This window comes from Actinomadura atramentaria DSM 43919 (assembly GCF_000381885.1).
Classification (GTDB): Bacteria; Actinomycetota; Actinomycetes; order Streptosporangiales; family Streptosporangiaceae; genus Spirillospora; species Spirillospora atramentaria.
In genome coordinates, this window is record NZ_KB907208.1 from 399,442 (window position 1) to 454,586 (window position 55,145).

57 protein-coding genes and 1 pseudogene (3 of these 58 cut by a window edge) are annotated in these 55,145 nt (G+C 74.1%); 29 read left to right on the top strand and 29 right to left on the bottom strand.

The features are described 5' to 3' along the window. On the top strand, positions 1–17 hold the 3' end of the coding sequence (locus tag G339_RS0101845; protein ID WP_033322178.1) for a M20/M25/M40 family metallo-hydrolase. The gene continues 1,387 nt to the left of window position 1, outside the view; only the last 17 of its 1,404 coding nucleotides appear in the window; its start codon lies beyond the left edge, outside the window; its stop codon occupies positions 15–17. Here G339_RS0101845 and G339_RS0101850 read toward each other — a convergent pair. Both G339_RS0101850 and G339_RS0101855 read right to left on the bottom strand, forming a co-directional pair. Next, positions 1–924 carry the 5' portion of a DUF4097 family beta strand repeat-containing protein gene (locus tag G339_RS0101850; protein WP_019629372.1) on the bottom strand. Its footprint begins 3 nt before the window's first position, so only the first 924 of its 927 coding nucleotides appear in the window; it begins with the start codon at positions 922–924; its stop codon lies off the left edge, out of view. The two genes, G339_RS0101845 and G339_RS0101850, sit on opposite strands and share 20 nt — an antisense overlap. A 234-nt stretch (positions 925–1,158) precedes the next feature. After that, complete coding sequence (locus G339_RS0101855) at positions 1,159–1,794, bottom strand: cob(I)yrinic acid a,c-diamide adenosyltransferase (protein ID WP_019629373.1); 636 nt, start codon at positions 1,792–1,794, stop codon at positions 1,159–1,161. Positions 1,795–1,947: 153 nt separating this feature from the next. Between G339_RS0101855 and G339_RS0101860 the strand changes: the two genes are divergently transcribed. Next, positions 1,948–3,528 carry a GMC family oxidoreductase gene (locus tag G339_RS0101860; protein WP_019629374.1) on the top strand — a complete coding sequence of 527 codons (1,581 nt, stop codon included), beginning with the start codon at positions 1,948–1,950 and terminating at the stop codon, positions 3,526–3,528. A 331-nt stretch (positions 3,529–3,859) separates the two neighbouring features. Here G339_RS0101860 and G339_RS0101870 read toward each other — a convergent pair whose 3' ends face one another. Together G339_RS0101870 and G339_RS0101875 are read right to left on the bottom strand one after the other, a co-directional pair. Then, the gene (locus G339_RS0101870) at positions 3,860–4,504 is read right to left on the bottom strand and encodes a hydrolase (protein WP_019629376.1); all 645 of its coding nucleotides are present in this window, start codon (positions 4,502–4,504) and stop codon (positions 3,860–3,862) included. Between the two features lie 57 nt (positions 4,505–4,561). Next, positions 4,562–6,826, bottom strand: a complete 2,265-nt coding sequence (locus G339_RS0101875; protein ID WP_019629377.1) for an ATP-binding cassette domain-containing protein — start codon at positions 6,824–6,826, stop codon at positions 4,562–4,564. A gap of 131 nt (positions 6,827–6,957) precedes the next feature. Between G339_RS0101875 and G339_RS0101880 the strand changes: the two genes are divergently transcribed. Beyond that, entirely contained in the window at positions 6,958–7,821 is an 864-nt protein-coding gene (locus G339_RS0101880) for a helix-turn-helix domain-containing protein (RefSeq protein WP_019629378.1), read from the top strand. A 3-nt stretch (positions 7,822–7,824) separates the two neighbouring features. On the opposite strand, the gene G339_RS0101885 is transcribed toward G339_RS0101880, so the two are convergent. The 5 genes from G339_RS0101885 to G339_RS0101905 form a co-directional block, all read right to left on the bottom strand. After that, positions 7,825–8,691: an LLM class flavin-dependent oxidoreductase gene (locus tag G339_RS0101885; RefSeq protein ID WP_033322041.1), complete on the bottom strand. Its 867-nt coding sequence runs from the start codon at positions 8,689–8,691 to the stop codon at positions 7,825–7,827. Positions 8,692–8,755: 64 nt separating this feature from the next. Continuing rightward, the gene (locus G339_RS0101890; protein WP_019629380.1) at positions 8,756–9,298 is read right to left on the bottom strand and encodes a DUF7927 domain-containing protein; all 543 of its coding nucleotides are present in this window, start codon (positions 9,296–9,298) and stop codon (positions 8,756–8,758) included. 103 nt (positions 9,299–9,401) lie between these two features. After that, the gene (locus G339_RS0101895; protein WP_019629381.1) at positions 9,402–10,904 is read right to left on the bottom strand and encodes an aldehyde dehydrogenase family protein; all 1,503 of its coding nucleotides are present in this window, start codon (positions 10,902–10,904) and stop codon (positions 9,402–9,404) included. Positions 10,905–10,980: 76 nt separating this feature from the next. Next, on the bottom strand, positions 10,981–12,303 hold the full coding sequence (locus G339_RS0101900) for a carotenoid oxygenase family protein (RefSeq protein WP_019629382.1): 1,323 nt from the start codon (positions 12,301–12,303) through the stop codon (positions 10,981–10,983). A gap of 25 nt (positions 12,304–12,328) precedes the next feature. Further along, the gene (locus tag G339_RS0101905) at positions 12,329–12,937 is read right to left on the bottom strand and encodes a hypothetical protein (RefSeq protein WP_205625467.1); all 609 of its coding nucleotides are present in this window, start codon (positions 12,935–12,937) and stop codon (positions 12,329–12,331) included. Positions 12,938–13,003: 66 nt separating this feature from the next. On the opposite strand from G339_RS0101905, the gene G339_RS0101910 reads away from it, so the two are divergent. After that, positions 13,004–13,534 carry a PadR family transcriptional regulator gene (locus tag G339_RS0101910; protein WP_019629384.1) on the top strand — a complete coding sequence of 177 codons (531 nt, stop codon included), beginning with the start codon at positions 13,004–13,006 and terminating at the stop codon, positions 13,532–13,534. Positions 13,535–13,574: 40 nt separating this feature from the next. Here G339_RS0101910 and G339_RS0101915 read toward each other — a convergent pair whose 3' ends face one another. After that, on the bottom strand, positions 13,575–14,399 hold the full coding sequence (locus G339_RS0101915) for an SDR family oxidoreductase (protein WP_019629385.1): 825 nt from the start codon (positions 14,397–14,399) through the stop codon (positions 13,575–13,577). A 65-nt stretch (positions 14,400–14,464) separates the two neighbouring features. On the opposite strand from G339_RS0101915, the gene G339_RS0101920 reads away from it, so the two are divergent. Then, the gene (locus G339_RS0101920) at positions 14,465–15,067 is read left to right on the top strand and encodes a TetR/AcrR family transcriptional regulator (protein ID WP_019629386.1); all 603 of its coding nucleotides are present in this window, start codon (positions 14,465–14,467) and stop codon (positions 15,065–15,067) included. Here G339_RS0101920 and G339_RS0101925 read toward each other — a convergent pair. The 3 genes from G339_RS0101925 to nucS form a co-directional block, all read right to left on the bottom strand. Continuing rightward, positions 15,064–15,849, bottom strand: coding sequence for a site-2 protease family protein (locus tag G339_RS0101925; RefSeq protein WP_019629387.1), 786 nt, complete (start codon positions 15,847–15,849; stop codon positions 15,064–15,066). The genes G339_RS0101920 and G339_RS0101925 overlap by 4 nt on opposite strands. Positions 15,850–15,885: 36 nt before the next feature. Next, positions 15,886–16,473 carry a TetR/AcrR family transcriptional regulator gene (locus tag G339_RS0101930; RefSeq protein ID WP_019629388.1) on the bottom strand — a complete coding sequence of 196 codons (588 nt, stop codon included), beginning with the start codon at positions 16,471–16,473 and terminating at the stop codon, positions 15,886–15,888. Positions 16,474–16,893: 420 nt separating this feature from the next. Then, complete coding sequence (gene nucS, locus G339_RS0101935; protein WP_019629389.1) at positions 16,894–17,574, bottom strand: endonuclease NucS; 681 nt, start codon at positions 17,572–17,574, stop codon at positions 16,894–16,896. Positions 17,575–17,741: 167 nt separating this feature from the next. On the opposite strand from nucS, the gene G339_RS0101940 reads away from it, so the two are divergent. Next, positions 17,742–18,128 carry an SCO5389 family protein gene (locus G339_RS0101940; protein WP_026341059.1) on the top strand — a complete coding sequence of 129 codons (387 nt, stop codon included), beginning with the start codon at positions 17,742–17,744 and terminating at the stop codon, positions 18,126–18,128. Positions 18,129–18,157: 29 nt separating this feature from the next. Here the strand turns inward: G339_RS0101940 and G339_RS0101945 are convergent, their stop codons facing one another. Continuing rightward, positions 18,158–19,147, bottom strand: coding sequence for an LLM class flavin-dependent oxidoreductase (locus G339_RS0101945; RefSeq protein ID WP_026341060.1), 990 nt, complete (start codon positions 19,145–19,147; stop codon positions 18,158–18,160). Positions 19,148–19,190: 43 nt separating this feature from the next. Between G339_RS0101945 and G339_RS0101950 the strand changes: the two genes are divergently transcribed. The 4 genes from G339_RS0101950 (at position 19,191) to G339_RS0101965 (ending at position 22,698) form a co-directional block, all read left to right on the top strand. Then, positions 19,191–20,684, top strand: coding sequence for a 3-hydroxyacyl-CoA dehydrogenase family protein (locus G339_RS0101950; protein ID WP_019629392.1), 1,494 nt, complete (start codon positions 19,191–19,193; stop codon positions 20,682–20,684). 34 nt (positions 20,685–20,718) lie between these two features. Then, positions 20,719–21,030 (top strand): hypothetical protein, encoded by a 312-nt coding sequence (locus G339_RS0101955; RefSeq protein ID WP_019629393.1) that lies wholly within the window; start codon positions 20,719–20,721, stop codon positions 21,028–21,030. 9 nt (positions 21,031–21,039) lie between these two features. Continuing rightward, entirely contained in the window at positions 21,040–21,747 is a 708-nt protein-coding gene (locus tag G339_RS0101960) for an alpha/beta hydrolase (protein WP_019629394.1), read from the top strand. 219 nt (positions 21,748–21,966) lie between these two features. Beyond that, on the top strand, positions 21,967–22,698 hold the full coding sequence (locus tag G339_RS0101965) for an alpha/beta fold hydrolase (protein ID WP_019629395.1): 732 nt from the start codon (positions 21,967–21,969) through the stop codon (positions 22,696–22,698). Positions 22,699–22,708: 10 nt separating this feature from the next. Here G339_RS0101965 and G339_RS0101970 read toward each other — a convergent pair whose 3' ends face one another. From G339_RS0101970 to mce, 3 genes are all read right to left on the bottom strand, one after another. Then, positions 22,709–24,040, bottom strand: a complete 1,332-nt coding sequence (locus G339_RS0101970) for an AI-2E family transporter (protein WP_240489726.1) — start codon at positions 24,038–24,040, stop codon at positions 22,709–22,711. Positions 24,041–24,247: 207 nt separating this feature from the next. Further along, entirely contained in the window at positions 24,248–25,561 is a 1,314-nt protein-coding gene (locus G339_RS0101975) for a DivIVA domain-containing protein (protein ID WP_019629397.1), read from the bottom strand. A 334-nt stretch (positions 25,562–25,895) separates the two neighbouring features. Continuing rightward, positions 25,896–26,318 (bottom strand): methylmalonyl-CoA epimerase, encoded by a 423-nt coding sequence (gene mce / locus G339_RS0101980; RefSeq protein ID WP_019629398.1) that lies wholly within the window; start codon positions 26,316–26,318, stop codon positions 25,896–25,898. 108 nt (positions 26,319–26,426) lie between these two features. Between mce and G339_RS0101985 the strand changes: the two genes are divergently transcribed. Continuing rightward, entirely contained in the window at positions 26,427–27,608 is a 1,182-nt protein-coding gene (locus tag G339_RS0101985) for an acetyl-CoA C-acetyltransferase (protein ID WP_019629399.1), read from the top strand. A gap of 269 nt (positions 27,609–27,877) precedes the next feature. Here the strand turns inward: G339_RS0101985 and G339_RS0101990 are convergent, their stop codons facing one another. Beyond that, on the bottom strand, positions 27,878–28,489 hold the full coding sequence (locus G339_RS0101990; protein ID WP_019629400.1) for a DUF4230 domain-containing protein: 612 nt from the start codon (positions 28,487–28,489) through the stop codon (positions 27,878–27,880). A gap of 404 nt (positions 28,490–28,893) precedes the next feature. Here G339_RS0101990 and G339_RS37355 point away from each other — a divergent pair. Then, positions 28,894–29,217: pseudogene (locus G339_RS37355) on the top strand (DUF3817 domain-containing protein); the annotation flags it as partial. Here G339_RS37355 and G339_RS41040 read toward each other — a convergent pair. Together G339_RS41040 and G339_RS0102000 are read right to left on the bottom strand one after the other, a co-directional pair. Continuing rightward, positions 29,175–30,836, bottom strand: a complete 1,662-nt coding sequence (locus G339_RS41040; RefSeq protein WP_420804481.1) for a hypothetical protein — start codon at positions 30,834–30,836, stop codon at positions 29,175–29,177. The pseudogene G339_RS37355 and the gene G339_RS41040 sit on opposite strands and share 43 nt — an antisense overlap. Next, complete coding sequence (locus G339_RS0102000; protein WP_240489727.1) at positions 30,829–31,566, bottom strand: ATP-binding cassette domain-containing protein; 738 nt, start codon at positions 31,564–31,566, stop codon at positions 30,829–30,831. The genes G339_RS41040 and G339_RS0102000 overlap by 8 nt, the downstream gene beginning before the upstream one ends. Positions 31,567–32,034: 468 nt before the next feature. Between G339_RS0102000 and G339_RS0102005 the strand changes: the two genes are divergently transcribed. Together G339_RS0102005 and G339_RS0102010 are read left to right on the top strand one after the other, a co-directional pair. Continuing rightward, positions 32,035–33,006, top strand: a complete 972-nt coding sequence (locus tag G339_RS0102005) for a tetratricopeptide repeat protein (RefSeq protein ID WP_157407241.1) — start codon at positions 32,035–32,037, stop codon at positions 33,004–33,006. A gap of 281 nt (positions 33,007–33,287) precedes the next feature. After that, complete coding sequence (locus G339_RS0102010) at positions 33,288–34,670, top strand: NAD-dependent malic enzyme (RefSeq protein ID WP_019629404.1); 1,383 nt, start codon at positions 33,288–33,290, stop codon at positions 34,668–34,670. Between the two features lie 405 nt (positions 34,671–35,075). On the opposite strand, the gene G339_RS0102015 is transcribed toward G339_RS0102010, so the two are convergent. Beyond that, positions 35,076–35,699 (bottom strand): hypothetical protein, encoded by a 624-nt coding sequence (locus tag G339_RS0102015; RefSeq protein WP_019629405.1) that lies wholly within the window; start codon positions 35,697–35,699, stop codon positions 35,076–35,078. Between the two features lie 170 nt (positions 35,700–35,869). Between G339_RS0102015 and G339_RS0102020 the strand changes: the two genes are divergently transcribed. The 3 genes from G339_RS0102020 (at position 35,870) to G339_RS0102030 (ending at position 38,589) form a co-directional block, all read left to right on the top strand. Then, entirely contained in the window at positions 35,870–36,442 is a 573-nt protein-coding gene (locus tag G339_RS0102020; RefSeq protein WP_019629406.1) for a YqgE/AlgH family protein, read from the top strand. Positions 36,443–36,452: 10 nt separating this feature from the next. After that, the gene (locus tag G339_RS0102025; RefSeq protein WP_026341062.1) at positions 36,453–36,686 is read left to right on the top strand and encodes a DUF3039 domain-containing protein; all 234 of its coding nucleotides are present in this window, start codon (positions 36,453–36,455) and stop codon (positions 36,684–36,686) included. 157 nt (positions 36,687–36,843) lie between these two features. Then, positions 36,844–38,589, top strand: coding sequence for a DEAD/DEAH box helicase (locus tag G339_RS0102030; RefSeq protein ID WP_019629408.1), 1,746 nt, complete (start codon positions 36,844–36,846; stop codon positions 38,587–38,589). Between the two features lie 8 nt (positions 38,590–38,597). On the opposite strand, the gene G339_RS0102035 is transcribed toward G339_RS0102030, so the two are convergent. The 3 genes from G339_RS0102035 to G339_RS0102045 all read right to left on the bottom strand — a co-directional run bounded on the left by G339_RS0102035 (position 38,598) and on the right by G339_RS0102045 (position 41,183). Next, positions 38,598–39,239: a gluconokinase gene (locus G339_RS0102035; protein WP_240489728.1), complete on the bottom strand. Its 642-nt coding sequence runs from the start codon at positions 39,237–39,239 to the stop codon at positions 38,598–38,600. Beyond that, the gene (locus G339_RS0102040; protein ID WP_019629410.1) at positions 39,236–39,814 is read right to left on the bottom strand and encodes an isochorismatase family protein; all 579 of its coding nucleotides are present in this window, start codon (positions 39,812–39,814) and stop codon (positions 39,236–39,238) included. The genes G339_RS0102035 and G339_RS0102040 overlap by 4 nt, the downstream gene beginning before the upstream one ends. A 64-nt stretch (positions 39,815–39,878) precedes the next feature. Further along, positions 39,879–41,183, bottom strand: coding sequence for a nicotinate phosphoribosyltransferase (locus tag G339_RS0102045; RefSeq protein WP_019629411.1), 1,305 nt, complete (start codon positions 41,181–41,183; stop codon positions 39,879–39,881). Between the two features lie 140 nt (positions 41,184–41,323). Here G339_RS0102045 and clpS point away from each other — a divergent pair, with 140 nt between their 5' ends. The 12 genes from clpS to rdgB all read left to right on the top strand — a co-directional run bounded on the left by clpS (position 41,324) and on the right by rdgB (position 49,260). Continuing rightward, entirely contained in the window at positions 41,324–41,620 is a 297-nt protein-coding gene (gene clpS, locus G339_RS0102050; protein WP_019629412.1) for an ATP-dependent Clp protease adapter ClpS, read from the top strand. Beyond that, positions 41,613–42,176: a DUF2017 domain-containing protein gene (locus G339_RS0102055; protein WP_019629413.1), complete on the top strand. Its 564-nt coding sequence runs from the start codon at positions 41,613–41,615 to the stop codon at positions 42,174–42,176. The genes clpS and G339_RS0102055 overlap by 8 nt, the downstream gene beginning before the upstream one ends. A 52-nt stretch (positions 42,177–42,228) precedes the next feature. After that, complete coding sequence (locus tag G339_RS0102060) at positions 42,229–43,242, top strand: MEDS domain-containing protein (protein WP_019629414.1); 1,014 nt, start codon at positions 42,229–42,231, stop codon at positions 43,240–43,242. Positions 43,243–43,299: 57 nt separating this feature from the next. Beyond that, positions 43,300–43,749: a M67 family metallopeptidase gene (locus G339_RS0102065; RefSeq protein ID WP_019629415.1), complete on the top strand. Its 450-nt coding sequence runs from the start codon at positions 43,300–43,302 to the stop codon at positions 43,747–43,749. A gap of 41 nt (positions 43,750–43,790) precedes the next feature. After that, a complete protein-coding gene (locus G339_RS38415) occupies positions 43,791–43,934 on the top strand; it encodes a hypothetical protein (protein WP_157407242.1) in 144 nt (47 codons plus the stop codon). Between the two features lie 85 nt (positions 43,935–44,019). Then, the gene (locus G339_RS0102075; protein WP_019629417.1) at positions 44,020–44,292 is read left to right on the top strand and encodes a MoaD/ThiS family protein; all 273 of its coding nucleotides are present in this window, start codon (positions 44,020–44,022) and stop codon (positions 44,290–44,292) included. 19 nt (positions 44,293–44,311) lie between these two features. Next, positions 44,312–45,259 (top strand): PLP-dependent cysteine synthase family protein, encoded by a 948-nt coding sequence (locus tag G339_RS0102080; protein WP_019629418.1) that lies wholly within the window; start codon positions 44,312–44,314, stop codon positions 45,257–45,259. Between the two features lie 104 nt (positions 45,260–45,363). Continuing rightward, positions 45,364–46,161 carry a thioesterase family protein gene (locus G339_RS0102085; protein WP_019629419.1) on the top strand — a complete coding sequence of 266 codons (798 nt, stop codon included), beginning with the start codon at positions 45,364–45,366 and terminating at the stop codon, positions 46,159–46,161. 114 nt (positions 46,162–46,275) lie between these two features. After that, positions 46,276–47,088, top strand: coding sequence for a glutamate racemase (gene murI / locus G339_RS0102090; RefSeq protein ID WP_033322186.1), 813 nt, complete (start codon positions 46,276–46,278; stop codon positions 47,086–47,088). A 31-nt stretch (positions 47,089–47,119) separates the two neighbouring features. Beyond that, entirely contained in the window at positions 47,120–47,866 is a 747-nt protein-coding gene (locus G339_RS0102095) for an MBL fold metallo-hydrolase (protein ID WP_026341064.1), read from the top strand. Between the two features lie 63 nt (positions 47,867–47,929). Continuing rightward, positions 47,930–48,649, top strand: coding sequence for a ribonuclease PH (rph, locus tag G339_RS0102100; RefSeq protein WP_026341065.1), 720 nt, complete (start codon positions 47,930–47,932; stop codon positions 48,647–48,649). Further along, positions 48,646–49,260 carry an RdgB/HAM1 family non-canonical purine NTP pyrophosphatase gene (rdgB, locus tag G339_RS0102105; protein ID WP_019629423.1) on the top strand — a complete coding sequence of 205 codons (615 nt, stop codon included), beginning with the start codon at positions 48,646–48,648 and terminating at the stop codon, positions 49,258–49,260. The genes rph and rdgB overlap by 4 nt, the downstream gene beginning before the upstream one ends. A 1-nt stretch (position 49,261) precedes the next feature. Here the strand turns inward: rdgB and G339_RS39655 are convergent, their stop codons facing one another. From G339_RS39655 to G339_RS0102130, 5 genes are all read right to left on the bottom strand, one after another. Beyond that, positions 49,262–51,862 carry a serine/threonine-protein kinase gene (locus tag G339_RS39655; protein WP_019629424.1) on the bottom strand — a complete coding sequence of 867 codons (2,601 nt, stop codon included), beginning with the start codon at positions 51,860–51,862 and terminating at the stop codon, positions 49,262–49,264. Between the two features lie 78 nt (positions 51,863–51,940). Continuing rightward, positions 51,941–52,804, bottom strand: coding sequence for an MEDS domain-containing protein (locus G339_RS0102115; RefSeq protein WP_033322189.1), 864 nt, complete (start codon positions 52,802–52,804; stop codon positions 51,941–51,943). Positions 52,805–52,858: 54 nt separating this feature from the next. Then, entirely contained in the window at positions 52,859–53,776 is a 918-nt protein-coding gene (locus tag G339_RS0102120; protein WP_019629426.1) for a sensor histidine kinase, read from the bottom strand. Then, positions 53,773–54,669, bottom strand: coding sequence for an MEDS domain-containing protein (locus G339_RS0102125; protein WP_019629427.1), 897 nt, complete (start codon positions 54,667–54,669; stop codon positions 53,773–53,775). Before G339_RS0102125 ends, G339_RS0102120 begins: the two co-directional genes overlap by 4 nt. A gap of 86 nt (positions 54,670–54,755) precedes the next feature. Further along, positions 54,756–55,145, bottom strand: partial view of a sensor histidine kinase gene (locus tag G339_RS0102130; protein WP_019629428.1) — the end only. Its footprint extends 657 nt past the window's final position; the window shows 390 of its 1,047 coding nt (coding positions 658–1,047); its start codon lies beyond the right edge, outside the window — the gene reads right to left on this strand; it ends in the stop codon at positions 54,756–54,758.

Here is a 55,145-nt window from a genome sequence, read left to right on the forward strand (position 1 = left end):
GGTCGGTTCGACGGTGATGGGGCCCGCGTTGGTGCGGAGGTTCAGGTGGCGGGGGGCGGTCGAGTCGCGGTGGACGGCCCGGTCGAGGTGCGTGCGGCCCGTGTCGGTCGCGGTCTCGATCGCGTAGGGCGTGTCGGCGGGGAGGGCGACGGCGACCGCGCCGGTGTCCGTGCGGGCCAGCACGTTGTCGGGGGCGACGGCGAACGTCAGGCGGACGGTGCCCGCGCTCGTGCGGGCCGAGACGCGGGGCGCCGTCAGGTTCTCGCCGATCACCGGGCCCGTGTCGGTGCGGACGTTCACGCGGCCGACGCGGCCGGACAGGCGGATCGCGCCCGAGCCCGTCGAGGCCGTCACGGACGTCGCCTCCAGGGCCTTCGCGTCGATCGAGCCGGTGTCGGTGTTCAGGTCGGCGGAGCCGGTGCGGCCCGAGACCACCAGGCCGCCGCTGTTGGTCCGGGCGCGCAGCGACGGGCCCGTCACGTCGACGAGCGAGATCGAACCCGTGTCGGTGCGCACGTCCACGGGGGCGGTCGTGCCGGAGACCCGGAGGCCGCCGTTCTGCCCGTGGACCGTCACCGCCAGGGCGCGCGGGACCGTCACGCGGTACTTCACGCCGCACGAGCCGCCCATGACGAACTGCGTCCGGCACCGCGCCGACAGGGTCAGCACCCCGTCGCGCACCGTGTGGGTGGCTTGCGGCTTGTTCTTGTCGTTCGTCCAGAACGACCGCTCGTGGACGGTGACCTTCGCGGTGTCGGCCCCGACGACCTCGACCGTGCCGTTCGTCCGCACGGTCAGCCCCCTGTCGGTGCCCGCGACGTCGTACGAGCGGTCCGCGTGCTTCTTGCCGCCCGTGGTGACCAGCCCGCAGCCGCTCACCGCGACCGCCAGCACCACGAGCCCCGCCCCGGCGCGCGTCTTCACACGTTCCCCCTCGAACCGTCCCTGTCGTCCCCTCAGCCTGCCCGCCGCGCCGGCCGCCGGACAGACGGGAGCCCGGTCAAAGAAAGGTAGGGCTAACCCGAGCCCCCACGCGGAAACGACCCCCACACACACCGCCCGGCCACTCGCCTGGCGGCTCGCGGCCGCGCGGATAAGGCGCCCGCGCGCGCCCGCACGGCGAACGCCGTGCGCGGCGCGGCTGTGCTGTGGGGGTTTTCAGGGGGTTTCTTGTTGGGCGCCGGGGCGCCAGAGGATGTCGCCGTGTTCGGCGTTGGCTGTGCGGCCGAGGATGAAGAGCAGGTCCGACAGGCGGTTCAGGTAGCGGGCCGTCCAGGGGTTGACGCCGCGGGCGGGGCCCTCGCCGGTGGCGGGGTCGGTGCCGCCGTGGGTCTCGATGGCGGCCCATGTGCTGCGCTCGGCGCGGCGGGTGACGGTGCGGGCGACGTGCAGGAGGGCCGCGCCGGGCGCGCCGCCCGGCAGGATGAAGCTGCGCAGCGTGGGCAGGTCGGCGTTGTGCTCGTCGCAGGCCGCCTCCAGCCGCTCGACGTAGGAGCCGTCCACGCGCAGCGGCGGGTACTCGGGGTCGGGGACGACGGGCGAGCACAGGTCCGCGCCGACGTCGAACAGGTCGTTCTGGACGCGCCGCAGCAGCCCCGCGACGGGCTCGGGCAGCGCGCCGAGCGCGAGGGCCGCGCCGAGCGCCGCGTTGGCCTCCTCCACGTCGGCGTAGGCGGCCAGCCGCGGGTCGGTCTTGGCGGTCCGCGACGCGTCGCCGAGCGCGGTGCTGCCGTCGTCGCCGGTGCGCGTGTAGATCCGCGACAGCACGACCGGGGTCTCCCTGTTCTTCGCCATGCGGTCACTGTAAGCCGGACGCGGCGGCCCGTCCCGCGACGGGTGCGCCGGACCACACCGCGACCAAGCGGATGATTCGGGGTAGGGCGGGGCGAACCGCGTTCTGTAGGGTCGCCCTTACCCACCCGAATGCGGAGAGAGCCGGAGGCGGCCGTGTACGACTACATCATCGTGGGGGCGGGCAGCGCGGGCTGCGTCCTCGCGGCGCGGCTCAGCGAGGACGCCGACGCGTCCGTCCTGCTGCTGGAGGCCGGGCCGCCCGACGACGCGGACGCGATCCACATCCCGGCGGCCGTCGCGTCGCTGATCAAGGGACCGTTCGACTGGGACTACTCGACCGTCCCGCAGGAGCACGCGGACGGCCGCAGCGTGTACTGGCCGCGCGGCCGGACGCTCGGCGGCAGCTCGTCCACCAACGCGATGATCTACATCCGGGGCGCGCGGCACGACTACGACACCTGGCGCGACGAGCTGGGCTGCAAGGGCTGGGGCCACGCCGAGCTGCTCCCGTACTTCCGCCGCGCCGAGGACCAGCAGCACGGCGCGTCCGAGCACCACGGCGCGGGCGGTCCGCTGCGCGTGGAGGACCTGCGGTACCGGCACGCGCTCACCACGGCGTGGGTGAAGTCCGCGATGGCGCACGGCCTGGCCGCGAACGCCGACTTCAACGGGGCCGAGCAGGACGGCGTCGGCTTCTACCAGGTGACGCACAAGCGCGGGCGGCGCTGGTCGACGGCGGCGGGCTACCTGCGTCCGGCGCTGGACCGCCCGAACCTGACGGTCGAGACCGACGCGCTCGCCACCGGCGTGATCATCGAGGGCGGCCGCGCGGTCGGCGTCCGCTACGAGCGGCGCGGCGAGCGGTGCGAGGCGCGCGCGAACGCCGAGGTGATCCTGTGCGGCGGCGCGGTCAACAGCCCGCAGCTCCTGATGCTGTCGGGGATCGGCCCGGCGGACCACCTGCGCGAGCACGGGATCGACGTGCTGGTGGACTCGCCGGTCGGGCGCGGCCTCCAGGACCACCCGTTCGTGAACGTCATGTTCGCGACGCCGCGCACCAAGAACCTGTGGGAGCAGGCGAGCGTGGGCAGCCTGCTGAGCTACCAGGCGTTCGCGAAGGGGCCGCTGGCGTCGAACGTGGCGGAGGCGGGCGGGTTCGTCCGGACGTCCCCGGACCTGCCCGCGCCGGACCTGCAGTACCACGTGCTGCCGACGCCGTTCGTGAACCAGGGGCTGGTGGACCCGTCCACGCGGGCGCTGTCGGTGCTGGTCACGGCCGTGGCGATCGAGAGCCGGGGCGCGCTGACGCTGCGGAACGCCAGCCCCTACGCCAAGCCGCTGCTGGACCCGGCGTACCTCGCGGAGCAGGCGGACCTGGACATCCTGCTGGCCGGCATCCGGCAGATGCGGGAGATCGCCGCGACCGGGCCGCTGGCCGAGCTGACCGGCGGCGAGCTGGCCCCCGGCGAGCAGGCCGACGACGACGCGGCGCTCACCGCGTTCGTCCGCCGGGACGTCGCGACGCTGTTCCACCCGACCTCGACGTGCGCGATGGGCGACGGCGACGCCGTCTGCGACACCGAGCTGCGGGTGCGGGGCGTGGCGGCCCTGCGGGTGGTGGACGCCTCCGTCATGCCCACCGTCCCGCGCGGGAACACCAACGCCCCGACCATCGCCATCGCCGAGCGGGCCGCCGACCTGATCCGGGGCCGCGCGCCGCTCGCCGCGGGCTGACGCGCCCGTGGTGGATGCGACGGTGCCCCCGTCCCTACGGGACGGGGGCACCGGCAGCCGATCGGGCGCGCAGCGGGCCGGCGGGTCACCGCTTGCGGCCCTTCGCGGCCTTGGCGGCCTTCCGGTCGGCCTTGGCCTCGTCGATGAGCCGCTTGGTCCGGTCCTTGACGAGCTTGTCGGTGAAGTCGGGGTGCAACATGTCGTGGCCTCCTGCCGGTGCCGGGCCCCTGCGGCCCGACAACGACAAGATTCGCCCTAAGCCGTACACCCCCACATCGGGACGACGCCTTATCTCCGCACCCCGGAACGCGGCTTAGGCCGCGCCCCGCGCCTAAGACGCGGCGGACTCCGGCTTAGCCAGCTCCGCGAGCCGCCGGAAGTACCACTTCATGATCGTGCGGAGCTTGTCGCCGTGCCCCCGGTCCCAGTCGCGCTGCAGCTCGCACGCCACCGCGAGCGCCGACACCGGGTGCGCGCCCGCCTGCACCACGCGCTGCATCGCCGCGTCGTGGCTGTCGCGGCTGACGCCGCCGATCGCGTCCGCGACCGGGTACACCTCGAAGCCCTCGGCGATCGCGTCGACCGTCGGGAACGCCACGCACACCTCCGTCCACAGCCCGCACATGATCAGCTTGCGGCGGCCGGTGGCGTCGACGGCGGCGCGGAACTCGGGGTCCTCCCACGAGTTCATGGACGTCCGGTCGATCACCGGGACGTCCGGCAGGACCTCGGTCAGCCGGTCGTCGGTCGGGCTGTTGGAGCCCATCCGGACGGCGACGGTCGTCAGCACGACCGGCACGCCGAACGACACCGCCGCCCGCGCCACCGTGACGACGTTCATCATCAGCCGGTCCTGGTCGGTGGACGCGACCGTGCTGATCTGCTCGGGCTGGTAGTCGATGACGAGCAGCGCCGCGTTCTCCGGCGTGAGCAGCCGGTCCTTCTCGGGATCGCGGAGCGGGGTTCCCTGGGCCATGCGGTGTTCCTTGCGCGTCCGGGGCCAAGGCGAACGCCGCGTACCCGAAAAACCCGATCAACCCGCGAGGTACGCGGCCAGGTGCTCGCCGGTCAGCGTCGCCGGGTCGGCGGCGAGGGCGGCGGGCGGGCCGGTGCAGACGATGCGGCCGCCGTCGTGGCCGCCGCCCGGGCCGACGTCGATGATCCAGTCCGCGTGCGCCATCACGGCCAGGTGGTGCTCGATGACGACGACGGTGTTGCCGTCGTCCACGAGGCGGTCGAGCAGGCCGAGGAGCTGGTCGACGTCCGCGAGGTGCAGGCCGGTGGTCGGTTCGTCCAGGATGTACGTCCGCGCCGTGGCGGCCATGTGGACGGCGAGCTTGAGGCGCTGCCGCTCGCCGCCGGACAGCGTGGTGAGCGGCTGGCCGAGCCGCAGGTAGCCGAGGCCGACGTCGAGCATCCGGGTGAGGATCGTGTGCGCCGGGCCCGTCCGGAAGAAGGCGTGCGCCTCCGCGACCGGCATGTCCAGGACGTCCGCGATGTTCTTGCCGTCCAGCGTGTACGTCAGGACCTCGGCGGTGAAGCGGCGGCCCGCGCACGTCTCGCAGACCGACGCGACGCCCGCCATCATCGCCAGGTCGGTGTAGATCAGGCCGATGCCGTTGCACTCGGGGCACGCGCCCTCGGAGTTCGCGCTGAACAGGGCGGGCTTGACGCCGTTGGCCTTCGCGAACGCCTTGCGGATCGGGTCGAGCAGACCGATGTAGGTCGCCGGGTTGCTGCGCCGCGAACCGCGGATCGGGGACTGGTCCGCGACGACGACGCCGTCCCGCCCCGCCAGGTACCCGTGGACGAGCGAGCTCTTGCCCGATCCCGCGACGCCGGTGACGACCGTCAGGACGCCCTCGGGCACGTCCACGTCCACCTTCTGGAGGTTGTGCAGATCAGCGCCGCGGATCGGCATCCAGCCGCGCGGCTCGCGGACGCGCTCGCGCAGGCCCGCGCGGTGGTCCAGGTGCCGCCCGGTGAGCGTCCCGGACGCGCGCAGCCCGGCGACGTCCCCCTCGAACTGGATCTCCCCGCCCTCGGTGCCCGCGCCGGGCCCGAGGTCCACGACGTGGTCCGCGATCTCGATGACCTCGGGCTTGTGCTCCACGACCAGCACGGTGTTGCCCTTGTCGCGCAGCCGCAGCAGCAGGTCGTTCATGCGGCGGATGTCGTGCGGGTGCAGCCCGATCGTGGGCTCGTCGAAGACGTAGGTGACGTCGGTGAGGCTCGACCCGAGGTGCCGCACCAGCTTCACCCGCTGCGACTCGCCGCCCGACAGCGTCGGCGTCGGCCGGTCGAGGCTGAGGTAGCCGAGGCCGATCTCCACCAGCCCGTCCAGCAGCCCGCGCAGGTTGGCCAGCAGCGGCGCGACGGACGGGTCGTCGATCGTCGCGACGAACCGGGCGAGGTCGCTGATCTGCATCCGCGCGCAGTCCGCGATGCCCACACCGTCGATCACCGACGACCGCGCCGCCGCGTTCAGCCGCGACCCGCCGCACGCCGGGCACGCGGTGAAGACGACCGCGCGGTCCACGAACGCGCGCAGGCCCGGCTTCATCGAGTCGCGGTCCTTGGTCAGGTACGTGCGCCGGACCTTGGGGACGAGCCCCTCGTAGGTGACGTTGTGGTTGCCGACCCTGCGCTTCTCGACGGGCCGGTGCAGCAGGTCGTGCCACTCCGCCTCGGTGTACTCCGCGAGCGGCCGGTCCGGGTCGAACAGCCCGGACCCGGCGAAGATCTCCCAGTACCACGACCCGACCGCGAACCCCGGCACGGTGATCGCGCCCTCGTTGAGCGACAGGCTCCGGTCCAGGAGGTGGTCGACGGCGATGTCCGTCACCTCCCCGAGCCCCTCGCAGTCGGGGCACATGCCCTCGGGCAGGTTGAAGCTGAACGCGCTGGACGTCCCGACGTGCGGGACGCCGAGGCGGCTGTAGACGATCCGCAGCATCGTGAACGCGTCCGTCGCGGTGCCGACCGTGGAGCGGGAGTTCGCGCCCATCCGCTCCTGGTCGAGGACGATCGCCGCGCTCAGGTTGCGCAGCTCGTCCACGTCCGGCCGCCCCGAACTCGGCATGAACGACTGGACGAACGCGGTGTAGGTCTCGTTGATGAGGCGGCGCGACTCGGCGGCGATCGTCCCGAAGACCAGCGACGACTTGCCCGAGCCCGAGACGCCCGTGAAGACGGTGAGGCGCCGCTTGGGCAGGTCCAGGGAGACGTTCCGCAGGTTGTTCTGACGCGCTCCGCGCACCTGGACGACGGCGTGGGAGTCGGCGGGATGGAGGGTCATGGCGGCACTCCTGGGGGTTTGGGGAACCAGCCACCGTACTCGGCGGCCCCGACATTTCGTCCCCCTCGCGGGCCGAGGGTGGTAGTGACGGGGACACGACCCGGGCGGCGCGCGCCGGTAGCGTTCCGGGCGTGGGCGACAACGAACTCGGGGACTTCCTGCGGGCGCGGCGCGAGGCCGTGCGGCCCGCCGACGTCGGCCTGCCCGCCGGGACGCGCCGCCGCACGCCGGGGCTGCGCCGCGCCGAGCTGGCGACGCTCGCCGGGATCAGCGTCGAGTACCTGACCCGGTTGGAGCAGGGCCGCGACCGCAACCCGTCGCCGCAGGTCATGGGGGCGCTCGCGGACGCGCTGCGGATGAGCGGGGACGAGCGGCTGCAGTTCCGGCACGTCGCCAAGGCGTCGGCGGGCGGGTTCGGGGTGCTGTGCCCGAACGCGGGGAATCCGCCGGTGCGGACCGTCCGGCCCGGCGTGCGGGCGGTGCTGGACCGGCTCGGGCCGGGACCGGCCGTCGTACTCGACGCGCTGAACGACGTGCTGGCGTACACGCCGGGCTACGAACGGCTCGTCCGGCCGCTCGGCGCGCTGGACGGCGATCCGCCCAACCTGCTGCGGTTCCTGTTCACCGATCCGCGCGCCCGCGCCGCCTATCCCGACTGGGACGACGTCGCGGACGCCGCCGTCGCGTACCTGCGGATGGTCGCCGTCCACGACGACCGGTACGTCAACGCGTTCATCGACGAGCTGACCGTGCTCGCCGGAGCCCCCTTCGCCGCGCGGCTCGCGGCGCTGCCCAGCCCGCCGCGCATGGCCGCCGCCGAACGCCTCGCCCATCCGGAGGTCGGCGAGCTGCGGCTCGATTACGAGACGCTGGACGTCCCGGGCGAGGACGGCCACCGGATCATCGTCTACACGCCCGCCGACGCCGCCGCCGAACGCGCCCTGGACCGCATGGCGGGCCGCCGCCCCGGCGGGCTCCGCGCCGTGGGGGAGTAGGGGCTAGCCGCGCGCGGCGAACGCCTCCAGCGCGCGGACGTGCGTCTCGGCGTCCCGGCCGGGCAGCGCGAAGTGGACTTCGTCGGCGTCCAGCGCCGCCGCGCGCCCGACCGCCTCGGCGGCCCGCTCGGCGAACGCCCGCGCCGGATCGCCGCCGAGCCCGGTCAGCGGCACCTGCACGACGATCCGCCCGCGGCCGCCCGCCGTCCGGTACCAGTGGATCTCCTTGCGGGTGCGCTCCCAGTCCCGGACGGCCGCGACGAACCCGTCCCCGATCCGCGCCGCGCGCTCCACGGCGGGCCGCGCGACCGCACCGACCAGCAGCGCGAGCGGACCGCCCGCGGGCTTCGGCCCGACCGACGAGGGCGGAATGCGGTAGTACGGGCCGTGGTGCTCGACGGGATCGGGCCCCCAGCACGCCCGCATCGCCGCCAGGTGCTCGGCGAACCCCTCGCCGCGCCGCCCCGGCTCGACGCCCGCCGCGCAGAACTCCTGCGGCAGCCAGCCCTGCCCGACGCCGACGTCCAGCCGCCCGCCCGACAGCCGGTCGAGCGCGGCGAGCCGCCGGGCCAGCACCAGCGGCGACTGGAACAGCGCGGCCACCACGCCGGTCGCGACGCGGATGCGGCCGGTGTGCGCGGCCGCCCAGGTCAAAATTTCGATCGGGTCGAACGCGCAGCCGTCCGGCCCGGGTCCGCCGTCGGCGTCGCCCGCGCCGTGCGGGCCGGGCGCGGGGACGAGCAGCCGCTCGCACGCCGCCACGGCGTGCAGGTCCAGCAGCTCGGCGGTGCGCGCGACCGCCACGACCGCGTCGGGCACCGGGTCCGGTCCGCGCGTGGGGAGGACCACGCCGATCCTCGGAACGCTCATCCTGCCTCCGGAAAGCGGAAAGCCGCCGCCCGGTCGGGGCGGCGGCGTGGCGTGCGCCGTTCCGCTACTTGATGTGGCGCGGGACGATGCGGGTGCGGGTCCGGTCCCAACCCGGCTTCTTGCCGTCCCAGTGGACGACGTTCGTCATCCTGCCGGTGCGCCTGGTCTTCACGGTGAACTTCACCGTGGCCTCCTGCTTGGCCCACAGGCTGCCGACCCAGATCAGCTTGTGGTCGCGCAGGTAGACGTGGCCGCGCGACGCGTGGACGCGGCCGACGATGCGGGCGTGGTGGTGGACGTCCTTCAGGTTGTCCCAGAACGAGGCGTTGCGCGTGAAGTACCAGCCGAGGTTCTTGACCTTGAGCGTGTAGGTCACGTAGTGGCCGACCTTGACGACGTCGCGGCTCGCGTACTTGCGGACGGCGATGTAGGCGGGCCACGCCTTCTTCTGCTGGGCCTGCGCCTGGTCCTGGGCCTGCTGGGCCTGGGCCTGCGCGGGAACCGGGGCGGGGGCCGTGGCGGCCTCCGCGGAGCCGACGAGGGCCGTGGCGGTGAGCGCCGAGGCCAGGGCGATGGTCGCCGGGCCTCGCATGTGCTTGATCGTCATGTCCTTAGAGTGACCACAAAAGCACACTTTGTAGACTCGCGGAAGATCAAAGCCCTCGTCAAGAGTGCGCGCCGGGGACCGCGCGGCCCCCGGCGCGCGCCCGTCAGCGCTTGTACCGCCGGCCGTGCAGCATGTTGACGAGGTTGAGCACCCGGGCCATCTCCTGCTCGGTGCGCTCGAACGACGTCAGGTTCATCGGCAGCGCGAACCGCTGCCGTGTGACGGCCTTGGCGCGGGCGAACTCGCGCAGCCCGTCCGCGCCGTGGATGCGGCCGAAGCCCGACTCCCCGACGCCGCCGAACGGCAGCGCCGCGACCAGCGCGAACGCCGCGAACGCGTTGATCGACGTCATGCCCGAGCGGATGCGGCGGGCCGCCTCGACGGCGCGCTTGCGGTCCCCGGAAAAGATCATCCCGGCGAGGCCGTAGTTGGTGGCGTTGGTCTTCTCGACGGCCTCGTCGATGTCGCGGACGCGGTGGACGGTGATCGTCGGCCCGAACGTCTCCTCGCAGACGGCCGCCGAGTCCTCCGGCACGTCGGTCAGGATCACCGGCTCCACGTACGGCTTGCGCACCGACCCGGGCCCGCCGACGACGGCCCGGCCGCCCCTCTCCAGGGCGTCGGCGATGTGCCGCTCGATGATGTCGATCTGCCTGGGCATCGTGATCGGGCCGTAGGCGGCCTCGCGGTCGAAGCCGGGCCGCAGCTTCTCGGCCTTGGCGGTGAGCCGGCCGAGGAACGCGTCGTACACCGAGTCCACGACGTACACGCGCTCGACGCCGATGCACGTCTGCCCGGCGTTGGCCATCGCGCCCCACAGCGCCGCGTCGGCGGCGGCGTCGAGGTCGGCGTCGGCGTCCACGATGGCGACGTCCTTGCCGCCGCACTCGGCGACGATCGGCGTGAGGTTCTGCGCGCACGCGGCCATGACGCGCTTGGCGGTCGGCCCCGAGCCGGTGAACGCGATCTTGTCGACGTCGGGGGAGGACGCCAGCGCCGCCCCCGTCTCGCCGAGGCCGGTCACGACCTGGAGCACCGGGTGCTCGGGGACGACCGCGTCCACGATCTCCGCGAGCAGCACGCCGACGCCCGGCGTGAACTCCGACGGCTTGAACACCACGGCGTTCCCGGCGGCGAGCGCGTATCCGATCGAGCCCATCGGCGTGAAGATCGGGTAGTTCCACGGGCCGATGACGCCGACGACGCCGAGCGGCTGGTACTCCAGCTCGCACTTCTGGTTGAGCGACATCAGGCCCGGGAAGACGGTCCGGCGGCCGAGGACCTTCTCGGCGTTGCGCGCCGCCCAGTCCAGGTGGGTGATCGCCATGATCGTCTCGAGCTGGGCGTCCTGGAGCGGCTTGCCCGTCTCCTGGTGGATGGTCTCGGCCATCCGGTTCAGGTTGCGGGTGAGCGAGCCCTTGACGTTCAGGAGCCGGACGCGCCGCTCCTTCCAGCCGAGCCCGCGCCACCAGCGCGCCGCCTCCCGCGCGCGGGCGACGGCCTTCGCGACCGCGTCCGCGTCGTGGACGGGGTGCTCCGCGACCACCTCGCCGGTGGCGGGATTGAGCGACGGGAAACTCGTGGGGCTTTCGGTGGCCACGGACATGGGGGTCCTCCCGCAGTAAGCGGTCACTTGCAGTACTCGCTAGTAAACCACCCTATGCCCGTGGCCGCCGTCCGGATCAAGCGTCCGGAATCCAGCTCCCGTGGAAACCGGCGGGAACCCGGCGCGGAAGCCTGATCGAGGCCGTCCGGGTGAGATCCGTCGCATCCAGGACGACCAGCTCGCGGCCGTCCACGACGGACAGCAGCCAGCCGTCGTCCTCGGACGTCCGGTCCGCCGCCGGGACGAACACCGCCTCGCCCGGCAGCTCCGCCGCGACCGCCGTCACGCCGCCCGTCGCCAGGTCGTACTTCACGATCGACCCGGCGCCCGCGCCGGGCACCGCGCCGCCGACCGCGTAGAGGTAGCGGTGCTCGCGGCCGGTGCGGTCGTCGTCGTGCGTCGGGAACTCGATGTTGCGGTCGTCCAGCGCCTCCTCGGCGGCGCGGCCGGTCGCCGGGTCGAACGTCCAGCGGTGCAGCGTCGCCGCGCCGGCCCCCGCCGACAGCGCGGGGTCCGCGGAACCGCCGATCATCGTCCACAGCGTGCGGAAGTCGTCCGGCCGGTAGCGCGCGCCGTCGAGCACGACCTTCCCGTCGCGCTCGTGGGCGTTGCCGACGTGGAAGACGTAGCAGGGCTCGACGTCGAACCACCGCACGTCGCCGCCCGCGCGGGGCATGACGCCGATCCGCGCGCCGTACCCGTCGTCCCAGCGGTACGGCATCCCGGCCCCGCCGGCCGCGAGGTCCAGGTCGAACACCATCGGCAGGTCCAGCCAGACGACGTAGTTCTCGGTGATGGCGAAATCGTGCATCATCGTCGGCCCCGGGGCGGGGATCTCGCGGCTCTCGACCAGCTCCCCGGCGGCCGACAGCCGGTGGTACGTCAGGTACGGCGGCAGGAACCCGTACCCGAAGAACAGCAGCTCGCCGGTCACCGGGTCCTGCTTGGGGTGCGCGGTCATCGCGGTGGTCAGCCGCCCGCCGAAGTCGCAGGGGCCGACGGTGTCCAGCTCGGGCGTCAGCTCGTAGGGGAACCCGACCTCCACCAGCGCGAAGATCTTGTCGGCGTGCGGGACGACGTGGGTGTTGGCGGGGACGGCCGCGCGGTCGAAGGTGAGGTCCTCGCGGACGAACGGCGCGTCGTCGGTGAACTGGGTCGTCCGGACCCAGCGGTTGCGGTACCACTCGGCGCGGCCGTCGCGCAGCCGCACGCCGTGGATCATGCCGTGGCCGGTGAACCAGTGCCCGCTCGCTTCGCCGGGCCGCGGGTTGGGGCCGTTGCGGAAGAACCGGCCGGTCAGCTCGGGCGGGAGGGTTCCGGTGACCTCCAGGTCGAGCGCGTCGATCTCGTCGGGGACGGGCGCGAGGTGGCCTTCGAGCCAGGCGGGCGCTTCGGTCATGGCGTGCTCCTTCGGTCGGGGAGGATCAGGCGTGGTCGGCGAGGCCGTGGGCGGCGAAGTAGCGCTTGCGGGCGTAGTCCGGGTAGCGGCGGGTGACGATCGCGGGGACGGCGAACCCGGCGATCTTCGCGGCGACCAGCAGCGCCGTGTTGTGCGGCTCGGTGTCCTGGACGATGAACAGGACGACGGCGCTGAGCGTGAACGCGGCGGCCCAGACGGCGGTCAGCACGGTGTTGATCTGGCGGAACAGCTCGGTCCCGGCCTGCTCGGCGGTCACGTTGCGGCGCGCGATGCCGCTGGTGAAGGGCTGCCGGACGGCGAGCGTCCCCCAGGCGGTGAGCGCGAGCCAGCCGATGGCCATCGACGCGCCGAAGTCCAGGACGCGCGCGCCGGGGTTCGCCAGCGTCGCGGCGGTCAGCGCGGCCATGTAGACGGCGCTGGAGCATTCGAGGATCAGTGCGTCGAACCGCTGCCCGTCGCGGCGCTGGACCGCGAGGACGGCGAGGGCTCCGACGAGCCCGGCGACCGCGCCCGCCAGGTTGTCGAACCCGCTGATGACGGCGAGGGCGATCCACGGGAGGAAGGTGAGGCCGTAGTGCTTCAGCATGGCGGTGGAGCCCTCCAGACGTTCCAAGTTCGACAGGTCAGACGATGACATTCCTACTCAGACATGTCAAGCATGAGATGTACGATCTGGAACATGAGCCTTCGCTACGCCGTCCTGGGCCTGATCGCCGAGCTGGAAGGGGCAAGCGGTTACGACCTGCTGAAGATGTTCGAGCTGTCGCTGGACAACGTATGGCCCGCCACGCAGAGCCAGATCTACGGCGAGCTGGGCAAACTCACCGCCGACGGGTGGATCGAGGTCGTCGGCGAGGGCCCGCGCGGCCGGAAGGCGTACGCGATCACGCCCGCGGGCCGGGCGGCGATGCGGCACTGGCTCGTCGACACCGTGCCCGCCGCGCCCCGGCGCGACGAGCCGATGCTGCGGGTGTTCTTCCTCGGGCAGGTGGACCGCGCCGAGGCCGCCGAGATGCTGCGCCGCCACGAGGACGCCGTGCGCGGCGCGCACGCGGAGCTGGCCGAGCTGGACGCCCAGCTCGAGTGGGACCACGACGACCTGTCGTTCTACGGCCGTCTCGTCATGGAGTACGGCAAGCGCCTGCTGGCGATGCGCACCGAGTGGGCGGAATGGGCGCGCGCCGAGATCGAGGCCGACCCGCGCGCCTGACGCCCCGGGCGGCGCGCCCGCGCCAGCCCGGGGCCGCCGGTCAGGAGAAGTCCGCGGCGTGGTCCGCGGCCCACCGTGCGTACGTGCGCCCCGGTCGGCCGAGGATGCGCTCGACCTCGGGCGTCAGCTCGGCCGGGCGGTGGACGGCCGACTCCTGCGCGCGCAGCATCCAGCCCGCCATCTCGTCGGTGACGAAACCGTCCGTCATCGCGGCGCGGGCCGTCTCGGGGTCGACGGTCTCGCAGGCGACCGGACGGCCGATCGCCTCGCCGATGTGCCGGACCTGGTCGGCCATCGTCAGCGACTCCGGGCCGGTCAGCTCGGGCCGCGTCCCGACCAGGCCGTCCGACAGGAACGCCCTGACGGCGACGTCCGCGATGTCGCGCTCGTGGATCGGACCGACGTGCGAACCGGGGTAGGGGAGCCGGACGGCCCCGGTCGCGCGGATCTGCCCGGCCCACGCCAGCGTGTTCGCGGCGAACACGCCGGGCCGCAGGTGGACCCACTCCAGACCCGTCTCCTCGACCACCCGTTCGAGCTCCAGATGGTGGTCGCCGATCGGGTTGCCGGGCCACTTGGACGCCTGCGACGACAGCGTGACCACGCGCCGGACGCCGTGCGCGCGGGCCGCCGCGAGGAGCTTCGGGATGTCGCGGCCCGCGCCCACGGCGTGCAGGAACAGGCCGGTGACGCCCGTGAGCGCCGCGTCGCCCGCCGCGTCCGCCGTCGCCACCGCCTCGGCCCCCGCGGGCAGCCGCGCCGCCGCCGGGTTCCGGGTCAGGCCCCGGACCGGCTCGCCCGCGGCCAGTAAGGCGGCCGCCACTTCGTAACCGACGTTGCCGGTCGCACCGCTGACCAGGTACATCGCACACCACCCTCTTTCATCCGTTTGGATGAACGTATCAAAGGCCGGTCGTCTATCCTGCGGCGGTGACACCACGCAGCACGCCCGCGCCGGAAAGCCGCAGGCAGGACCCGGACAAGACGCGCCGCGCGCTGCTGGACGCCGCGCTCGACGTCTTCTCCGAGAAGGGCTACGCCGGCGCCCGCGTCCAGGACATCGCCGACCGCGCCGGCGTCAACAAGCAGCTCATCAGCTACCACTTCGGCGGCAAGGAGGGCCTGTACGCGGCGCTCCACGAACGGTGGCTGCGCCGCGAGGCCGAGCTGACCGGGCCGGACAAGTCCCTGGAGGACCTGATCCTGGCCTACCTGCGGCACTCGCTGCGCGACCCGCGCGGCGTCCGCCTCAAGGCGTGGAAGGGCCTCACCGAGTGCGCCGACGACGTCCCCGCCGAGCCGCCCGAGGACCTGACGGACCTGCTGCGCCGCCGCGACGCGGGCGAGATCGCCGCCGAGTTCGACCCGGCGTGCCTGATGATGATGCTCTACTCGCTCGTCATGGGGCCGATCATCCTCGCGCCCACCGCGCGCGCGATCGTCGGGCACTGCCCCGGCTCGCCCGAGTTCGAGGAACGGTACGGCGCGCAGCTCCGGCTGCTGCTGCGCCGCCTCGCCGAGACCGCGCCCTAGTCGCGCCAGAACTCCAGCAGCGCGCGGCCGATCAGGACGTCCGTCCGGTTCAGGCCGACCGCGTCGCACACCGCGTAGGCCAGGTCGAAGAACGCCGTGTTCACCGCCGGGATCAGCCACAGCGCGGCGAGCAGGGCGAGGAACACGAAACCGCCGAACCGGTCCGCCCACGCCCGGACCGGGCGCGGCAGGAACGGCTCCGCGACGCCGAACCCGTCCAGGCCCGGGATCGGCAGCAGGTTCAGCAGCGCGGCCGTGACCTGGAGGAAGCCGAGGAACGCGATGGCCGTCCAGAACACCGCGTGGTCGCGGGACGCGAAGTTCTTGAAGATGACGCCCAGCATGATCGCGAACACCGCGTTCGACAGCGGGCCCGCCGCCGACACCAGGCTCTGCCGCCAGCGGTCCCGGATCGCGTGCCGGTCCAGCCACACCGCGCCGCCCGGCAGGCCGATCCCGCCCAGCAGCACGAACACCACCGGGATCGCGAAGCTGAGGACGCGGTCCGCGTACAGCAGCGGGTTCAGCGTCAGGTAGCCGCGCGTCGCGACCGTCCGGTCGCCCGCGCGGTGCGCCAGGTAGGCGTGCGCGAACTCGTGGACGCACAGCGTCACGATCCAGCCCGCGACCACGAACACCAGCAGCAGCACCCGCGCCGGGCGGACGATGCTCAGCCCGTACCGCCAGCACGCCAGGCCGCACAGGACCGTGACCGCCGCGAGCACGAGGAAGACCGGGCTCGGCCGGACCCCCGGCCGCCGCGCCCCGTACGGCGTCGCCATGCTGCTGCCCCCCCGTCGCCCCGTGCCGTCCGAACGCTATCGGGCGCCCGTGACGACCGGGACGACGTACGTGCGCAGGAACGCCCGCAACTCGTCGTCCGTGCGGTGCCGGTCCATGACGATCAGCGACGTGATGACGCGGAACAGGAACTCGACCGTGCCCTCCACCTCGATGTCGGCGCGCAGCAGCCCGTGCCGCTGCGCCCGCGCGAAATGCGGACGGACGTAGTCGCCGCACAGGTTCAGCACGTGCTCGGCCGCGCCCGCCACCGCCGCCTGCATGTGGCCCGCCGCCTCCGGGACGAGGAACCGCGCGATCGTCTCGTCTCCGCGCACGAACGACACGGCGTCGATGGTGCCCTCCACGACCGCCGCCGACACCGACTGCTCCCCGCGCAGCCGCTCCGCGAGCCCGTCCAGGAACCGTTGCAGGTCCCGCAGCACGACGGCGAGGATCAGCTCGTCCCGCCCGCCCGTGACCGCCCGGTACACCGTCGCCCGCGACAGCCCGGCCGCCGCCGCGATGTCCTCCACGGTCGTCTTAGCGACGCCGAACCGCGCGAAGCAGTCCTGCGCGGCATCGATGATCCGCTCACGAGTGGTGTCCGTGGTCGCCGGGGGCATGAACGAAGATTACGACGAACCACCCCACCCCGAATCACCCCGGTAGCCCCCGCCAACCCCGAAGCGGTCTCAGAGAGAGTTCCAACGAGCACCCGACCACGAGCCACCGGGGGTCTCCACCCGAACCGGAACAGAAACCACGGGGGGTTACCCGCGCGCGCACGGCCGCGAGCCACCGGCTCTACACCCGGCAGGGACGGAAGCCCCGGGGGTTACCCGGGGGACGCACGCGAGCTACCGGGGGTCTCCACCCGAACCGGGACAGTAACCACGGGGGGTTGCCCGCGCGCGCACGGCCGCGAGCCGCCAGGCGAGTGGCCGGGCGCGCGCAGCGCGAAGGGTCGCACCGCAGCGGAGCGCCAGCGGAGCGAGGATGCGACGCTTCGCGCCGCGGGGGGTGTGGGGGGTCGCCCCCCACAATTAAAAGAGCGTGCCCTCGTGTTCAATGCCCCGTAGCGCGTCATAGTCCAACGTCACGCAGTCGATGCCCCGGTCCGCCGCCAGCACCCGTGCCTGGGGTTTGATCTCCTGGGCCGCGAACACTCCGCGCACGGGCGCGATGAGCGGGTCGCGGTTGAGGAGTTCCAGGTAGCGCGTGAGCTGTTCGACGCCGTCGATCTCGCCGCGCCGTTTGATCTCGATGGCGACGGTGCCGTTGGCGGCGTCGCGGCAGAGGATGTCGACGGGGCCGATGGCGGTGGGGTACTCGCGGCGGATGAGCGTGTAGCCGTCGCCGAGGGTGGTGATGTGTTCGGCGAGGAGTTCTTGGAGGTGGGCTTCGACGCCGTCCTTCTGGAGGCCGGGGTCGAGGCCGAGTTCGTGGCTGGTGTCGTGCAGGACCTCGTGGATCGTCAGGATGAGGCGTTCGCCGGATTTGCCGTGCGTGACGGTCCAGCGCGCGACGGCGCCGCCCTCGTCGAACGGCTCCTCGCGGAGCGAGCACGGCGGGTTCATCCAGTTCAGCGGCTTGTAGGCGCGGTCGTCGGCGTGGACGCTCACGCTGCCGTCGGCCTTGATCAGGACGAGCCGGAGGGCGAGGGGCAGGTGGGCGGTGAGCTTGCCGGCGTAGTCGACGCTGCAGCGGGCGATAACGAGACGCACGACGCCCGAGCTTAGTTCGCCGGCCGCGCCGCCGCGTCCCGGACCGGCCAAGTCCCCGGGGCCGCGTACCTCGGTCAGGCGTCCTGTCAAGACCTGTCTTTCCCGGCGCGCCGTGATTAGCGTCGATCCGGTGGGTGCTCAATCACGACGTGTGAAAGGAACCCCCGATGTCCCTTGACGTGTCCCCCGAACTGCTGGAGACCGCGCAGCGCGGCGAGGTCGACGACGCCGCGTTCGTCGCGTGCGTGCGCGACTCGCTGCCCTACGCCTGGGAGATGATCACCGAGCTGGTGGCGCGGCTCCAGGTGGACGGCGGCGACTTCGCCGACAACACCGTCCCGCCGCCGGACGAGGCCGCGCGCGGCCAGCTCCTGCGGGCTCTGGCGTCCGACGCGATGCGCGGCAGCCTCGAACGCCACTTCGGCGTGAAGCTGGCGTTCCAGAACTGTCATCGGCTGGCCGTCTTCCCGCCGGGCGACTCCCCGGCGTACCGGACGTTCGTCACCGCGCGCGAGCAGATCCTGAACCAGTCCCCGGAGCTGCGCGACTGCTGACGCCGAGGGGCCGCGCCCGGCGCGGCCCCTCACCCGGCGCGGCGGACGAGCGGCAGCACCTCGCCGCCGAGCCGCGCGATGTTCTCCAGCGTCGCGGCCTCCGATCCCGCGCCTTCCACCAGGAAGATCAGGTGCCGCAGGCCGGTGTCCAGGGTGCGGCGGATCGCGGCGGCGCAGTCGGCGGGCGAGCCGACCGGGTGCAGCCCGCACAGTTTCCGGACGTACGCGGACGCGTCGCGGTGCGGGCGCGGCCGGTCGTCCACCGGGACGTAACCGTCCAAGCCCGGCCCGAGCCACCCCGGCATCCCCGCCAGCAGCGCCCCGGCGGCGTCGTCGCGCGACGAACCGACCTGCGCCAGATGCGCCGAGACGTGCGGCACGTCCGGGCCGCCCGCAGCGCGGTACCGCCCCAGCGCCGCCGCCTTCTCCGCGTCCCCCACGTGCATCCCGAGCAGCATCGGCAACCTCCGCGCGGCCGCCAGCCCCTCCGTCTCCGGCGACGTGCAGGCCACCCACACCGGCGGCGGCTCGGCGGTGCGCGGCACCACTGGCACCTCCCGGAACGCGAAGTGCTCGCCGCGCCACCCGACCCGCTCCGAGCGCAGCCACGCCAGCAGCAGATCCAGCGATTCGGGGAACCCGGACTCGTACCGCGAGAGCCCCGTCCCGAACACCTCCAGCTCCCGCCACGGCCCGCCGCGCCCGACGCCGAGCCGCAGCCGACCGCCGGACACCAGCGCGAGCATCGCCGCCTCCTCGGCGACCGCGACGGGATGCCGCGCCGACAGCACCGTCACGGCCGTCCCGACGCCGATCCGCGCCGTCCGGCCGAGCAGGTGCCCGGCCAGCGCCAGCGCGGACGGGACGGTGCCGTAACTCATGAAGTGGTGCTCCGCGACCCAAACGTCGTCGAATCCCGCGTCCTCGGCGGCGGCCGCCGCGCGGACCGTCCGGGCGAGGGAGGCGGCGTCGTCCTCCCCGGGGAAGCGGGCTGCCAGGAGGAAGATTCCGAAGCGCACCTCCGGGTCGTACCCCGCCGGGGCCCTCTGGGAGACTTCGGACATGAGCACGGTTTCGTTCACCAAGGTCGGTGTGGTCGGACTCGGGACGATGGGCGCGGGCATCGCGGAGGTCCTGGCGCGCGGCGGGCTGCCCGTCGTCGGCATCGAGATCAGCCCCGAGGCGCTGGACCGGGGGCGCGGCCACCTGGAGAAGTCCACCGGACGCGCCGTCAAGCGCGGCAAGCTCACCCCCGAGGCGCAGCGCGAGATCCTGGACCGCATCGCGCTGTCCACCGACTTCGGCGACCTCGGCGACTGCGACCTGGTCATCGAGGCGGTCCCCGAGCGCCTCGACCTCAAGCGCCAGGTCTTCGCCCGCCTGGACGAGGTGTGCCGCGCGGACGCCGTGCTCGCCACCAACACGTCCTCGCTGTCGGTGACGGAGATCGCCGTCGCGACGAACCGGCCCACCAAGATCGTCGGCGTCCACTTCTTCAACCCCGCGCCGGTGATGCGGCTGGTCGAGGTCATCACGACCGTCCTCACCGAGCCGACCGCCGTCGCGGGCGTCGCGGACCTCGTCACCAAGCTCGGCAAGACGCCGGTCACCGTGGGGGACCGCGCCGGGTTCGTCGCCAACCGGCTGCTGTTCGGGTACCTCAACCAGGCCACCGCGATGCTGGAGAACGGCCACGCCACCCGCGACGACATCGACGCCGCGATGACGGCGGGCGGCGGCCTGCCGATGGGGCCGTTCACGCTGATGGACCTCATCGGCCTCGACACCTGCCTCGGCGTGCTGGAGGCCGTGTACGCCGAGTCCCGCGACCGCCGCCACGCGCCGTCGCCGCTGCTGCGCGAGCTCGTCACGGCCGGGCTGCTCGGCCGCAAGACCGGGCGCGGGTTCTACGCCTACGACGGGTCCGCCGACGAGGCGGCCGCCGAGTCCGGTCCCGCGCCCGCCGTCGCCGTCGTCGGGGAGGTCGCCGGGATCACCGGCGACGCCGACCCGGCCGCCGCCGACCTCGTCGTCCTCGGCGCGGGCGCGGAGCTGCCGGACGGCGTCAAGCCGGACGCGGTCATCGCCGTCGCCGCCGAGGGCCCGGTCACCGCGCGGGCCGTCGCCACCGGCCGCCCCGGCGACGTCGTGGGCCTGCGCGTCCCCGAGCCCGACCGCCCGCTCGCCGAGCTCACCGTCACCGCGCTGACCCTCCCCGCCACCGCCGACCGCGCCGCCGCGCTGCTCGCCGGGCTCGGCCGCACCGCCGTCCGCTGCCGCGACCGCGCCGGGGCCATCGTGGACGCGCTGCGCTTCCCCTACCTCAACGACGCCGCCGCGATGCTCGGCGCGGGCTACGCCGACGCCGACGCCATCGACGCCGCCATGACCCTCGGCTGCGGCTACCCCACCGGCCCCGTCGCGGACCTGGACCGGCTCGGCCCCCGCCGCGCCGTCGAGGTCCTGACCGCCCTGTACGAGGAGTCGCGCGAACCGGCCCTCGCGCCCGCGCCCGTCCTGGTCGAGCACGCCGCCGCCGGACGCGGCCTGCGCTGACCGGTACCCGCCGGTACGACCTATCCTGACGGCCATGAGTCCCCGCAAGAACCGCCGCTCCGCGCCGGGCCGCCCGACGCCCGGCGCGGCGTGGAACCGCGACACCGAGGAGGCCGACGACGGCGCCTGGGTCGTCGCGGCGGTTCCCGGGGCGCGGGCCGTCAAGCCCTACCGCTGCCCCGGCTGCGACCAGCTCATCGCGGTCGGGCTGCCGCACGTCGTCGCCTGGCCCGCCGACCGCCCCGGCGGCGCGGACGACCGGCGGCACTGGCACCGACCCTGCTGGACGGCCCGGTCCCGGCGCGCGCCCCGCGTCCAGCGCTCCCGCAACGCGCCGCGCCACTAGGGGGACCAGATGGCCGAGATCCGCGCCGCGTCCGTGCTGCCCGCGCGGCGCGAGGACATCGTGCTGCACACCGCCGACGGGCTGCGGCTCGTCGGGGAGCTGGCGCTGCCGCCCGGGCGCCCACCGGTCGCGACGCTGCTGTGCCTGCACCCGCTGCCGACCGCCGAGGGCATGATGGACAGCCACGTCCTGCGCAAGGCGTCGTTCCGGCTGCCCGCGCTCGCGGACGTCGCCGTCCTGCGGTTCAACACGCGCGGCACCACGTCGGCGCGCGGCACCAGCGACGGCGTGTTCGGCGGCGGCGAGACCGAGCGGCACGACGTCGCCGCGGCCATCGAGTACGCCGAGTTCAACGACCTCCCGCACCCGTGGCTGCTCGGCTGGTCGTTCGGCACCGAGCTGGCGCTGAAGTGGGGCCGCGACCCGCTGGTGGAGGGCGCGATCCTGCTGTCCCCGCCGCTGCACCGCGCCACCGACGCCGACCTGGACGCCTGGGGCGCGGACGGCCGCCCGGTCGTCGCGCTGATCCCCGAGTTCGACGACTACCTGCGGCCCGCCGAGGCCCGCGCCCGGTTCGCCCGGATTCCGCAGGCCGAGGTCGTGGCGGTGGACGGGGCCAAGCACCTGTGGGTGGGGGAGCCGTACGTGCGGATCGTGCTGAACGAGATCGTCCGGCGCGTCGCGCCGGGCGCGTTCCCGCTTCCCACGGATTTCTGACCACGGGTTCCTGGCCACGGGTTTCCGACCACGGGTTTCCGACCACGGGTTGGACCGATCCCACCGCTGACTCGCGCGGTGCGGCGCGGTCGTCCGCCCGGTAAACCTCTCCGGCCGATCACGGCCGATCACGGTCAGCCCGCCGCGCCCGGCGGGGTTCTGGGCGAGCATGAGCGGGTGCGGCTTTTCGCCAGAGATGTCGGGTCCGGTCCACCCCTCGTGCTGCTCCACGCCTTCCCGCTCTCGTCCGCGATGTGGCTCGCGCAGCGCGAGGGCCTGGCCGACCGCTTCCGCGTCCTCACCCCCGACCTGCCCGGCTTCGGCGGCTCCCGGCTCGTCGGCGGGCCGCCGTCGCTGGACGCCGCCGCCGACGCGGTCGCCGAACTGCTCGACTGGCACGGCATCGGACGCGCCGTCGTCGGCGGCGTCTCGCTCGGCGCGCACACCGCGCTCGCGCTGCTGCGCCGCCGCCCCGACCTCGTCGGCGGGCTCGTGCTCGCCTCCGCGCGCGCCGCCGCCGATCCCGACGACGTCCGCGCCGCGCGGCTCCGGCAGGCCGACGCGCTGGAGCGGACCGGCGACATCCGCGCCGTCGCCGACGACGTCCTGCCGCGCCTCGTCGGCCGCACCACGATGACCCGGCAGGCGTTCGTCTACGGGCGCGTGCGCGGCCTGGTGCAGGCCGCGCCGCCCGCCGCCGCCGCGTGGGCGCTGCGCGCGCTCGCGGACCGCCCCGACGAGACCCCGGCCCTCGCCGCCGCCGACGTGCCCGCGCTCGTCCTGCACGGCGCGGAGGACGCCCTGACCGACGAGCGCGACGCCCGCGCCCTCGCCGCCGCCCTGCCCGCCGCGCGGCTGGAGGTCATCGCGGAGGCCGGGCAGCTCAGCCCCGTCGAGCAGCCCGCCCGCTTCGACCGCGCCGTCGCCGCGTTCACCGCCGCCCACGCCTGACCCGCGTACGTCAGGTGCTCTCCTGGCGCGGCAGCACGACCTCGCGGATCAGCAGCGAGATCGCCGCCGCCGTCGGGATGGCGATCAGCGCGCCGACGACGCCGAGCAGCGCGCCGCCGACCAGCGCCGCGACGATCGTGACGGCCGGGGCCACGTCCACCGTCCGCTTCATCACGCGCGGGTACACCAGGTAGTTCTCCACCTGCTGGTACACGACGTAGAACACGACCGCGATGATGCCCTCGTACATGGAGCCCGTCAGGAACACCACCAGGCACACCACCGTCGCGCCGACCGTCGCGCCGACCAGCGGCACCAGGTCCGTCACCGCGACGATCAGCGCCAGCGCCAGCGCGTACGGGACGCCCAGGATCTCCATGAAGATGTACGACGTGACGCCCGCGATGAACGCGATCGTGAACTGGCCCGCGACGTAGCCGCCGATGCGCTCCAGGATCTCGTCCCCGAGCAGCGCCACCCGCGCCCGCCGCGTGCGCGGCGCGAGCTGGTAGGCGAACGTCTTGATCTGCGGCAGCGACGACAGGAAGTACAGCGTCAGGATCAGGACCGTGATCGTCTGGAACGTGCCGCTCAGCGCCTGCTTGCCCGCGTCGTAGACCCGGTTCAGCAGGTCCTTCTGGAACCCCGGCTCGTTGATCTTCTTCTGCGCCTGCTCCAGCAGGTGGTAGCGGCGGTCCCAGTCCGCGATCCGCCGGTTGCTCTGCAACTGGTTGATGTAGTCCGGGATGTTCTCGACGAGCTTGGTGACCTGCTCCGTCAGCGGCGGGATCAGCGACGCCACGAACCCCGCGAAGAACAGCAGCACGCCGAGGAACACCACCGCGACCGCCCAGCCCCGCGACAGCCCGATGCGCTTCAGCCGCTCCACCGCCGGGTTCAGCCCGACCGCCAGGAACAGCGCCACCACGATCATCACCAGGACGGACTTCGCGCTGGTGATCGACCGGACCAGCAGCCACGCCGTGATCACGCCGAGCGCGGCGGTGAACCCGAACACGAACGGGTGCGCGCGGCCGAGCGGCTGCCCCGGCCGCCCGAACGGGAACATGTGGTCGGCGCGGGCCTCCCGGCGGGCCTGCTCGACGTCCCGCGCCGGGTCGGGCACCGGCTCGTCGGACGCACCGTCGTCGGGCAGCGGCTCGTCGCGAACCGCGACGGCCGCGCCCGGCGCGGGCTCGTCGGCGGCGTCCGCCAGGTCCCCGGCGCGCGCGCCGCCGCCGGACGGGAGCCGCCCGGCCTCGGGATCGTCCGCCGGGGCGGCGGGTTCGGGCACGGCCGGGCTCTCGGCCGGGTCGTCGTCGCGCAGCGGCTCGTCGGGCACGCGGATCTCCTTCACCACCCGGTCGTCGGAGGACGAGCCGGTCCACAGCAAACTTACGGGCTACCGGGGTGAGATGACGAAAAGCCCGGAGGCGTTCCGCCTCCGGGCCCTCCGTCGTCCGTCCGACGCGCCGCCGCGCGCCGTCACACCCTGCCGTTCAGCCTTCGGTCCGGACCTTCGCCCGCGCCACGCGACTCGGGCGGTGGGTCACTCCTGCCACCAGTCCTCGTCGTCCTCGTCCTTCTTCGCCTGGCCCTTGGCCGCCGCGGGCTTGGCCTGCGGCTTGGGGGCGGGCTTGGCCTCCGCGGCGGGGGCCGCGGGCTTCTCCGGAGCCGGGGCGGGCTCCTCGGCCGCGCCGCCGAGCGCCGGGGCGCCCATGCCGGGGGCGACGCCGCCGATGAGCTGGCGGAGCTGGTTGAGGTGGCTGTTGATGCTGTCGCGCTGGCGGGTCAGGTCGTCGACCTGGCGCTGCGCGGCCGTCCGGACGCGGTCCGCCTCGGCCTTGGTCTCGGCGAGTAGCTGCTCGGCCTGCGACTTGGCCTCGGCGATGACGTTGTCGGAGTTCTTGCGGGCGTTCGCCATGAGCTGCTTGGCGTGCTGGTCGGCCTCGCGGCGCGTCTGCTCGGCCTGCTGGGTGGCCTTGGCCGCCCGCTGCTCGGCGGACGCGGCCCGCTGCTCGGCCTCCGCGACGAGCTTCTGCGTCGCGGCCTGCGCGTTGGCGTGCCGCTCGGCGTCCTGCCGGTCGGCCTCCTCGCGGCGGGCGGCGAGCTGGATCTCGAACTCGGCCTCGGCCTGCGCCCGCTGCGCCTCGCTCTCCTCCAGGATGCGCTGGGCCTGCGCGCGCATCTCGTCGGCCTGGCGCTTGGCGGTGGTCAGCACCTCGTCGCGCTCGCGCTTGGTGGACGCGCGGAGCTGCGCGACCTCGCGCTCGGTCGTGGTGCGCAGCTTGGCGATCTCGCGCTCGGCCGACGCGCGCTTCTCGGCGACCTCGTGGTCGGCGGTGGCGCGCAGCTTGGCGACCTCGCGCTCGGTGGTCGAGGTCAGCTCGTCGGCCTCGCGGCGGGCGGACGTGCGGACCTCCTCCGCCTCGCGCTCGGCCGCGCCGCGCATGTCGTCGCCCTCGCGCTGGGCGAGGGCGCGCAGCTCGGCGGCCTCGTTCTCGGCGGTGGCGCGCAGCTCGGCGGCGTCGACCTTGGCGGCGGCCTTGATCTCGTTGGCCTCGCTGCGCGCGGCCTGGACCAGCTCGGTCGCCTGCTCCTCGGCGAGGCGCAGGAGCTGCTCGATGCGCGCGCCGAGGCCGGAGTACGTCGGCCGCTCCTGCTCCTGGAGCTGACGGTGGGCGTCCGACAGCTCTCGCTGCAGCGCCCCCGTCTGTTCGCGGCTCTTCCGCACCTCGTCGTCGAGCTGTTTGATGTGCTCGTCGACCTGGTGCCGGTCGTAGCCGCGGAGCACCACGTCGAACTCGCGTGGGGGCGTGTCTTCGAAGAAGTTGCTGAGCTGGGCGTCGATGTCGGACTGCATGTGGCTCAATCCTGATGTGACGGGGCTACGGGTGGTTCCGGGGACCGGTTGATCGCCTGGCTGAACGGGCGGAGTGCCCCAGACCTCTTCCGGTGGATGAAGCGTACTCCGAGCACTGCCGTGTTGGGGGCTCATCTGAACGCACTGCGCGTTTTGTCGCTTTTGCCCTTCGGCCGGAGGTCGTGCGTTCCCGGACGTCTCCCCACCCCCAAATGCACCAGAAGTGTCCGAAGAGTTACAGAGGGGCACGCCGATCGTGCCAGATCAACGTTGTGATATCGAACACGTCACGAAATCGGCGTGCCCCGCCGGAACGCCGCGAGCCGCCCCGGACTCAGCCCTTCTGGACGAGTTCCGTCAGCACGCCGTGCGCGTCCTTCGGGTGCAGGAACGTGATCCGCGACCCCAGCGAGCCCCGGCGCGGGCTGTCGTACAGCACCCGGACGCCCTTGGCGGCGATGCCGTCCGCCTCGTCCTGCACGTCGCCGTCCGTCCCGAACGCGATGTGGTGGACGCCCTCGCCGTTCTTCGCCAGCCACTTGGCGACCGTCGAGTCCTCCCGGATCGGCTCGATGAGCTGGAGGTAGCTCGCCGCGCCGTCGCCCGTCTCGTTGATCTTGAGCATGGCCTCGCGGACGCCCTGCTCCTCGTTCACCTCGAAGTGGACGTCGGTGAACCCGTACGTCTCCCGGTAGAACGCCACCGTGGCGTCCAGGTCGTGGCACGCGATGCCGATGTGGTCGATGCGGGTGAGCAAGGCGGTCTCCTCGGGCTCGGAATCGGACGGGAGGGCGGCGGACTGGACGAACCAGCGTCCTGGGTATCGTGGCAAACGTCGCCGCCCGACCCTGCTGGAGGCCCCCTCATGTCCGCTACGTCCGTGATCGTCGCGGGAGCGCGCACCCCGATCGGCCGCCTTCTCGGCTCGCTGAAGGACTTCACCGCCGCCGACCTCGGCGCGCACGCCGTCAGGGCCGCCCTGGAGCGGGCGGGCATCACCGGCGACCAGGTCGAGTACGTCGTCCTCGGCCAGGTGCTCCAGGCGGGGGCCGGGCAGATCCCGTCCCGGCAGGCGGCCGTCAAGGCGGGCATCCCGATGAGCGTCCCGTCCGTGACGATCAACAAGGTGTGCCTGTCCGGGCTGGACGCCATCGCGCTCGCGGACCAGCTCGTCCGCGCCGGGGAGTTCGACGTCGTCGTCGCGGGCGGCATGGAGTCCATGACCCAGGCCCCGCACCTGCTGCCCAAGTCGCGCGGCGGGTACAAGTACGGGTCCGTCGAAGTCCTCGACCACATGGCCTACGACGCCCTCACCGACGCCTTCGACGGCGTCTCGATGGGCGAGTCCACCGAGGGCCACAACGGCCGCCTCGGCATCACCCGCGAGGAGCAGGACGCGTTCTCCGCCCGCTCCCACCAGCGCGCCGCCGCCGCGGCCAAGAACGGGCTGTTCGACGCCGAGATCGCGCCCGTCGAGATCCCGCAGCGGCGCGGCGAGCCCGTCGTCTTCGCGGCGGACGAGGGCATCCGGCCCGACACCACCGCCGAGTCCCTGGCGAAGTTGCGGCCCGCGTTCGGCAAGGAGGGGACGATCACCGCCGGGTCGTCCTCGCAGATCTCCGACGGCGCGGCGGCCGTCGTCGTCATGTCCAAGGCCAAGGCCGAGGAGCTGGGCCTGACCTGGCTCGCGGAGATCGGCGCGCACGGCAACGTCGCGGGCCCGGACAACTCGCTGCACTCGCAGCCCGCCAACGCCATCAAGCACGCCCTCGCCAAGGAGGGCCTGGACGTCGCCGACCTCGACCTCGTCGAGATCAACGAGGCGTTCGCGGCGGTGGGCGTCCAGTCCGTCCGCGACCTCGGCCTCGACGCGGACAAGGTCAACGTCAACGGCGGCGCCATCGCCCTCGGCCACCCGGTCGGCATGTCGGGCGCCCGGATCGTCCTGCACCTGGCGTACGAGCTGAAGCGCCGCGGCGGCGGCATCGGCGCGGCGGGCCTCTGCGGCGGCGGCGGCCAGGGCGACGCCCTGATCCTGAAGGTCTGACGAGGCGACCCCCCGAACCAGGGGGTGCCGCCTCCCCACCGGCGCACTCGCGCCAAGGGGATCACCTTGCGTGCCAGGGACCACCCGTGGGCGTGGCTGCGCGCCGCGCTCACGGGGTTGGCCCGCGCGTGCTCGCGTGTCCGCGCTGTTGAGGGCGTCCGCGTGCGTGTGTCCGCGCTGGGCGGCGTCCGGTGCGCGCGGCGGTGAGGCGGCGCTGCGGGGCCGTCCTCACGCGTGCGGCCGCGAGCCGTTAGGCGAGCGGCCGTGCGCTACTGGTCGCCCACGTGGACTGTGACCGTAGTGAAGCCCAGGGCTTTCAGCATGTTCGTCAGCATCAAGCGGGTGTTCTGGTCGGCGCGGGACTGGAGGCCGCTGGCGGTGGCCGCGTCCTGGATCTTCTGGGCGGCCAGGACATAGAGCTGCTGCTGGTTGTTGGGGTTGTCGCTGAAGACGTCGCCGAGCCGGTTCGTCAGGCCGCGCGAGGTCGAGACCGCGTAGCTGCCCTTCGGGTCGAGGTTCGTCTTCTCCAACTGCGCGTGCGGCAGGCTGATCTCGACGGTCTTGCGGTCGTCGCTCACCTTGAGCGCGCCGGACGCGATCTTGGAGAAGTCGACGTAGGCGTCCACGGACCCCTTGCCGACGAAGAGCGTCCGGCTGCCCCGGATCGCGCTCGGCAGGTACTTGCTGTCCTTTTCCAGGTCCACGACGACCTGGAAGTTGCCGCTCGCGGCCTCGTACCGGCTGAGGTCGCGGATCGACTCCAGCAGCACCGGGCCGCTGCGGTCCTTGGTGGTCTCCGCGAACGGGTTCAGCCATCCCGGCAGGTGCAGCGTCCGCTGCGCCACCAGGATGACCGCGACCGTGACGACGACGAGCGCCACCGCCGCCCCCGCACCGCGCCGCCGGGACCGGACAGAGGGCTCGCGGGGGGAATCCTGCACATCCGAGCCAGTCATGGCAGAGGTGTTCCCGAAAACAAGAAGAAAACCCGCGTTCCCCCATAACCGCACGACAACGCAGGCAAGACCCACCAAATCAAGCCGCAACCACCCGCACGGCTTCGCCAACGACGGCGACCACACGGGTTCCCCGAAGCACCGGGCAAGACCAATACCCCCGAATTCGGCGCGCCCTATTAACCCGAGCGCCGCCCGACCACTAGGGGGTTTCCCACCCGACCGACCGCGCCGACCACAGGGGGGTACCGGCGGGCGCACGGCCGCGAGCCGCCAGGCGAGCGGCCGGGCGCGCGCAGCGCGAAGGGCCGCACCGCAGCGGAGCGAGGATGCGGCGCTTCGCGCCGCGGGGGGTGTGGGGGGTCGCCCCCCACAAGCAACACTGTGACCGGCTGCATACGCCCTCCCGGAAACCTCCCCCTTCTCCGCTCCGTTCTCCGGGTGTGAACATCGTGCGCGTCTTCCGTGTCGTCTCGATCGCCGAGGCGACGTCGTTCCTGCTCCTGCTGCTGGTGGCGATGCCGTTGAAGTACGCGGCGGACTTCCCGGCGGCGGTGTCGGTCGTGGGGATGCTGCACGGTGTGCTGTTCCTGGCGTACGTGGGGTCGGTCTATTTCGTGCGCGAGGAGCTGGGTTGGAGTTGGGGCAGGACGTTGGCCGCGCTGGTGGCGTCCGTCCTGCCCGTCGCCCCGTATTTCGTGGAGCGGCGCTGGGCCTCGTCGCCCGCGTCGGCCCAGTCGGGGGCGGCGGAGGCCGTCGGCGCGGGCCGCGCCGGCGGGTGAGGCCACCGCGTGACCACGACGGGCCGGGGGGTCTCGGCGCGGTCACGCGGGGGAACGGGCCGTCGTGGGACGGCCGGGGTCGTCCGGCGGGGGGTCGGGCGGCCCCTTCCCGTTTCCGGGCCCGTGTCCAGGCCCGTCTCCGGACGGTGCCGGACGCCGTGCTCGGAGCGGTGCAGGCTCCCGCTGCCGATCTCCCGCGCGCCCCGCGAGCCGGGACGGGCGCCGTGCGGCGGCCGGGGGGCGGGCGCGCGCGGCAGGAACGTTCCGGGCCCGAGATCGCAGTCCCGGTACGCGGCGTAGTGGGTGCGGAGCCACGTCCGTCGCAGGTTCTCCGTCCACGCCCCGAAGCGGACGGCCGTGCGCTCGTCCGGAATGGGCGGCGGCACCGCGCCGAGCAGCCAGGCGTCCACCAGCGACCGGTACTGCGCGGCGCGCGGCGACGGGCACGGCACGGCGGTGACCTCCGCGAGGATGCGTGACGCGGCCCGTCCGGCGTACCCGTCGTCCAGGGTCTCGTCCAGGTGGATCGCCGCGACCCCGCCCGCGACGCCCGCGGGCGCGTCGGCGGGCCGCTGCTCGACGCGGGTGAACGCGGCGGGCGTGCCGGTCAGCCGCCCGGCGAGCGGGGTGATGGCGGCGGTGAGCTGCGGCAGCGCCGCCCGCAGCGCGGGATGGACGCAGATGACCAGCGGCCACTGGCGGCACGCCAGGCCGGTCGGCGCGGGGGCGAGCGGCCGGTCCCCGGCCTCCGCCAGCCGCACTGTCGCGACCCCGGTGACCAGCAGCGCGGCGAGCAGCGGCGGGACGAGCGCGCGCCGCCGGTCGACCCGCGCGGTGTAGCCGAGGACGAGCACGGCGGTGAGCCCGAGCGCCCACAGCGCCTGGTCGGCGAGCACGTCCGTCCGGAGCTTGTCGAACAGCCCGACGCGGTCGTACGCGGCGGGCGGCAGCAGGCTCCACCACGCGCCTCCGGGCGGCCGCAGCAGCGCCCACGGGACGGTCGCGGCGAGGACGAGCAGCGGCGTCGCCGCGCGCGGCAGCACCCGCCCGGCCAGGTACCCGGCGACGACGTGCAGCACGAACGCCGACGCCCCGGCCAGCGGCCCGAGCGGATGCGGCCGTCCCGCGTCCTGCCGCGTCAGGGTCTCGACGGCGACGACCGCGACGACCGCCGCGTAGACGGCGACCGCCGCCGTCGCGAGCAGCAGCAGGTCGAGCAGCGCGGCCGTCGCGGGGGACCGGGTCGTGAGGTCCCGCAGGAAGTCCAGGCTGCGCTCGCGCACCCCCGCCCACGCGGCGAGGGCCGCCGCGACGGGGCCGACGAACCGGGCCGCGTTCAGCAGCGCGACCGAGGAGTTCTCCCAGTACGCGACGCCCGGCGCGAGCGACGGCCAGGCGGCCAGGCAGCCCGCGACGGTCAGCAGGGGGACCGCGACGAGCAGGGCCGTGCGGCGGGCGTCCTGCCGGAGCACCCGTCCGAGTTCAGACACCGGCCGCGTTCCCCGCGGGCATCCGGCCCGCGCGGACGCGGGACAGCGGGCCGCGCAGCGAACGCGCCAGCGAACCGCCGACGGAACGTGCCAACGAGCCGCGCGCGGACGCCTCCGGCGCCGCGTCCCCGAGCTGCGCGCCGGGCGTGCCGTCGGTCAGCCGGCCGCGCGCCAGGGTCAGCACCCGGTCGCACCAGCCGGTGAGCAGCCGTTCGGACTCGGCCGTGACGACGACGGTCGGCGCCAGGGACCGGATCAGCGGGATCAGCTCCGCCGCCGCGGCCGCGTCGCCCGGCCGCCCCGAGGACAGCCCGGCCAGCGGCTCGTCGAGCAGGACGAGCTCCGGCTCGTGGACGCACGTCGCGGCGAGCCCGGCGCGCAGCCGGACGTCCGGCGGCAGGTGCGACAGTTCCGCGCGCCCCGCGTCGGCGAGGTCGAGCCGTTTCAGCGCGGCCCGCGCGGCGCTCGCGCGCATTCCTTTGTAATAGGCGGCGTAGCCGACGAACTCGCCGACCGTCATGTTCGCGGCGAACGCGATGCGGCCCGGCAGATATCCGACCCGTGCCCGGATCGCGCGCACCCCGGCGGAATTCCCCGAGTCGTGCCCGAGAATCCGCAGCGCGCCCGTGCTGGGCCGGCGCAGGGTCGCGAACGTGGCCAGCAGAGTGGTTTTCCCCGAACCGGGTTGACCGGCCAGGCCGGCCACGCCTTCGGCGACGCCGAAGGCCACCGGGCGCAGGAGCCACCGCCCCCCGCGGCGGACACCCATCCCTGCGGCCACGATCGCGGAAAGCTCCGCGACCATGTGTCTTACCCCCCGTTGCATCGCCCGGCACCGCGGCGGCCCGCGGCGGACTCGGCGTCCGCCGACCGTTTCCCCCCTGCCGCCGGCGGCCATCTGATATGGCCGCTCGGTTCCGGCGGCACTGCGCCGCCGTCGCACCGGGCATCGACATTGCGACTATAACCAGCCTTGGTTATCGCTGTCATCCTGCTTTTGCTCTCAGCCGCTGGACGGCGGATTCTTTGCCTAACCGGAAAGGGCATTCTTTCGCATTTATGTTCCGCTCTGTCCGCCCGCACCTGCCCGGTCCGCATTACGGCGGGATGGACGGCCCGTCCCGCCCTGCGCCGCGCCCGTCCGCGCGGGTGCCCGGCGCGCGCACCGGGGGGCGGTGCGATGAGGCAGGATGGACCCATGCCTTCTCGGGACTTTTCGTTGTACGGGGCCGTGGATCTCGGGGCCCGGCAGGCCGCCGCCAAGAAGCGGCAGGAGCGCCAGGAGCGGCAGCAGGCCGGCGGGCCGGGCGGCGCGGCGCCCGGCGGCGCGCCCGCGGCGGCCGGGGCGCACGTCGTGGACGTCACCGACGAGACCTTCAACGCCGAGGTCGTCGAGCGCTCGCAGACCGTCCCGGTGCTGGTGGACTTCTGGGCCGAGTGGTGCGGCCCGTGCAAGCAGCTCGGCCCGATCCTGGAGAAGCTCGCGGCCGAGGCGGCGGGCCGGTGGGTCCTCGCCAAGGTCGACATCGACGCCAACCCGCAGCTCGCCGCGTACATGCAGCAGATGGGCGTGCGCGGCATCCCGTTCGTCGCGGCCGTCGTCGCCGGGCAGCTCCTGCCGTTCCTCAACGGCGCCGCGCCCGAGCCGCAGGTCCGCGACGCGATCGACCAGCTCTTCGAGGCGCTGCGCAAGGAGGGCCTGCTGCCGGACGCCGCCGAGGGCGAGCCCGCGCCGGGCGCGCCCGCCGGGCCGCCGCTCGACCCGGTGCTCATCGAGGCCGAGGAGGCGCTCCAGAGCGGCGACCTGACCGTCGCGCGGGCGAAGTTCGCCGAGCTGCTGGAGCGCGACCCGCGCGACGAGCAGGCGCGCAGCGGGCTCGGGCTGGTGGACCTCAGCGAGCGCGTCCAGTCCGTCGACGCGGGCCGCGCGCTCGCCGACGCGGACGCCGCCCCGGCCGACGTCGCCGCGCAGCTCGCCGCCGCCGACGTCGAGATGGTGAGCGGCCGGGTCGAGGCCGCGTTCGACCGGCTCGTCGCGACCGTCCGGCGCACCGCCGGGGACGACCGCGACGCCGCCCGCAAGCGGCTGCTCGCGCTGTTCGACATCATGCCCGCGGACGACCCCCGCGTCGGCAAAGCCCGCCGCGCGCTCCAGGCCGCTCTGTTCTAGAAGTCCCGCCCCCGCCCGTCCGCGCGGGCGGGCGGGGTGCGGGTTCGGGGCGTGGCGACGCGCAGGTGAGGCGTATGCTCGACGGCAAGGACCGCGCCCGCGCGGCCGCCCCGGCAGGCGCCCGTTCAGCGCCCGTCCGGCCCGGCCGGCCCACGCCGCTCCGCGGCTCTCTCAACCCCCGCGCGCCCGCGCCCCGGGGCTGCCCGAGCCCACCGCCCGTCCGCGGCCCGCGTCCGCCGGCGGGCGCGGTCGCACCGTGCAAGCGAAGAGGGAGCAGTGTCGTGGCGAGCGTGCCCAGCGTTTCGTACTCCATCACCGTCCGGCTGGAGGTCCCGGCGGGCGGCAAGGCCGTCAGCCAGATCACCCACGTGGTCGAGAGCGCCGGGGGCATCGTCACCGCCCTCGACGTGAACACCGCCGGGCACGAGACGCTCCGCATCGACGTGACGATCGCCACCCGCGACACCGCGCACGCCGAGGAGATCGCCGGGGCGCTGGAGCGCATCGCCGACATCAAGATCCACAAGGTCAGCGACCGCACGTTCCTCATGCACCTCGGCGGCAAGATCGAGATGCAGTCCAAGGTGCCGCTGCGCACCCGCGACGAGCTGTCGATGGCGTACACGCCCGGCGTCGCCCGGGTGTCGCTGGCCATCGCGCGCAACCCCGAGGACGTCCGGCGGCTGACGATCAAACGCAACAGCGTCGCGGTCGTCACCGACGGGTCCGCCGTCCTCGGCCTCGGCAACATCGGCCCGGAGGCGGCGCTGCCCGTCATGGAGGGCAAGGCGGCGCTGTTCAAGCGGTTCGCCGGGATCGACGCGTGGCCGATCTGCCTCGACACCCAGGACACCGACGAGATCGTCCGGACCGTCCAGATCCTCGCGCCCGCGTTCGGCGGCATCAACCTGGAGGACATCTCCGCGCCGCGCTGCTTCGAGGTCGAGGCGCGGCTGCGCGAACTGCTGGACATCCCCGTCTTCCACGACGACCAGCACGGCACCGCGATCTGCGTCCTCGCGGCGCTCACCAACGCGCTGCGCGTCACCGGCAAGAAGATCGGGGACGTGCGGATCACGATGGCGGGCGCGGGCGCGGCGGGCACCGCGATCCTGCGGCTGCTGCTGCACGCGGGCGCGCGGCACGTCGTCGTCTGCGACTTCAAGGGCGCGGTCCACCGCGGCCGCGACGACCTCGACGACTCGCTGCGCTGGATCGCCGAGCACACCAACGCCGACGGCTACGCGGGCGACCTGCGCGGCGCGGTGAAGGACGCGGACGTCTTCGTCGGCGTCTCCGCGCCCGGCATCCTCACCGGCGACGACATCGCGACGATGAACGACGGCGCGATCGTGTTCGCCCTCGCCAACCCCGAGCCCGAGGTCTCCCCGGACGAGGCCCGCGAGCACGCCGCCGTCGTCGCCACCGGCCGCAGCGACTACCCGAACCAGATCAACAACGTGCTGGCGTTCCCCGGCGTCTTCCGGGGCCTGCTCGACGCGCAGGCCAACGGCGTCACGCAGGACATGCTGGCGGCGGCGGCCAACGCGCTGGCCGAAGTGGTCTCGCCCGAGGAACTGGGCCCGAACTACATCATCCCGAGCGTCTTCCACCCGGACGTGGCGAGCCGCGTCGCGGGCGCGGTCCGCGACGCGAGCGTGTAATTGTGGGGGGCGACCCCCCACGCCCCCCGCGGCGCGAAGCGTCGCATCCTCGCTCCGCTGGCGCTCCGCTGCGGTGCGACCCTTCGCGCTGCGCGCGCCCGGCCGCTCGCTGACGCTCGCGGCCGTGCGCCCGCCGGAACCCCCCAGGGTCACTGTGGGCGTGCGACTGTCCAAACCCCCTGTGGCTCGCGGCCGTGTGCCCGCCGGAACCCCCGGGGTCACTGTGGGCGTGTGACTGTCTGAACCCCCTGTGGCTCGCGGCCATGCGCCCGCCAGTGATCCCACGGGTTTCTGTGCGCGTTCGGCCGTCCGAACCCCCTGTGGCTCGCGGCCGTGTGCCCGCCGGAACTCCCAGAGTCACCGGCGGGCGTGCGTCGTCTGAACCCCGGACGCGTGCCTCGGGTTCTAGCGGGCGTTCTTGCCCGCGAAGATCTTCTCTCGGCGGCGGGGCCAGACGCCGCCGTACCAGAGGATGATCGCGCCGGTCACCAGGGCGGCGGCGCCGGTCGCGCCGCGGGCCCACAGGACGCCGGAGTCGGGGCCGGTGTGGGGGAGTTTGTCGGGCTTGCGGGTGGGCTTGTGCGACGGCGCGTGCGACGGCTTGTGCGTGGGCGCCGCGGCGGCCTTCTTGCAGTTCGCCTTCAGGTACTTCGACAGGACCGCCACGCCGTGGACCGTCACGCGGACCTCGGTGCGGCGGTCCTCCCGCAGGGTGACGGTCGTCGCGCGGGACGCCTTGCCGTCGAGCGTGACGGGGACGGCGGGCGTGCCGTCGTCGAGTTCGACGGCGAGGTCGGTCCTGTCGCCGGAGGTGTTGCGGACGTCGATCGTGACCTTGCGCGCCGGGCACGACACCGCGCCGATCGTCACCGCGACGGGGAAGCGCGTCGGCGACGCAGACACCGACGGCGCCGTCTTGTTCGGGCCCGACGCGTCCGACTCGGTGGCCCACTTCACCAGCGGCGGCACCGCGATGACCAGCCCGATCACGAAGAACACGGCGGCGATGACGACCCTGGGCAACTGCATCGCGTCCTCCCCGCCCCGCCGGGCCGCGTGCCGGGCGGGTGGCAGATGATCGTAAGCGATTCTTCACGGACACTCTCAGTCTGCCGATATCCGGGAGGATAGGAAGGGCTTACAGGGCAACGGACGGCCGGACGTACCGCGCGGACCCCCGAACGCGCATCATTGACTGCATGGAAGACGGCATCAGGGTCGGGGTCCTGCTCGTCGCGACCCCGCAGCTCGACGACCCGAACTTCAGGCGCACGGTCGTCCTCGTCGTGGAGCACGAGACGGCCGGGGGTACGCTCGGGGTCGTCCTCAACCGGCCGACGGAGGTCCCGGTGGACCGCATCCTCCCGCCCTGGGCCGAACTGGTGACGGGACCGCCGTTCGTCTTCCAGGGCGGCCCGGTCGCCCTGGACAACGCGCTGGCCCTGGCGCGGCTGCCCGGCGACGGGGAGCCGCTCGGCTGGCGCGGGCTGGACTGCGACGAGGTCGCGCGGGTCGGGCTGGTGGACCTGGACGCCCCGCCGTCGCTGCTGGCGGCGGAACTGCTCCAGCTCCGCGTGTTCGCCGGGTACGCGGGCTGGTCGGCGGGACAGCTCCGCAAGGAGATCGAGGAGGGCGCCTGGTACCTGGTGCCCGCCGAGTCGGGGGACGTCTTCGCGGGCGAGCCGGACCGGCTCTGGCAGCAGGTCCTGCGCCGCCAGGGCGGCGACCTGGCCTTCGTCTCGACTTTTCCGGACGACCCGACGCTGAACTAAGGTGGCGAGCGTGAGCACGAAGATCCTTCCCGAGAGCGACACCCGGCCGGACCTGTCCCAGGGCGACGGCGACCACGAGCGGTTCGCCCACTACGTGGACAAGACCAAGATGACCGAGAGCGCGGTGACCGGCACGCCCGTGATCGCGCTGTGCGGCAAGGTCTGGGTGCCGAGCCGGAACCCGGAGAAGTACCCGGTGTGCCCGGAGTGCAAGGAGATCTACAGCACGATGCGGCGCGACTGAGCCGAGCGGCGCGGTCTCCGGCCTCCGCGCGGGGCCGGGGCCGTCCTGTGCCCGGGTCCGGGGACGGGAGGCTCGCCGCATCCGGGGCCGCCGCGCGCGTTCTGTCGGTCGGACTGGGTAGCCTTCGGAGACCGTGAGCACCTTCGCCGCACCCGACATGCCCCCCGCGTTCCCCGAACGCGCCGCCTGGGGGACCGCGTCGTCCCTGCGCGCCTGGCAGCAGCAGGCGCTGGAGGCGTACTTCGGCCGGGACGGGTCGGGCCCCGGCCCGCGCGACTTCCTCACCGTCGCGACGCCCGGCGCGGGCAAGACCACGTTCGCGCTCCGGCTGGCCCGCGAGCTGCTGGACCGGCACCTGGTCGCGGCGATCACGATCGTCTGCCCGACCGAGCACCTGAAGCGGCAGTGGGCGGAGTCGGCGGCGCGCGTCGGCATCAAGATCGACCCGGAGTACCAGAACGGGCAGGGCGCGGTCGGCCGCGAGTTCCACGGCATCGCCGTCACGTACGCGACGGTCGCGGCGCGGCCGCCGCTGCACCGCAACCGCACCGAGGCCCGCAAGACGCTGGTGATCTTCGACGAGGTCCACCACGCGGGCGACGGGCTGTCCTGGGGCGACGCGGTGCGCGAGGCGTTCGAGCCCGCCGCGCGGCGGCTGTCGCTGTCGGGGACGCCGTTCCGCACCGACATCAACCCCATCCCGTTCGTCCAGTACGAGGAGGGGCCGGACGGAATCCGCCGCAGCCGCGCCGACTACACCTACGGGTACGGGCCCGCGCTGGCGGACGGCGTCGTCCGCCCGGTGATCTTCCTGGCGTACGCGGGCGAGATGCGCTGGCGCACCCGCGCGGGCGACGAGATCACCGCGACGCTCGGCGAACCCCTCACCCAGGACCAGACGTCCCAGGCGTGGCGCGCCGCCCTCGACCCCAAGGGCGACTGGATGCGGCAGGTGCTCGCCGCCGCCGACCGGCGGCTCACCGAGCTGCGCCGCGCGATCCCCGACGCGGGCGGGCTCGTCATCGCCACCGACCACGAGGCGGCGCGCGCGTACGCCAAGATGCTGCGGGCGGTGTGCGGGCAGGGGGCGACGATCGTCCTGTCCGACGACCCGGGCGCGTCCAGGAAGATCCAGACGTTCGCCGCGTCCGACGACCGGTGGATGGTCGCGGTGCGGATGGTGTCCGAGGGCGTCGACATCCCGCGCCTCGCGGTCGGCGTGTACGCGACGTCCACGAGCACGCCGCTGTTCTTCGCGCAGGCGATCGGCCGGTTCGTGCGCGCGCGGCGGCGCGGGGAGACCGCGTCGGTGTTCCTGCCGTCGGTGCCGACGCTGATGGGGCACGCGGCGGAGATGGAGACCGAGCGCGACCACGTGCTGGACCGGCCCGTCCGCGAGGACGGTCTGGACGACGACCTGCTCGCGGAGGCGAACCGGCAGCGGGACACGCCCGACGCGGTGGGGGAGGAGCTGTCGTTCGAGACGGTCGAGGCGTCGGCGACGTTCGACCGCGTCCTGTACGACGGCGGCGAGTTCGGCATGCAGGCCGCGCCGGGTTCCGCCGAGGAAGAGGAGTTCCTGGGCATCCCGGGGCTGCTGGAGCCCGAGCAGGTGGGGCAGTTGCTGCGCAAGCGGCAGGCCGAGCAGATCGCCAAGGAGCGGAAGACCAGGACGGGCGATCCCCGGCAGGACCGCACGGCCGCCGAGGACCTGCACGCCCTGCGCAAGGAGCTGAACGGCCTGGTCGGGGCGTGGAGCCACCGGACGGGCCAGCCGCACGGCGTGATCCACACCGAACTGCGCCGCACCTGCGGCGGCCCCCCGCTGGCCCAGGCGAGCGGCACGGAGGTCCGCCGCCGCATCGAGAAGATCCGCGAATGGGCGTCCCGCCGCCGGAACTGACGGGCGCGTCAGCGCAGAGCCGTCACGATCCGTTCTGCGATCTCCGACGGCGTGCCCTCGATCGACACGACCAGTGCCTCGTCGGGCCCGGGGGGTTCGAGGTCGTGGAACTGGCTGTTGAGCAGTTCGGCCTGGAAGAAGTGGCCCATGCGGCTGCGCATGCGCGCCTCGATGGTGGCCTGGGCTCCGTCGAGGTAGACGATCAGCATGTCCTCGCCCGCGCCGAGCATTTCGCGGTAGGAGCGTTTGAGGGCGGAGCAGCTGATGACGACGGGGTGGCCGGACTCGACGCGGTCGCGCAGCCAGGCGGCGATCTCGCGGAGCCAGGGCCGGCGGTCCTCGTCGGTGAGGGGTGTGCCGTCGGCCATCTTGGCGACGTTCTCGGGGCTGTGGAAGTCGTCGCCCTCTTCGTAGTCGCGGCCGAGGCGGCGCGCGAGGATGCGCCCGATCGTGGACTTGCCGCTGCCCGCGACGCCCATCACGAGGATGACCGGCGGGAGGTCGGCCGCCGCCGCGTGGTCGGTCCCGCGCGCCGCGGCCTCCGCCACCGCGTCCGGGCCGCCCGCGCCGCTGTCGGCGGTTGCGTCGGGAGCGCCCTCGCCCGTGCCGGGAGCGGGGGTTTCGGGGTTGTGGGGGTTGTTTCGGGTCACGTTGCCGGGAGGGGGGTGCCGGTGAGTCCGACGCCCGCCGCGCGGAGTTCGGTCAGGGCCCGGTCGGTGGTGTCGGGGGCGACGCCCGCCGTCAGGTCCAGGAGGACCCGGGTGCGGAAACCCGCGCGGGCCGCGTCGGCGGCGGTGGCGCGGACGCAGTGGTCGGTGGCGATGCCGACGACGTCCACGTCGGTGACGTCGTGGGCGGTGAGCCAGTCGGCCAGGGGCGTCCCGGCGTCGTCGGCGCCCTCGAAGCCGCTGTAGGCGGCGGTGGTGCGGCCCTTGCTGAACACCGTCTCGATCGGGGCGAGGTCGAGCGCCGGGTGGAAGTCCGCGCCGGGCGTCCCGATGACGCAGTGCGGCGGCCACGACTCGACGTAGTCGGGCTCGGGGGAGAAGTGCGGTCCCGGGTCCAGGTGGAAGTCGCGGGTGGCGACGACGTGGTCGTACTCGGCGCGGTGCCGGGCGACGTGCAGCGTCACGGCGGCCGCGACCGCCGCGCCCCCGCCGACCGCCAGCGAGCCGCCCTCGCAGAAGTCGTTCTGCACGTCCACGATGATCAGCGCCTTGCCCATACCGCCCCCATGCCGCCCCTTCGTCCGCTCTCGTGAAGTATCTCCCCTGGCGGGTGCCGGGTATTCACCCGCCCGCGACGATCTCCGTGGGGATCGCCGGTTCGCCGCGCGACAACTGCCGGGCCTGCGGCGGCAGCTCGGCCAGCGAGGCGCGGTGCCGGTCGCGGGCCGCCGCGAGCGGTTCGCGGCCGACGATCTCGCCGTCCGCCACCAGCGGGACCTGCAGCGCGCGGTCTCGCGCGCCCGCCGCCGCGTCGCCGACCGTCACGACCTCCGCGCAGGCGGTGCCGCGCACGTCCACGCGGCGCAGCGCCGACTTGCGGCCGCCCACGGTCGGCTTGCCGGTGGACCGCTTGGCGACGGACCGCAGCGGCGCGTCCGGGCCGGGCCCGTCCGCGCGGGCGACGAGCTTGTAGACCAGCGACGCGGTGGGCGCGCCCGAGCCCGTCACCAGGGACGTTCCCACGCCGTAGCCGTCCACCGGCGCGGCGGCGAGCGCGGCGATGCCGTACTCGTCGAGGTCGCCGGTGACGATGATGCGGGTGTCGCGGGCGCCGAGCGCGTCGAGCTGGCCGCGCACGCGGCGGGCCAGTTCGCCGAGGTCGCCGCTGTCGATGCGGACGGCGCCGAGTTCGGGCCCGGCCAGTTCGACGGCCGTCCGGACGGCGCGTTCCACGTCGTAGGTGTCGACGAGCAGCGTCGTGGACTTGCCGAGCGAGTCGAGCTGCGCCGCGAACGCGTGCCGCTCGCTGTCGTGCAGCATCGTGAACGCGTGCGCGGCCGTCCCGCCGGTCGGGACGCCGTAGGCGCGGCCCGCCGCGAGGTTCGACGTCGTGGCGAACCCGGCGACGTACGCGGCGCGCGCGGCGGCGACGGCGGCGCGCTCGTGGGTGCGCCGCGACCCCATCTCGATCAGCGGCCGGTCCCCGGCGGCGAGCGCCATCCGCGACGCGGCGGCGGCGATGGCGCAGTCGTGGTTGAGGATCGACAGCACGACGGTCTCCAGCAGCACCGCCTCGGCGAACGTGCCCTCCACGACGAGGATCGGGGAGTTGGGGAAGAAGCACTCGCCCTCGGCGTAGCCGCGCACGTCGCCGGTGAAGCGGTAGTCCGCGAGCCACGCGGCGGTGGGCTCGTCCACGACGCCCCTGCCGGTGAGGAAGTCCAGTTCGTCCGCGTCGAACCGGAAGTCGGCGATGGCGTCCAGGACGCGGCCGGTGCCCCCGACGACCCCGTACCGGCGGCCGGGCGGCAGGCTCCGCGCGAACACCTCGAACACCGAGCGCCGGTCGGCGGTGCCCGAGCGCAGCGCGGCCTGGAGCATCGTCAGCTCGTACTGGTCGGTCAGCAGCCCGGTGCTCTCGCGCATGTCCACGAAAAGAACATTACGGCCACGACCCGGCGCGCCGCCGCTCAGGTCGGCCGCGCGCGATCCGCATAGCATCGGGGGAAACGGCGTGCGCCCGCCGCGCGGCGGGCGCGTCCGAAGCGCGAGGAAGGAAGGCGGTCATGAGCAGCGCACCGGCACCGGTCGAGCTGGAACGCCCGGACCTCGGGGAGGCGGCCGACACGGACCGGCCCTGGCTGACGCTCGTCTGGAACGACCCGATCAACACGATGGACTACGTCACCTACGTGTTCCAGCGGGTGTTCGGCTACGCCAAGCCGAAGGCGGAGAAGCTGATGCTGGACGTCCACCGCAAGGGCCGCGCGGTCGTCGCGAACGGCGGCCGCGAGGAGATGGAGCGGCACGTCGAGGTGCTGCACTCCTACGGGCTGTGGGCGACGGTGAAACGGGATGACTGACGGCGCGGACGAGTCGAACACGAGCTGGTTCCAGGTCGGCGCGCGCCCCGGCGGCGTCCGGGTGCGGCTCGGGAGCGACGCGGCGGGCCTGCTGCGCGCGCTGATGGAGCAGTTGCTCGACCTGGTCGGGGACGCGCCGGACGACGCGTCGGGCCTCGCCGCGTTCGGCATCGCGGAGAGCGCCGAGCGCCCCGACGACCCGGCGCTCGCCCGGCTGTTCCCGGACGGCTACCGGGACGACGACGCGGCGGCCGACGAGTTCCGCCGCTTCACCGAACTGGGCCTGCGCGACGCCAAGCGCGAGACGGCGCGCGCGGTCCTCGACGTCCTCGACACCGCCGACGACGAGCTGACGGCCGAGCTGGACGAGGCCGGCGCGGTCGGCTGGATGCGCGCCGTGAACGACGTCCGCCTGGTCATCGGCACCCGCCTGGACATCGACGAGGACGGCGACAACCGCCCCGACCTCGACCCCGCCGACCCGCGCGCCGCCCTCTACGCGTTCTACGACTGGCTGACCGCGTTCCAGTCCGCTCTGGTGTACGCCCTCGAGTAGCCCCGGTTGGTACGTTGGGCGGTCCGAGGCCGCTTCCCGGGAGGACGGCGCGATGACGTTCGAGTCGACCTTCGAGTCCGTGCGCCGACCCGGACGGCACGGCGGCGCCGCGCACGCCGCCCTGCTGTACGGGTCGCCGGGCGAGTTCGCCCGCGTCGCGGGGGCGCTGTTCGCCGAGGGCCGCGCGGCGGGCGCGCCGACCGTCGCGGTCCTCGCCCCCGGCACCGCCGAGGTCCTGCACGACCGGCTCGGCGCGGACGGCGTCGAGGACGTCGAGTTCCTGGACGCCGGAGCCTGGTTCCGCACCCCCGTCCAAGCGCTGGGCGACCTGGAGGAGCGCGCCCGCGCGAGCTGGTGGCCGCGCGGCACGCTGCGCGTGCTGGCCGAACCGGTCTGGGCGGGCCGCGCCGCCCGCGAGGTCCGCGAGTGGAAGCGCCTGGAGGCGCTGCTGAACGTCGCGCTCGCCGGGACGCCGACCCGGCTGATGTGCGCCTACGACACCCGGTCGCTGCCGACGCCCGTCCTCGCCGACGCCGCCCGCACCCACCCCGAGCTGGTGGACGGCGCGGGCGCGCGGCCCAGCGGCGGGTTCGTCGATCCCGGCGACTTCTGCGCCCGGTGCGACGCCGAGCCGCTGCCGGACCCGCCCGCCGGGGCGGCGTGCCGCGCGTTCGCGACCGGCGGACTGCCGGACGTCCGGGAGTTCCTGGCGCTGGAGGCCGCGCGGCTGGGCGTCCCCGGCGACCGGTCGCTGCCGTTCGTGCTGGCGGTGAACGAGGTCGTCACGATGGCGCTGCGGGAGGGCGGCGGCGCGGCGGAGATCCGCGTCTGGGCGGAGGGCGGCGAGCTCGTCGGGGACGTCCTGGACCCGCGCTACCGGCTGGCGGCGGGCTACTTCGGGCTGCTGCCGCCGGGCGCGCCCGCGGCGGCGGGCGCCCCGCCGCGCGCCCGCGCCCACGCGCACCGCCGGGCCGCGACGATGTGGGCGGTGCGGCGGCTGTGCTCGCTGGTGGAGATCCGCACGGGCGCGCACGGGACGCGCGTCCGGCTCCGCGTCCCCCGCTGAACCGGCACGGGTGAACCGGCACGGGTCCGCCGAAACCGCGCGGGTACCCTAGCGGGCATGCTGACGATCGCTCGTGCCCTGGTTGACCAGATCGTCGCGCACGCGCGCGCCGACCACCCCGACGAGGCGTGCGGAGTGGTCACCGGACCCGCCGGAGCGGACCGGCCCGTCCGGTTCGTCCCGATGACGAACGCGGAACGGTCCCCGACCTTCTACAAGTTCGACCCCGTCGAGCTGCTGAAGCTGGACCGGGAGGTGGACGACCTGGACGAGGAGATCGTGATCGTCTACCACTCGCACACCGCGACGGAGGCGTACCCGTCCCGCACCGACGTGTCGTACGCCGCGTACGCGCCGGACGCGCACTACGTGCTGGTGTCCACCCGGGACGAGACCGAGACCGAGTTCCGGTCCTTCCGCATCGTCGGCGGGGACTTCGAGGGCGGTCGGCGGGTCGGCGCCGAGGTCGTCGAGGAAGAGGTCGTCGTCGTGGAGCCGGCGGGCTGACGCGTCCGGGAGCGGGACTTCGAATCGGTAAAATGGCGAGCATGGTGACGAGCGGGCAGGTGACGGGCGCGGCGCGCCCGTATCCCCGCCGCGCCGCCCACCGCGCGGGGGCCGCGCCGGTGCAGAGCTTCCTCTTCGGGCACTCGCGCGGCCAGATCGTCTACGACTGTCCCCGATCGCGCTGAGACGACCCCCGGAATTTCCCGTGCGCCCCGCCCCGTTGTCCACTGGTGGCGGGGGCACACCTGCGACTTGAAGGAGAGCTTCGCGATGGCGATCGAGGTCCGGATTCCCACGATCCTGCGGAACCTGACGGGCGGCGAGAAGGCCGTCGAGGGCAAGGGCGGGACGCTGGACGAGCTGTTCGGCGACCTGGACTCCCGCCACCCCGGTCTGCGCGACCGGCTGGTGGACGACAAGGGGCTGCGCAAGTTCGTGAACGTCTACCTGAACGACGAGGACGTCCGGTTCCTCGGCGGGCTGGAGGCCGCGGTCTCCGACGGCGACAACGTCACCATCCTCCCGGCCGTAGCCGGCGGCTGAGCCAAGCGGATTCCGTGCCATGCGCTTCGACTCACTGCTGGACTCCCTCGGCCGCACGCCGCTGGTGGGGCTGCCGCGCCTCTCCCCGGGCGGCGGCGTGCGCCTGTGGGCGAAACTGGAGGACCGCAACCCGACCGGGTCGGTGAAGGACCGCCCCGCCTTCTTCATGATCGAGAAGGCGGAGCGGGACGGGCTGCTGACCCCCGGCTGCACGATCCTGGAACCGACCTCCGGCAACACCGGCATCTCCCTGGCGATGGTCGCGAAGCTGCGCGGCTACCGGATGGTGTGCGTGATGCCGGAGAACACCTCCGCCGAACGCCGCCAGCTCCTGGAGATGTGGGGGGCGGAGATCATCTCGTCCCCGGCGGCGGGCGGCTCGAACGAGGCCGTACGGGTGGCGAAGCGCCTCGCCGCCGAGCACCCCGACTGGGTGATGCTCTACCAGTACGGCAACGAGGCCAACGCGCTCGCGCACTACGAGACGACGGGCCCGGAGATCCTGGCCGACCTGCCGACCGTGACGCACTTCGTCGCGGGACTCGGCACGACCGGGACGCTGATGGGCGTCGGCCGGTACCTGCGGGAGAAGAAGCCGGACGTCAAGATCGTCGCGGCCGAGCCCCGGTACGGCGAGCTGGTGTACGGGCTGCGCAACATCGACGAGGGGTTCATCCCCGAGCTGTACGACGACTCGGTGCTGACCACGCGGTTCTCCGTCGGCTCGAAGGACGCGCTGCGGCGCACCCGGGAGCTGCTGGAGCAGGAGGGCGTCTTCGCGGGCATCTCGACGGGCGGCGCGCTGCACGCGGCGCTCGGGATGGCGCGCAAGGCGGTCGCGGCGGGGGAGGACGCCGACATCGTGTTCGTCGTGGCGGACGGCGGGTGGAAGTACCTGTCGACCGGCGCGTACGGCGGCACGCTGGAGGAGGCCGAGGCCGCGCTGGAGGGCCAGCTCTGGGCCTGATCCCGGTTCGGTTCCGTGGACCCGCGTCCCTTCGGGGGCGCGGGTCCGCGCTTGTCGGTAGGATTCTCTAGAACGGCATTCTAGATCTCCCAGGGGTGGACGGCATGAGCAAGTTCGGCGACGCGACGGCGCTGCGGCGCACCGGCGAGGGCCGCTACGACGTCGAACTCGACGCCGACTTCGGCTTCGCCGAGGCCGTCAACGGCGGCTACCTGATGGCCCTGCTCGGCCGCGCCGCCGTGGACGCCGCCGCGCACGCGCACCCGGTCTCGACCGCCGCGACGTTCCTGCGGACGGCCAAGCCCGGCCCGGCCGAGATCGCGGTGGACGTCCGCAAGACCGGCAGGACCGCGACGATGGCGCTGGTCACGCTCCGGCAGGGCGACCGGCCCGTCACCGAGGCGCTGATCACCACCGGGACGCTCGCCGCCGACGCGGCCCCGGCGTACGCGGGCGAGCGGCCCGTCCCCGCCCTGCCGCCGATCGGGGAGTGCCCGGACTTCGGCAACGGCAAGGACGCGAGCGCGCTGGAGGGCTTCGCCGCCTGCGTCGACATGCGCTTCGACCCGGCGACGATGGGCTGGCTGGACGGGCGGCCGACCGGCCGCCCGGAGCAGCGCGCGTGGTTCCGGCTCCGCGACCCGCACGAGCCGGACCCGTTCGTCCTCGCGCTGGCGGTGGACGCGCTCCCGCCCGTCGCGTTGAACGCGGGCGCGCGCGGCTGGTGCCCGACCGTGGAATTGACCTGGCACCTCCGCGCCCTGCCCGCCCCCGGAATGCTGGAGGTCCACGGCAGTTCCCGGATGATCTCCGACGGCTGGTTCGACGAAGAAGTAGAAGTCTGGGACAGCGCGGGCCGTCTGGTGGCGCAGAGCCGCCAGATCGCCCGGATGGCCCGCTGAGTCACCCGCCCGGCATCACATGGTCAGCGGCCTGGCGGGTTTCTCTCATGTGACCGTGTGATGTCGGACGCATGACGCGCCTGTCGGCTCCCGCGTCGCTTAGCCTTGTGCCTCATGTCAGACGCGCCGATCGGGATCTTCGACAGCGGATTCGGCGGGCTCACCGTGGCCCGCGCGATTTTGGATCAGCTTCCGAACGAATCGATCCACTATCTCGGCGACACGGCGCGTCAGCCCTACGGTCCCCGCCCGATCGCGGAGGTCCGCGCGTTCGCGCTGGAAATGCTCGACCGGCTCGTCGACGAAGGCGTCAAGATGCTGGTCATCGCGTGCAACAGCGCCAGCGCGGCGATGCTGCGCGACGCCCGGGAGCGGTACGCGCTCCCGGTCGTCGAAGTGATCAAACCGGCGGTGCGGCGCGCGGCCCGCGCCACCGCCAACGGCCGGGTCGGGCTGATCGCCACCCAGGCGACGGTGACGAGCTGCGCCTACGAGGACGCGTTCGCCGCCGCCCCCCAGATCACGCTGACCAGTGCGGCCTGCCCGCGCTTCGTGGAACTCGTGGAGAGAGGGATCTCGTCCGGCGACGAGCTGCTCGACGTCGCCCGCGGCTATCTGCGGCCGATTGTGGACGCAGGCTGCGACACCCTCATCCTCGGCTGCACGCACTACCCCTTGCTCACCGGCGTCATCAGCTACGTCGCCGGGGACGGGGTCACACTGGTCTCAAGTGCCGATGAGACCGCCAAGGACGTGTACCGGGTGCTGCACGACAGGGGACTCGACCGCGGGGAGTCCCCCGTCCCGCCCGTCCACCGGTTCCGCACGACCGGTGACCCGGCCGTGTTCGCCGCGCTCGGCCGCCGGTTCCTCGGCCCCGAGATCGGCTCGGTGGAGTCCACCGTGAGCAAGGCTCTGACGACCTGATCCCGCGGGACTGCGACAGGAGGACGTGAGCGTGCGGGTCACTGTGATCGGCTGCTCGGGCAGCTTTCCGGGGCCGGAGAGCCCCGCGTCGAGTTACCTCGTGCAGGCCGAGGGGTTCAACCTCGTCCTGGACATGGGCAACGGCGCGCTCGGCACCCTTCAGCGTTTCCATCCGCTGTACGACATCGACGCCGTGTGCGTCTCGCACCTGCACGCCGACCACTGCCTCGACCTGTGCGGCTACTGGGTGGCGCGGACGTACTGTCCCGACGGCCCGGTGCCGCGCATCCCGGTGTGGGGTCCGGCGGGGACGGCGCTGCGGATGGCGAAGGCGTACGACCTGGACCCCGACCCGGGCATGACGGAGACGTTCGACTTCCGGACGCTGGAGCGGGTGTTCGAGGTCGGCCCGTTCCGGATCAGCACCGTCCTGACCCCCCACCCGGTCGAGGCGTACGCGTTCCGGATCGAGCACGACGGCAAGGTCCTGGCCTACTCGGGCGACACCGGGCGGTCGGACGCGCTCGTCGAGCACGTCCGCGACGCGGACCTGTTCCTGTGCGAGGCGTCCTTCCTGGAACAGGAGAACCTCCCCGAGGACCTGCACCTGACCGCCCGCGAGGCGGGGGACCACGCGGCGCGCGCCGGGGTCGGCAAGCTCGTGCTGACCCATCTCGTCCCGTGGAACGACGACGACTGCTCGCTGCTGGAGGCCAAGGGCAGCGACTACACGGGCGAGATCGAGCTGGCGCGGGTCGGGGCGGTCTACGAGCTGTGACGCCGCCCGCTCCCGTCCGGGCGGCGGCCCGGGCGGGCGCGGACGGCCGTTAGGGTGGTCGGCATGCCACGTCCTGACGACCGCGCCCCCGACCAGCTCCGGCCCGTGACGATCCAGCGCGGCTGGCTCGACCACGCCGAGGGGTCGGTGCTCATCGAGTTCGGCGGCACCCGGGTGCTGTGCGCCGCGTCCGTCCAGGACTCGGTGCCGCGCTGGCGGCGCGAGAGCGGCCTCGGCTGGGTCACCGCCGAGTACGCGATGCTGCCGCGCGCCACCAACACCCGCAACGACCGCGAGTCGGTGCGGGGGAAGCTCGGCGGGCGGACGCAGGAGATCTCCCGGCTGATCGGGCGGTCGCTGCGGGCGTGCGTGGACTTCCGGAAGCTGGGCGACAACACCGTCCAGCTCGACTGCGACGTCCTCCAGGCGGACGGCGGGACGCGCACCGCCGCGATCACCGGCGCGTACATCGCGCTCGCGGACGCCGTGTCGTGGATGCGCGACAAGGGGCTGTGCCGCGCCGATCCGCTGCGGACGTCCGTCGCGGCGGTCAGCGTCGGGATCGTCGCCGGGGAGGCCCGGCTGGACCTCTGCTACACCGAGGACTCCGCCGCCGAGACCGACATGAACGTCGTCTGCACGGGCGACGGCCGGTTCATCGAGGTGCAGGGCACCGCCGAGGGCGCGCCGTTCGACCGCGAGGAGCTGGACGGCCTGCTCGACCTCGCCGCCGCCGGCTGCGCCGAGCTGACCCTGGCGCAGAAGGAGGCGCTGGCCCGATGACCGCGCTCGTCCTGGCCACCCGCAACCAGGGGAAGGTCGCGGAGCTGCGGCGCATCCTGTCGGGCGTCGAGGTCGTCGGGCTGGAGGCGTTCCCGGACGCGCCCGAGGTCCCCGAGACCGAGCCGACGTTCGAGGGCAACGCGCTGCTCAAGGCCCGCGCCATCGCCGCGCACACCGGGCTGCCCGCCGTCGCGGACGACTCCGGGCTGTGCGTGGACGCGCTGAACGGGATGCCGGGCGTGCTGTCGGCGCGCTGGTCGGGGCGGTTCGGCGACGCGTCCGGCGACAAGGACCGCGCCAACCTCGACCTGCTGCTCGACCAGCTCGGCGACGTCGCGGACCCGCACCGGGGCGCGTACTTCGTCGCGGCGGCGGTGCTCGTCGTGCCGGGCGGTCCCGAGCACGTCGTGGAGGGCCGCATGTACGGGCGCGTCGTGGACGCGCCGCGCGGCGCGAACGGCTTCGGGTACGACCCGGTGTTCCTGCCGGACGGGCACGACCGGACCACCGGCGAACTCGGCCCGGAGGAGAAGGACGCCATCAGCCATCGCGGGCGGGCGTTCCGGGCCCTCGCGGAGATCATCCCCGGCGCGCTGGCCGCCGCGCGCTGAGCTACCGCGCCCGCTCGGCGAACGCCTCGGCGAGCGCGGCGAACACGGCGTCGCGCAGCGGGGCGTCGGTGATCCAGCGCGCGAGGTGCTCGGCGCGCTCGGGGTCGTCGGCGGCGGACGCGAGGGCGGCCAGGAGCAGCAGGTGGTCGCGGCCCGGTCCGTGGTGGTCGCGCAGCAGCAGGTCGAGGGCCGCGCGGTCGGGGGCGACGGTGCCGTCCGCCGCGACGAACAGTTCGCTCCAGGCGGCGGACGGGGCCGCCGAGAGCGCGCGGTGCAGGACGGGGACCGTCCAGTCCGGCCCGGTCCCGGCGCGCGCGGTCGCGACGGCCGCCAGCGCCTTGAAGACGTACGCGCGGTCGAAGTCGTCCATCGGCCTGCCGACGGCGGCCAGGTCCACCAGGTGCAGGGCGCGGTCCGGGTCGGCGGGGACGATCACCGCCGCGCGGCGCGCCAGCTTCCATGCGGGCGTCCCGGCGGGCTCGTGCGGGTGGGCGGCGATGAGGTGCGCGGCGTGCCGGGCGATGTCGGGGGCGGCGGTCGCGGCGGCCTCCGCGACGTCGATCAGCGCGTCCCCGGCGTGCTGCGGCGGGGCGGCGAACGCGGCCTGGTAGGCGGCGTCGAGCCAGCGCGCGGCGCGGGCCGGATCGGCTGCGGCGACCTCGGCGGCCATCTCGGTGAACGCCTTGCACCTGGTGTGCGGCTCGGTGATGCGGGCGGCGAGGGACTCGGCGCGGTCCGGCGCGCAGCGGGCCGCGCCGACCGCGATGTCGCGCAGGTGGCCGGGCGCGGGCGGGCGGGCCGCCGCGTCGCGCCGCCGCCGGGCGCCGGACGGGTCGGCGTGCGCGAGGCAGCGTTCGGCCGCGTCCAGGAGGGGGCGGGGGTCGGTGCCGTCCTCGGCGGCGGCCAGGATCGTGCGCCACGCGTCCACGCGGACGTCCGGGTCGGAGATCCGGCCGATGACCTGCTCGGCGCGGACGGGATCGGCGGGCGCGAGCGCGACGGCGGTCCACAGCAGCGCGCGGTCCCGTTCCGGGCGCCTGGCCCGCAGCGCGGCCTGCTCGGCGAGGTCGGCCAGGTACCCGGCCCGCGCGGGGTCGGCCGCGTGGGCGGTGGCGGCGACCTCCGCGAGCTGCGACGGACGGGCGGGCGCGTACGCGGGGTCCACCGGGATCGCGACGGCCGCCGACACGGCCTGGCGCATCAGGACGTCCGCCCGCGCGCGGTCGGCGGTGGCCGCGCGGACCGCGGCGGCGGCCAGTGCCCGGGCCCGCAGCGCGGCGACGGGGACGTCCACGGGGCGCGGCCCGGCGCGGTCCAGCAGCCGCAGCGCGCGCTCGGGGTCGACGGCGATGAACCGGTCCGCGAGCGGTTCCAGCAGCTCGTCCTCGACGCGGACGGTCGCGGCCAGGCCCTCGGCCTCGGCGGCGAGCCGCCGCGCCCGGTCGGCCCCGGCCGTCTCGGCGGCCACCAGCAGCGCCGCCGCCCGCCCCACCGGCCACCCGAGGCCGCGCAGATGCTCCTCGGCCCGCCCGGGATCGGCGGCGACGACGGCCTCGGCGACCCCGACGACCGCCTCCCACCGCGCCTCGGCCGCGCTCACCGCCTCCCCGACCCGAAGCGCCCGAGCGACCCCCGCCCACCGCACCGAGCCATCCCCGGCCCCACCCCCCGCCGCAACGAAATCCACCGGCGCGGCATCCGCCTGCGGCGCGGCGCCCAGCGCGGCGGCGTCCGGGGGCGCGGCGCTGGGCGGCTCGTGTGGTTCGGATGCGGTGGGTGAAGGCTCCGGGGGTGCGGTGAGGTCCGGTGGGGGGAGGGTGTCCAGGAGTTCGGTCAGGGTCGGGCGGGCGGTCGGGTCCTTGGCCAGGCAGGCGCTGATCAGGTCGGTGAGGGACTTGGGGACGTCGGTCAGGTCCGGCTCGTCGTTGACGACGCGGAACATGAGCGTGTGCGCGCCGCCGGTGCCGAACGGCCCGCGGCCCGTGGCGGCGAAGACGAGCACCGCACCGAGCGCGAAGACGTCCGCGGCGGGGCCGATGTCGCGGCCGAGGACCTGCTCGGGCGCCATGAACGCGGGCGTGCCGATCACCGCGCCGGACACCGTGGCGGTCGTCGCGTCCAGCGCGCGGGAGATGCCGAAGTCGATGAGCCGCGGCCCGTCGTCCGCCATGATCACGTTCGCGGGCTTGAGGTCGCGGTGGACGAGCCCGCAGCCGTGGACGGCCGTCAGCCCCTCGGCCAGCCCCGCCCCCAGCACGCGCAGCGCCGCCTCCGGCAGCGGCCCGTCCGCCGTGACGGCCGTGTGCAGCGACGGCCCCGCCACGTACGCGGTGACGAGCCACGGCGGGTTCGCGTCCGGATCGGCGTCCACGACCTGCGCCGTGTAGAACCCCCCAACGCGCCGCGCCGCCTCCACCTCGATCGAGAACCGCCGCCGGAACTCGGCGTCGTCGGCGAACTCGGAGCGGATCACCTTCACCGCGACCGGGCGTCCGCCGCGCGACCGGCCGAGGAACACCTGCCCCATCCCGCCGCCGCCCAGCCGCCCGAGCAGCGCGTAGTGCCCGACCTGACGCGGATCGTCCGCCCGCAGCGGCTCCATGCCCCACCCTCGAAGAACCGGCCCATCTTCACGACACGGGTGATTGTTCCAGCCGGGCGCCGCCGGACGAAAACGGCGTTACGGGCGCGGCAGCGGGTCCGGCGTCGCGGCGCACCCGACCTGGAGCCCCGGCAGCATGTTCCAGCCCACCGTCGTGATGACCTCGTGGAGCTGCGACGGCATCCGGTCCAGGATCAGCGGGCCGCGCCCCGCGCGCCGCGCCGCGACCTCCGCGAGCATGTTGAGCGCGCCGAGGTCGATGAACCGCAGCTCGGCCAGGTCCAGGTGGACGGGCCCGTGGTCGCCGCCCGCCAGCACCAGCGCGAGCGCCTGGTCCAGGACGGTGTGCCGGGACGCGTCCAGCTCCCCGCTCAGCGCCAGCCCGCGCGGATCGAACGTCCGGACGATCTGCAGCACCGCGTCCTCGAAGTCGGGGTCGGGCGCGGCGTGGACGGCGTGCGCCGCGCGCAGCCGCGCCATCGTCTCCGGCGGCACGCGCCGCCGGTCGGCCCGGCAGATCGCGCTGATCGCCGTGCTCGGCCGCACCAGCCGCTCCACCGCCGCCTCGCAGTCCAGCAGGTCCCGCGCGGCCTCCGGGTCGCGGGCGGCGCACGTCAGGTCGGCGGTGACGCGGATCGCGGCGAACCCGGCGCGCTCCGCCGCCGCGACCTCGGCGGCCAGCGCCGCGAGCGCCGGGCCCGGCCCGTCATGGCCGGTCTCCAGCACCGTCAGCAGGCTCGCGGGCGGCCGCCCGACGACGCCGGGGATCTCCGGATGCGCGTCGGCGCACAGGTAGATCACCTTGTCCCGCGCGAGCAGGCCCTCCCGGACGAACGCCCCGACGACGTGGTCGTGCTCCTCGACGCCGCAGTACCCCAGCCACGCGTGGTCGCCGGGCCGGATGCGGCCGACCGGCCGCCGCACCGACCAGAAGGTCTCCATCGCCGTCACCGCCGTCTCACCCGGTCCGCCTCCGCCCGTCGGTCCCGGCCGCCGTCAGCGGCGGACGCGGAGCCGGACGAACGTGCCGCCCCAGCCGCCCCGCATCTCCACCAGGTCGACCAGCAGCCGCACCGTCCACAGCCCGAACCCGGTGTCCAGCGCCGATCTCGGCGGGACGAACCCGGTCAGCGGACCGGGCCGCCAGTGCCCGTGGTCGCCGATCTCGCAGTTCAGGTCGTCGCCGGCCGTCCACACCCAGGCCCCCATCGGCGGGACGCCGTGCGCGAGCGCGTTCGCGGCGACCTCGTTGGCGGCGGTGACGAGGTTCTGCGCGGCGGCGGGCGTCAGCCCGTGCGCGTTCGCGCGGCTGGCGACGAACAGCCGCAGCGGCTGCAGGTCGTCGGACTCGATCGCCAGGTACTCGGCGTCGTCGGGCCGCTCGAAGCGGCGGCCCCGGTCGCAGATCGCGCCGAACGACACCGGGTCGGTGTACGCCTCGCTGTCGCGGTGCTCCGCGCCGTCGGTCAGCAGCGGGTGGGTGAGGCGCACCTGGTCGACGACGTCGGCGGGCAGCGCCGACCGGTCGTAGGGGCACAGCGAGGACGCGTCGCAGTTGGCGAACACCACGTTGATCAGCGACTCGTAGCGGACCCACTCGACGCGCTGCCGGGCGTCGTGCCCGTCCCACACCGGCTCGGCCACCGCGTGGACCGGCAGCGGCGCCTTGCGCTCCACCAGCTCCAGGTACGACTTCAGCGTGCGGACGGGGTGCCGGTAGAACTCCGCCGAGTCGTAGAACTCGATCGCGTCGCCGTAGGACGCCAGCTCCTCGCGGAGCGCCGCCAGGTTCGGCTCGCGGACGACGGCGACCGCCGCGCGGCCCTCCTCGACGCCCTGCCGCAGGAACGCCGACGTCGCCGCGAGGAAGCCGTCCCGGTCGTCGTACAGCAGGGCGCGGTGCGTGAGGCTCATGCGGTCGCGCCCCCGTCCGCCGCGCCGCGGACGCTGCCGCGGACGAGTCCGGGCAGCCGGTGCCAGCCCACCATGTCGATCACGTTCTCCACGTTCGCCGGGAGGTCGTCCAGGATGAGTGCCTCGCCCGCGCGCAGGGTGCGCGCGTACCGGGCGAGCAGGTTGAGCGCGCCGAGGTCGAGGAAGCCGAGCCGCGAGCAGTCCAGGTGGACGCCGCGCCGGTCGGCCAGCAGGCGGCCCAGGTGCTCGGTGAACACCGCGTGCCGGGCGGCGTCCAGCTCGCCCTCGACCCGCAGCCCGCGCGGCGCGAAGCTCCGCGCGATCTTCGGGGTGCCGTCGTCGAACAGCGGGTTCACCTCGACCAGCACCTCGTGCGTCGCGGCGAGGGCCGCGAGCTGGTCGGGCGGGCAGCGGCGGCGGTCGATCTGGCAGATCGCCATCGCGACGGTGCTCGGCGACACCGCGTGCGCCAGCCGGTCCTCGCAGCCGAGCAGGCCGGCGATGTCGGCGCGGCCGTCGAACAGCCACGTGTAGTCCGTCGTGACGCGGACGGCCCGGAACCCGGCGTCGTAGCCCTGCTCGACCTCGCGCTCGACGGTGCGGCTGAGCCGGTCGGGGTCGAAGCCGCCCGCGCGGTCCAGGCAGGACTCGGCGCGCCGCAGCACGCGGAGCTGGCCGCTTCCGGTGTAGGGCGCCGGGTCGAGCCCGCCGAGGCCCGGCAGCAGCTCCGGCGCGGCGTCGGTGATGTAGAGAAGCTTCTCGCCCGTCTTGAGCGCCCCGGCGACGAAGGGACCGACGACGTGGTCGCGTTCCTCGGCGCCCGAGTACGGGAACCATGCGTGGTCGCCCGGCCGGACGTCGTCGACGCATCTGGTGTCGAACCAGCTCCTCATGGCCTGCCCATCGAGGTTGGTGCGGATTGGTTCAGCGTACGCCGCCCGAGGCGATTCGGGAGCCCAATGCACAGAACCCCTCACGCTCAGTTCAACCTGGGATCGGCCCGCGCGGACCGGGCGCGCGCGCCCGTCCGGGAGCCGCCGTGGGCGTTCTCCACCGTCAGCCGCACGGTGGTGCCCGCCGCGCCGGTGCGGATGTCCACCCGCGAGCACAGCAGCCGCACCGCCCACAGCCCGAGGCGGCCGGGGACGCCGGGCGGCGGCGGGACGAACCCGTACCAGGACTCCTCCGGCCACCGGCCGCCGTCGGAGATCTCGCAGACGCACGCGCCGCCCGGCTCCGTCCACATGCGGAGCGTGATCGGCGGGGAGCCGTGCCGCTCGGCGTTGGTGACGACCTCGGTGACGGCGACCAGCAGGCGCTGCAGCGGCTCGTCGGGCGTCCGGGCGACGCGCCGCGCCCAGTCCGACAC

Bases quoted from the DNA above. Each gene is read 5' to 3' on its own strand.
- G339_RS0102015 (WP_019629405.1), bottom strand. From the start codon at position 35,699: ATGCAGTTGCCCAGGGTCGTCATCGCCGCCGTGTTCTTCGTGATCGGG.
- G339_RS0102040 (WP_019629410.1), bottom strand. From the start codon at position 39,814: ATGGGCAAGGCGCTGATCATCGTGGACGTGCAGAACGACTTCTGCGAG.
- G339_RS38415 (WP_157407242.1), top strand. From the start codon at position 43,791: ATGGTGACGAGCGGGCAGGTGACGGGCGCGGCGCGCCCGTATCCCCGC.
- murI (WP_033322186.1), top strand. From the start codon at position 46,276: ATGTCAGACGCGCCGATCGGGATCTTCGACAGCGGATTCGGCGGGCTC.
- G339_RS0101985 (WP_019629399.1), top strand. From the start codon at position 26,427: ATGTCCGCTACGTCCGTGATCGTCGCGGGAGCGCGCACCCCGATCGGC.
- G339_RS0101910 (WP_019629384.1), top strand. From the start codon at position 13,004: ATGAGCCTTCGCTACGCCGTCCTGGGCCTGATCGCCGAGCTGGAAGGG.
- G339_RS0102080 (WP_019629418.1), top strand. From the start codon at position 44,312: ATGCGCTTCGACTCACTGCTGGACTCCCTCGGCCGCACGCCGCTGGTG.
- G339_RS0101960 (WP_019629394.1), top strand. From the start codon at position 21,040: ATGGCCGAGATCCGCGCCGCGTCCGTGCTGCCCGCGCGGCGCGAGGAC.
- G339_RS0102060 (WP_019629414.1), top strand. From the start codon at position 42,229: ATGACGTTCGAGTCGACCTTCGAGTCCGTGCGCCGACCCGGACGGCAC.
- G339_RS0102020 (WP_019629406.1), top strand. From the start codon at position 35,870: ATGGAAGACGGCATCAGGGTCGGGGTCCTGCTCGTCGCGACCCCGCAG.
- G339_RS0101885 (WP_033322041.1), bottom strand. From the start codon at position 8,691: ATGAGCGTTCCGAGGATCGGCGTGGTCCTCCCCACGCGCGGACCGGAC.
- rdgB (WP_019629423.1), top strand. From the start codon at position 48,646: ATGACCGCGCTCGTCCTGGCCACCCGCAACCAGGGGAAGGTCGCGGAG.
- G339_RS0101950 (WP_019629392.1), top strand. From the start codon at position 19,191: ATGAGCACGGTTTCGTTCACCAAGGTCGGTGTGGTCGGACTCGGGACG.
- G339_RS0102120 (WP_019629426.1), bottom strand. From the start codon at position 53,776: ATGAGCCTCACGCACCGCGCCCTGCTGTACGACGACCGGGACGGCTTC.
- G339_RS0102085 (WP_019629419.1), top strand. From the start codon at position 45,364: ATGAGCAAGTTCGGCGACGCGACGGCGCTGCGGCGCACCGGCGAGGGC.
- G339_RS0102005 (WP_157407241.1), top strand. From the start codon at position 32,035: ATGCCTTCTCGGGACTTTTCGTTGTACGGGGCCGTGGATCTCGGGGCC.
- G339_RS0102065 (WP_019629415.1), top strand. From the start codon at position 43,300: ATGCTGACGATCGCTCGTGCCCTGGTTGACCAGATCGTCGCGCACGCG.
- G339_RS0102045 (WP_019629411.1), bottom strand. From the start codon at position 41,183: ATGCGCGAGAGCACCGGGCTGCTGACCGACCAGTACGAGCTGACGATG.
- G339_RS0101915 (WP_019629385.1), bottom strand. From the start codon at position 14,399: ATGTACCTGGTCAGCGGTGCGACCGGCAACGTCGGTTACGAAGTGGCG.
- G339_RS0102075 (WP_019629417.1), top strand. From the start codon at position 44,020: ATGGCGATCGAGGTCCGGATTCCCACGATCCTGCGGAACCTGACGGGC.
- G339_RS0101900 (WP_019629382.1), bottom strand. From the start codon at position 12,303: ATGACCGAAGCGCCCGCCTGGCTCGAAGGCCACCTCGCGCCCGTCCCC.
- G339_RS0101975 (WP_019629397.1), bottom strand. From the start codon at position 25,561: ATGCAGTCCGACATCGACGCCCAGCTCAGCAACTTCTTCGAAGACACG.
- G339_RS0101870 (WP_019629376.1), bottom strand. From the start codon at position 4,504: ATGGCCCAGGGAACCCCGCTCCGCGATCCCGAGAAGGACCGGCTGCTC.
- G339_RS0101955 (WP_019629393.1), top strand. From the start codon at position 20,719: ATGAGTCCCCGCAAGAACCGCCGCTCCGCGCCGGGCCGCCCGACGCCC.
- G339_RS0101890 (WP_019629380.1), bottom strand. From the start codon at position 9,298: ATGACGATCAAGCACATGCGAGGCCCGGCGACCATCGCCCTGGCCTCG.
- rph (WP_026341065.1), top strand. From the start codon at position 47,930: ATGCCACGTCCTGACGACCGCGCCCCCGACCAGCTCCGGCCCGTGACG.
- G339_RS0101940 (WP_026341059.1), top strand. From the start codon at position 17,742: ATGTCCCTTGACGTGTCCCCCGAACTGCTGGAGACCGCGCAGCGCGGC.
- G339_RS0102125 (WP_019629427.1), bottom strand. From the start codon at position 54,669: ATGAGGAGCTGGTTCGACACCAGATGCGTCGACGACGTCCGGCCGGGC.
- G339_RS0101855 (WP_019629373.1), bottom strand. From the start codon at position 1,794: ATGGCGAAGAACAGGGAGACCCCGGTCGTGCTGTCGCGGATCTACACG.
- G339_RS0102030 (WP_019629408.1), top strand. From the start codon at position 36,844: ATGCCCCCCGCGTTCCCCGAACGCGCCGCCTGGGGGACCGCGTCGTCC.
- clpS (WP_019629412.1), top strand. From the start codon at position 41,324: ATGAGCAGCGCACCGGCACCGGTCGAGCTGGAACGCCCGGACCTCGGG.
- G339_RS0101930 (WP_019629388.1), bottom strand. From the start codon at position 16,473: ATGCCCCCGGCGACCACGGACACCACTCGTGAGCGGATCATCGATGCC.
- G339_RS39655 (WP_019629424.1), bottom strand. From the start codon at position 51,862: ATGGAGCCGCTGCGGGCGGACGATCCGCGTCAGGTCGGGCACTACGCG.
- G339_RS0102055 (WP_019629413.1), top strand. From the start codon at position 41,613: ATGACTGACGGCGCGGACGAGTCGAACACGAGCTGGTTCCAGGTCGGC.
- G339_RS0101875 (WP_019629377.1), bottom strand. From the start codon at position 6,826: ATGACCCTCCATCCCGCCGACTCCCACGCCGTCGTCCAGGTGCGCGGA.
- G339_RS0101895 (WP_019629381.1), bottom strand. From the start codon at position 10,904: ATGTCCGTGGCCACCGAAAGCCCCACGAGTTTCCCGTCGCTCAATCCC.
- G339_RS0101925 (WP_019629387.1), bottom strand. From the start codon at position 15,849: ATGGCGACGCCGTACGGGGCGCGGCGGCCGGGGGTCCGGCCGAGCCCG.
- G339_RS0102115 (WP_033322189.1), bottom strand. From the start codon at position 52,804: ATGGAGACCTTCTGGTCGGTGCGGCGGCCGGTCGGCCGCATCCGGCCC.